The organism is Mesorhizobium neociceri, assembly GCF_013520985.1.
GTDB lineage: Bacteria > Pseudomonadota > Alphaproteobacteria > Rhizobiales > Rhizobiaceae > Mesorhizobium > Mesorhizobium neociceri.
In genome coordinates this window covers 227,940-283,606 of the sequence record NZ_JACDTY010000004.1, presented here as the reverse complement: position 1 = coordinate 283,606, position 55,667 = coordinate 227,940, and the positions used below count along the sequence as shown (strand labels likewise).

At 63.5% G+C, this 55,667-nt stretch carries 61 protein-coding genes (2 of these 61 cut by a window edge); 45 read left to right on the top strand and 16 right to left on the bottom strand.

Going from position 1 to position 55,667, the window contains the following annotated elements; translation table 11 throughout:
• A protein-coding gene (motA, locus tag H0241_RS11565; RefSeq protein ID WP_181057535.1) for a flagellar motor stator protein MotA crosses the window boundary here: on the bottom strand, positions 1-426 show its 5' portion. Its footprint begins 450 nt before the window's first position; the window shows 426 of its 876 coding nt (coding positions 1-426); its start codon is at positions 424-426; the stop codon falls past the left edge of the window.
• A gap of 143 nt (positions 427-569) precedes the next feature.
• On the opposite strand from motA, the gene H0241_RS11560 reads away from it, so the two are divergent.
• From H0241_RS11560 to H0241_RS11405, 32 genes are all read left to right on the top strand, one after another.
• On the top strand, positions 570-2,381 hold the full coding sequence (locus tag H0241_RS11560; protein ID WP_181057534.1) for a DUF1217 domain-containing protein: 1,812 nt from the start codon (positions 570-572) through the stop codon (positions 2,379-2,381).
• Positions 2,382-2,388: 7 nt separating this feature from the next.
• Positions 2,389-3,114: a flagellar basal-body rod protein FlgF gene (gene flgF / locus H0241_RS11555; RefSeq protein WP_181057533.1), complete on the top strand. Its 726-nt coding sequence runs from the start codon at positions 2,389-2,391 to the stop codon at positions 3,112-3,114.
• A gap of 4 nt (positions 3,115-3,118) precedes the next feature.
• On the top strand, positions 3,119-4,540 hold the full coding sequence (gene fliI, locus H0241_RS11550) for a flagellar protein export ATPase FliI (RefSeq protein ID WP_181057532.1): 1,422 nt from the start codon (positions 3,119-3,121) through the stop codon (positions 4,538-4,540).
• A 450-nt stretch (positions 4,541-4,990) separates the two neighbouring features.
• Positions 4,991-5,740 (top strand): hypothetical protein, encoded by a 750-nt coding sequence (locus H0241_RS11545; RefSeq protein ID WP_235984231.1) that lies wholly within the window; start codon positions 4,991-4,993, stop codon positions 5,738-5,740.
• Between the two features lie 86 nt (positions 5,741-5,826).
• Positions 5,827-6,207, top strand: a complete 381-nt coding sequence (gene flgB / locus H0241_RS11540) for a flagellar basal body rod protein FlgB (protein WP_112559338.1) — start codon at positions 5,827-5,829, stop codon at positions 6,205-6,207.
• A 2-nt stretch (positions 6,208-6,209) separates the two neighbouring features.
• A complete protein-coding gene (flgC, locus tag H0241_RS11535; RefSeq protein ID WP_181057531.1) occupies positions 6,210-6,626 on the top strand; it encodes a flagellar basal body rod protein FlgC in 417 nt (138 codons plus the stop codon).
• Positions 6,626-6,961, top strand: coding sequence for a flagellar hook-basal body complex protein FliE (locus H0241_RS11530; RefSeq protein WP_181057530.1), 336 nt, complete (start codon positions 6,626-6,628; stop codon positions 6,959-6,961). The genes flgC and H0241_RS11530 overlap by 1 nt, the downstream gene beginning before the upstream one ends.
• An 11-nt stretch (positions 6,962-6,972) precedes the next feature.
• The gene (gene flgG / locus H0241_RS11525) at positions 6,973-7,761 is read left to right on the top strand and encodes a flagellar basal-body rod protein FlgG (protein ID WP_181057529.1); all 789 of its coding nucleotides are present in this window, start codon (positions 6,973-6,975) and stop codon (positions 7,759-7,761) included.
• Positions 7,762-7,767: 6 nt separating this feature from the next.
• Entirely contained in the window at positions 7,768-8,289 is a 522-nt protein-coding gene (gene flgA / locus H0241_RS11520; RefSeq protein WP_181057528.1) for a flagellar basal body P-ring formation chaperone FlgA, read from the top strand.
• Entirely contained in the window at positions 8,286-9,527 is a 1,242-nt protein-coding gene (locus H0241_RS11515) for a flagellar basal body P-ring protein FlgI (RefSeq protein ID WP_181057527.1), read from the top strand. Before flgA ends, H0241_RS11515 begins: the two co-directional genes overlap by 4 nt.
• A gap of 3 nt (positions 9,528-9,530) precedes the next feature.
• Positions 9,531-10,100 carry a MotE family protein gene (locus tag H0241_RS11510; RefSeq protein WP_181057526.1) on the top strand — a complete coding sequence of 190 codons (570 nt, stop codon included), beginning with the start codon at positions 9,531-9,533 and terminating at the stop codon, positions 10,098-10,100.
• Positions 10,097-10,801 (top strand): flagellar basal body L-ring protein FlgH, encoded by a 705-nt coding sequence (flgH, locus tag H0241_RS11505; RefSeq protein WP_181057525.1) that lies wholly within the window; start codon positions 10,097-10,099, stop codon positions 10,799-10,801. Before H0241_RS11510 ends, flgH begins: the two co-directional genes overlap by 4 nt.
• Positions 10,802-10,819: 18 nt before the next feature.
• The gene (locus H0241_RS11500; RefSeq protein ID WP_181057524.1) at positions 10,820-11,320 is read left to right on the top strand and encodes a flagellar basal body-associated FliL family protein; all 501 of its coding nucleotides are present in this window, start codon (positions 10,820-10,822) and stop codon (positions 11,318-11,320) included.
• A complete protein-coding gene (fliP, locus tag H0241_RS11495; protein ID WP_023828200.1) occupies positions 11,317-12,048 on the top strand; it encodes a flagellar type III secretion system pore protein FliP in 732 nt (243 codons plus the stop codon). The genes H0241_RS11500 and fliP overlap by 4 nt, the downstream gene beginning before the upstream one ends.
• Positions 12,049-12,263: 215 nt before the next feature.
• Entirely contained in the window at positions 12,264-13,148 is an 885-nt protein-coding gene (locus H0241_RS11490; protein WP_181057523.1) for a flagellin N-terminal helical domain-containing protein, read from the top strand.
• A 280-nt stretch (positions 13,149-13,428) separates the two neighbouring features.
• Positions 13,429-14,313: a flagellin N-terminal helical domain-containing protein gene (locus tag H0241_RS11485; protein WP_181057522.1), complete on the top strand. Its 885-nt coding sequence runs from the start codon at positions 13,429-13,431 to the stop codon at positions 14,311-14,313.
• Between the two features lie 194 nt (positions 14,314-14,507).
• Positions 14,508-16,148: a flagellar basal-body MS-ring/collar protein FliF gene (gene fliF, locus H0241_RS11480; protein WP_181057521.1), complete on the top strand. Its 1,641-nt coding sequence runs from the start codon at positions 14,508-14,510 to the stop codon at positions 16,146-16,148.
• Between the two features lie 3 nt (positions 16,149-16,151).
• Complete coding sequence (locus H0241_RS11475; protein ID WP_181057520.1) at positions 16,152-16,778, top strand: hypothetical protein; 627 nt, start codon at positions 16,152-16,154, stop codon at positions 16,776-16,778.
• Entirely contained in the window at positions 16,775-18,136 is a 1,362-nt protein-coding gene (locus H0241_RS11470; RefSeq protein WP_181057519.1) for a MotB family protein, read from the top strand. The genes H0241_RS11475 and H0241_RS11470 overlap by 4 nt, the downstream gene beginning before the upstream one ends.
• Entirely contained in the window at positions 18,133-19,560 is a 1,428-nt protein-coding gene (locus H0241_RS11465; RefSeq protein WP_181057518.1) for a chemotaxis protein MotC, read from the top strand. The genes H0241_RS11470 and H0241_RS11465 overlap by 4 nt, the downstream gene beginning before the upstream one ends.
• Positions 19,557-20,954 (top strand): flagellar hook-length control protein FliK, encoded by a 1,398-nt coding sequence (gene fliK, locus H0241_RS11460; protein ID WP_181057517.1) that lies wholly within the window; start codon positions 19,557-19,559, stop codon positions 20,952-20,954. The genes H0241_RS11465 and fliK overlap by 4 nt, the downstream gene beginning before the upstream one ends.
• Entirely contained in the window at positions 20,887-21,474 is a 588-nt protein-coding gene (locus tag H0241_RS11455) for a transglycosylase SLT domain-containing protein (RefSeq protein WP_210284877.1), read from the top strand. The genes fliK and H0241_RS11455 overlap by 68 nt, the downstream gene beginning before the upstream one ends.
• Positions 21,475-21,696: 222 nt before the next feature.
• Positions 21,697-22,365 (top strand): response regulator transcription factor, encoded by a 669-nt coding sequence (locus H0241_RS11450; protein WP_112559323.1) that lies wholly within the window; start codon positions 21,697-21,699, stop codon positions 22,363-22,365.
• A gap of 79 nt (positions 22,366-22,444) precedes the next feature.
• A complete protein-coding gene (locus H0241_RS11445) occupies positions 22,445-23,698 on the top strand; it encodes a flagellar hook protein FlgE (protein ID WP_181057516.1) in 1,254 nt (417 codons plus the stop codon).
• A 176-nt stretch (positions 23,699-23,874) separates the two neighbouring features.
• Positions 23,875-25,329 carry a flagellar hook-associated protein FlgK gene (gene flgK / locus H0241_RS11440; RefSeq protein WP_181057515.1) on the top strand — a complete coding sequence of 485 codons (1,455 nt, stop codon included), beginning with the start codon at positions 23,875-23,877 and terminating at the stop codon, positions 25,327-25,329.
• 3 nt (positions 25,330-25,332) lie between these two features.
• The gene (locus H0241_RS11435) at positions 25,333-26,376 is read left to right on the top strand and encodes a flagellar hook-associated family protein (RefSeq protein WP_181057514.1); all 1,044 of its coding nucleotides are present in this window, start codon (positions 25,333-25,335) and stop codon (positions 26,374-26,376) included.
• 30 nt (positions 26,377-26,406) lie between these two features.
• Positions 26,407-26,754 carry a flagellar biosynthesis regulator FlaF gene (flaF, locus tag H0241_RS11430; protein WP_181057513.1) on the top strand — a complete coding sequence of 116 codons (348 nt, stop codon included), beginning with the start codon at positions 26,407-26,409 and terminating at the stop codon, positions 26,752-26,754.
• Positions 26,751-27,191, top strand: a complete 441-nt coding sequence (flbT, locus tag H0241_RS11425) for a flagellar biosynthesis repressor FlbT (RefSeq protein WP_181057512.1) — start codon at positions 26,751-26,753, stop codon at positions 27,189-27,191. Before flaF ends, flbT begins: the two co-directional genes overlap by 4 nt.
• A complete protein-coding gene (gene flgD / locus H0241_RS11420) occupies positions 27,191-27,598 on the top strand; it encodes a flagellar hook assembly protein FlgD (RefSeq protein WP_181057511.1) in 408 nt (135 codons plus the stop codon). The genes flbT and flgD overlap by 1 nt, the downstream gene beginning before the upstream one ends.
• A gap of 26 nt (positions 27,599-27,624) precedes the next feature.
• Positions 27,625-27,891, top strand: a complete 267-nt coding sequence (gene fliQ, locus H0241_RS11415) for a flagellar biosynthesis protein FliQ (RefSeq protein ID WP_127853917.1) — start codon at positions 27,625-27,627, stop codon at positions 27,889-27,891.
• Positions 27,892-28,042: 151 nt separating this feature from the next.
• A complete protein-coding gene (gene asnB, locus H0241_RS11410) occupies positions 28,043-29,911 on the top strand; it encodes an asparagine synthase (glutamine-hydrolyzing) (RefSeq protein WP_181057510.1) in 1,869 nt (622 codons plus the stop codon).
• 223 nt (positions 29,912-30,134) lie between these two features.
• The gene (locus H0241_RS11405) at positions 30,135-31,778 is read left to right on the top strand and encodes an MFS transporter (RefSeq protein WP_181057509.1); all 1,644 of its coding nucleotides are present in this window, start codon (positions 30,135-30,137) and stop codon (positions 31,776-31,778) included.
• A 25-nt stretch (positions 31,779-31,803) separates the two neighbouring features.
• On the opposite strand, the gene H0241_RS11400 is transcribed toward H0241_RS11405, so the two are convergent.
• From H0241_RS11400 to H0241_RS11370, 7 genes are all read right to left on the bottom strand, one after another.
• A complete protein-coding gene (locus H0241_RS11400; RefSeq protein WP_181057508.1) occupies positions 31,804-32,160 on the bottom strand; it encodes a cupin domain-containing protein in 357 nt (118 codons plus the stop codon).
• 72 nt (positions 32,161-32,232) lie between these two features.
• Entirely contained in the window at positions 32,233-33,618 is a 1,386-nt protein-coding gene (locus H0241_RS11395) for an NAD(P)/FAD-dependent oxidoreductase (RefSeq protein WP_181057507.1), read from the bottom strand.
• A gap of 21 nt (positions 33,619-33,639) precedes the next feature.
• Positions 33,640-34,755 carry an ABC transporter ATP-binding protein gene (locus tag H0241_RS11390; protein WP_181057506.1) on the bottom strand — a complete coding sequence of 372 codons (1,116 nt, stop codon included), beginning with the start codon at positions 34,753-34,755 and terminating at the stop codon, positions 33,640-33,642.
• Positions 34,752-35,549, bottom strand: coding sequence for an ABC transporter permease (locus H0241_RS11385; RefSeq protein ID WP_181057505.1), 798 nt, complete (start codon positions 35,547-35,549; stop codon positions 34,752-34,754). The genes H0241_RS11390 and H0241_RS11385 overlap by 4 nt, the downstream gene beginning before the upstream one ends.
• Positions 35,549-36,421: an ABC transporter permease gene (locus tag H0241_RS11380; RefSeq protein ID WP_181057504.1), complete on the bottom strand. Its 873-nt coding sequence runs from the start codon at positions 36,419-36,421 to the stop codon at positions 35,549-35,551. The genes H0241_RS11385 and H0241_RS11380 overlap by 1 nt, the downstream gene beginning before the upstream one ends.
• Before the next feature lie 22 nt (positions 36,422-36,443).
• Positions 36,444-37,520, bottom strand: coding sequence for an extracellular solute-binding protein (locus tag H0241_RS11375; protein ID WP_181057503.1), 1,077 nt, complete (start codon positions 37,518-37,520; stop codon positions 36,444-36,446).
• A gap of 40 nt (positions 37,521-37,560) precedes the next feature.
• Positions 37,561-38,214, bottom strand: coding sequence for a helix-turn-helix domain-containing protein (locus H0241_RS11370; protein WP_181057502.1), 654 nt, complete (start codon positions 38,212-38,214; stop codon positions 37,561-37,563).
• 286 nt (positions 38,215-38,500) lie between these two features.
• On the opposite strand from H0241_RS11370, the gene H0241_RS11365 reads away from it, so the two are divergent.
• From H0241_RS11365 to H0241_RS11355, 3 genes are all read left to right on the top strand, one after another.
• Positions 38,501-39,016: a DUF488 domain-containing protein gene (locus H0241_RS11365; RefSeq protein WP_181057501.1), complete on the top strand. Its 516-nt coding sequence runs from the start codon at positions 38,501-38,503 to the stop codon at positions 39,014-39,016.
• Between the two features lie 175 nt (positions 39,017-39,191).
• On the top strand, positions 39,192-39,734 hold the full coding sequence (locus tag H0241_RS11360) for a hypothetical protein (protein ID WP_235984229.1): 543 nt from the start codon (positions 39,192-39,194) through the stop codon (positions 39,732-39,734).
• Positions 39,735-39,786: 52 nt separating this feature from the next.
• Positions 39,787-40,185, top strand: a complete 399-nt coding sequence (locus H0241_RS11355; RefSeq protein ID WP_235984228.1) for a hypothetical protein — start codon at positions 39,787-39,789, stop codon at positions 40,183-40,185.
• A gap of 50 nt (positions 40,186-40,235) precedes the next feature.
• On the opposite strand, the gene H0241_RS11350 is transcribed toward H0241_RS11355, so the two are convergent.
• Positions 40,236-42,011: a chloride channel protein gene (locus tag H0241_RS11350; protein ID WP_210284858.1), complete on the bottom strand. Its 1,776-nt coding sequence runs from the start codon at positions 42,009-42,011 to the stop codon at positions 40,236-40,238.
• Positions 42,012-42,259: 248 nt separating this feature from the next.
• Between H0241_RS11350 and H0241_RS11345 the strand changes: the two genes are divergently transcribed.
• Positions 42,260-42,571 carry a hypothetical protein gene (locus tag H0241_RS11345; protein ID WP_181057499.1) on the top strand — a complete coding sequence of 104 codons (312 nt, stop codon included), beginning with the start codon at positions 42,260-42,262 and terminating at the stop codon, positions 42,569-42,571.
• A gap of 24 nt (positions 42,572-42,595) precedes the next feature.
• On the opposite strand, the gene H0241_RS11340 is transcribed toward H0241_RS11345, so the two are convergent.
• Entirely contained in the window at positions 42,596-42,895 is a 300-nt protein-coding gene (locus H0241_RS11340) for a putative quinol monooxygenase (RefSeq protein WP_181057498.1), read from the bottom strand.
• A 121-nt stretch (positions 42,896-43,016) separates the two neighbouring features.
• Here H0241_RS11340 and flhA point away from each other — a divergent pair, with 121 nt between their 5' ends.
• From flhA to H0241_RS11325, 3 genes are read left to right on the top strand one after another with little or no spacing between them, the layout of a single operon-like run.
• Positions 43,017-45,104, top strand: coding sequence for a flagellar biosynthesis protein FlhA (gene flhA / locus H0241_RS11335; protein ID WP_181057497.1), 2,088 nt, complete (start codon positions 43,017-43,019; stop codon positions 45,102-45,104).
• A complete protein-coding gene (fliR, locus tag H0241_RS11330; protein ID WP_181057496.1) occupies positions 45,101-45,853 on the top strand; it encodes a flagellar biosynthetic protein FliR in 753 nt (250 codons plus the stop codon). Before flhA ends, fliR begins: the two co-directional genes overlap by 4 nt.
• A 1-nt stretch (position 45,854) precedes the next feature.
• Positions 45,855-46,238 carry a hypothetical protein gene (locus H0241_RS11325; RefSeq protein WP_181057495.1) on the top strand — a complete coding sequence of 128 codons (384 nt, stop codon included), beginning with the start codon at positions 45,855-45,857 and terminating at the stop codon, positions 46,236-46,238.
• A gap of 35 nt (positions 46,239-46,273) precedes the next feature.
• Here H0241_RS11325 and H0241_RS11320 read toward each other — a convergent pair whose 3' ends face one another.
• The 5 genes from H0241_RS11320 to H0241_RS11300 are packed head-to-tail and all read right to left on the bottom strand — an operon-like array spanning position 46,274 to position 51,032.
• Entirely contained in the window at positions 46,274-47,395 is a 1,122-nt protein-coding gene (locus H0241_RS11320; protein WP_181057494.1) for an ABC transporter permease, read from the bottom strand.
• Positions 47,396-47,398: 3 nt separating this feature from the next.
• Positions 47,399-48,112 carry an ABC transporter ATP-binding protein gene (locus H0241_RS11315; protein WP_181057678.1) on the bottom strand — a complete coding sequence of 238 codons (714 nt, stop codon included), beginning with the start codon at positions 48,110-48,112 and terminating at the stop codon, positions 47,399-47,401.
• 16 nt (positions 48,113-48,128) lie between these two features.
• Positions 48,129-48,782 carry a Tgt2/MlaC family protein gene (locus tag H0241_RS11310; RefSeq protein ID WP_181057493.1) on the bottom strand — a complete coding sequence of 218 codons (654 nt, stop codon included), beginning with the start codon at positions 48,780-48,782 and terminating at the stop codon, positions 48,129-48,131.
• The gene (locus H0241_RS11305; protein WP_181057492.1) at positions 48,754-49,962 is read right to left on the bottom strand and encodes a sulfotransferase family protein; all 1,209 of its coding nucleotides are present in this window, start codon (positions 49,960-49,962) and stop codon (positions 48,754-48,756) included. The genes H0241_RS11310 and H0241_RS11305 overlap by 29 nt, the downstream gene beginning before the upstream one ends.
• Positions 49,962-51,032 carry a type III polyketide synthase gene (locus H0241_RS11300; RefSeq protein ID WP_181057491.1) on the bottom strand — a complete coding sequence of 357 codons (1,071 nt, stop codon included), beginning with the start codon at positions 51,030-51,032 and terminating at the stop codon, positions 49,962-49,964. Before H0241_RS11300 ends, H0241_RS11305 begins: the two co-directional genes overlap by 1 nt.
• A 290-nt stretch (positions 51,033-51,322) precedes the next feature.
• Here H0241_RS11300 and H0241_RS11295 point away from each other — a divergent pair, with 290 nt between their 5' ends.
• The 6 genes from H0241_RS11295 to H0241_RS11270 all read left to right on the top strand — a co-directional run bounded on the left by H0241_RS11295 (position 51,323) and on the right by H0241_RS11270 (position 55,461).
• Positions 51,323-52,027 (top strand): class I SAM-dependent methyltransferase, encoded by a 705-nt coding sequence (locus tag H0241_RS11295; protein WP_181057490.1) that lies wholly within the window; start codon positions 51,323-51,325, stop codon positions 52,025-52,027.
• A complete protein-coding gene (locus H0241_RS11290) occupies positions 52,024-53,196 on the top strand; it encodes an NAD(P)/FAD-dependent oxidoreductase (RefSeq protein ID WP_181057489.1) in 1,173 nt (390 codons plus the stop codon). The genes H0241_RS11295 and H0241_RS11290 overlap by 4 nt, the downstream gene beginning before the upstream one ends.
• A gap of 199 nt (positions 53,197-53,395) precedes the next feature.
• A complete protein-coding gene (locus H0241_RS11285) occupies positions 53,396-53,968 on the top strand; it encodes a rod-binding protein (RefSeq protein ID WP_407941738.1) in 573 nt (190 codons plus the stop codon).
• Between the two features lie 13 nt (positions 53,969-53,981).
• Entirely contained in the window at positions 53,982-54,398 is a 417-nt protein-coding gene (locus tag H0241_RS11280; RefSeq protein WP_181057488.1) for a hypothetical protein, read from the top strand.
• Positions 54,399-54,426: 28 nt separating this feature from the next.
• Positions 54,427-54,975 carry a hypothetical protein gene (locus H0241_RS11275; RefSeq protein ID WP_181057487.1) on the top strand — a complete coding sequence of 183 codons (549 nt, stop codon included), beginning with the start codon at positions 54,427-54,429 and terminating at the stop codon, positions 54,973-54,975.
• A 201-nt stretch (positions 54,976-55,176) separates the two neighbouring features.
• A complete protein-coding gene (locus tag H0241_RS11270) occupies positions 55,177-55,461 on the top strand; it encodes an SCP2 sterol-binding domain-containing protein (protein ID WP_181057486.1) in 285 nt (94 codons plus the stop codon).
• An 87-nt stretch (positions 55,462-55,548) separates the two neighbouring features.
• Here H0241_RS11270 and H0241_RS11265 read toward each other — a convergent pair whose 3' ends face one another.
• On the bottom strand, positions 55,549-55,667 hold the 3' portion of the coding sequence (locus tag H0241_RS11265) for a GNAT family N-acetyltransferase (protein ID WP_181057674.1). Its footprint extends 445 nt past the window's final position; only the last 119 of its 564 coding nucleotides appear in the window; the start codon falls outside the window, past its right edge; it ends in the stop codon at positions 55,549-55,551.

The following is a 55,667-nucleotide window of genomic DNA, read 5'->3' as shown; positions in this document are numbered from 1 at the left end:
CTCATGCGAGCGGGCATTGCCGATGATGATGATGCGGCAATAGTCGCAGATGAAATGCGTCAGATCGTGATTCTTGAGCACCGTCGGGAACGCCTGGAAGATCGCCGACTCCTCCGGATTGTCGATATGCGCCTCGACCTCGCTGCGAGACTTGGAGCGCAGTTCGCGCATCAGGCTGTGCAGCACGCCCAGCGTCTCCAGATAGTCGCGCTCCTTCGGCACCGCCTGCTTGAACGCCTCCAGAATGCCCTTGCCGGTGTCCTTGACCGTCTTCATCGGGTTGGCGACGAGGAAGGTGCCAAGCGCGGCGCCGCAGATGACCACCGCTTCCCAAGGCTGCATCAGCACATGCAGATGCCCGCCCATGGCCATGAAGCCGCCGAGAACACAGCCGAGCGTCACCACCAGTCCGATCAGAATGCCCACGCCAGATCCTTCCACATCACGTCAGGCCTAACCGATAGCCCCCGTGCCTTGTGTGAGGCTTGAATCGTGCGTGGCGAACCGATTCAGCCTCGCGCAAGCAAACCGGCATACTCTGACTCAGAAGCTGCGACCGGAGGCATGTCGTGTTGAGCACTTTTACCAGCTACCAGCTCATCGCCAGGGATATTCCCAAGGCGATCGACCGCATCGAGGCGGACCCGATCACCAAGCGCGACACCGACTACTATCTGGCCAACATCGGCAGCGTGAAATCGATCGACGATTTCGTCAAGAACACCCGGCTGTTCACCTATGCCATGAAGGCCTATGGCCTTGGCGACATGGCCTACGCCAAGGCCTTCATGGTCAAAGCCCTGAAGGAAGGTGTCTCCGACCCCGATAGCTTCGCCAACAAACTGACCGACAAGCGCTACGCCGAATTCGTCTCGGCCTTCAATTTCGCAGCGTTGGGCGCGGATGCCACCAGCTACAATCCCGCGCAGCAGGGTGTGACCAAGAACTATACGGCCCAGATTGGGCTCGGCGCCTTGCAGAACGGGTTCGACTACTACAAGGGCGAGACCTCCTACTTCGTGAGCAACATCTCCAACGTCAGATCGATCGACGATCTGATGGGCGACGACCGCCTGCTCACCTATGCGATGGCCGCCTTCGGCCTCGATGCCGACGCCGAAGCACCTGCGACCGTCCGGGCGATGCTGGAAGGCGGCGTCACCGACCCGAACAGTCCCGCAAACACGTCAACCAACAAAGGCTATGCAGCTTTTGTCGCCGCCTTCGACTTCGTCCAGTATGGCGACCAGGCGACAGCACGCGACGCCGTCCAGCAGGCGGTTCCCAAAGCCATCATGGCCGGAACCGGGCTGGTGCTCGTCAAGCCGACCGCGCAATACATCAAGGGCGAGGCCGACTACTACGCGGCAAACATCTCCAAGGTGAAGTCGATCGAGGATCTGCTGAAGGACAAGCGCCTGCTGACCTTCGCCATGGCTGCCTATGGGCTGGATGCATCGACCCAGACGGCGAGGCAGATCCGGACGATGGTCAACGGTGGCGTCACCGATCCGTTGAGCCCCGCCAACCTGTTGACCGACAAAAGCTACGCCAACTTCGTCAGCGCCTTCGACTTTGCCCAATATGGCGATCAGACGACCACGCGCGACGCCGTGCTGAAGACCACGCCAAAGCTTTACACGATCGAGTCCAGTCTTGGTCTCATCAAGCCGAATGCGGATGCCATCCAGGCCGAGACCAGCTACTACCTTGCCAATATCACCAAGGTGAAATCGGTCGACGACCTGATGGCCGACAGCCGGCTCTACAATTATGCGCTGTCCGCCAGCGGGCTCGATCCGGCAACCACAAACAAGGATCTCGTCCGCGATGTCCTGGAGGGCGGCGTGCGCGATCCCGCCAGCATCGCCAACAAGCTCTCGAACAAGGCCTATGCCAGGCTCGCCACGTCGCTGAATTTCGAGGCTTACGGCGAAGCGGCGACGACCCGCAACCCGTCGCAGCAGCCGGTCGTCGACAAATACATGCGCCAGACGCTGGAAGAAGACGCCGGCAAGACCAATGAGGGCGTGCGGCTGGCGCTCTATTTCGAGCGCAAGGCGTCGACCATCACCAACTGGTACGACGTGCTGGCCGATACAGCATTGGCCAGCGTGGTACGCACCGCGATCGGATTGCCCGATTCCTTCGCCACCGCCGATATCGACAAGCAGGCGCAGGCCTTCGAGGCAAAGCTCGATCTCACTGACTTCACTGACCCGGCCAAGCTCGACAAATTCCTGACCCGCTTCACCAGCCTGTGGGAAATCAATCATCCTACCTCGACCGCCCAGACCTCGGTTGGTGTGCTGTTTGCCCAACCGACCACCGTCGGCATCTCGACCGATCTGATGATGGCCATGCAGAAACTGAAATTCTGAGAGCACAATGCAGGACAGCCTTTACGTCGCCCTTTCCTCGCAGATCGCGCTTGAGCGCCGTCTCGATACCATCGCCGACAATGTCGCCAACGCCTCGACCATCGGCTTTCGCGCCACCGGCGTGAAGTTCGAGGACGTGGTCTCCGGCAGCGGTCCCAAATCCGTGTCCTTCGCCTCCTCCGGCAAGACCTATTTGTCCGGCGCGCATGGCGCGATGACGCAGACCGGCAACCCGTTCGACTTCGCCGTCCAGGGCGACGCCTGGTTCGGCATCGACACCCCGGCCGGCACCGTGATGACGCGCGACGGACGTTTTTCGATGAACGAGAACGGCGAGCTGATGTCTCTTGAAGGCCATCCCGTGCTCGATGCCGGCGGCGCGCCGATCCAGCTCGACCCACGCGACGGACCGCCCAAGGCAGGGGCCGACGGCTCGCTGCGCCAGGGCGACAAGCTTGTCGGCGCCATCGGCCTGTTCAATTTCGACCCCGGCCCGAACTTCGTCCGCTACGGCAATTCGGGTATCATTCCGGCACGCACGCCGGAGCCGGTCACTGACCGCTCGGATCTTGGCGTCGCGCAAGGCTTTGTCGAGGAATCCAACGTCAATCCGGTGCTGGAGATGACGCGGCTGATCATGGTTCAGCGTGCCTTCGAAAACACCGCTGCGCTGATGCGCCAGACCGACGCCTCGACCGACGACGCCATTAAGACGCTTGGCTCCAAGTCGTAGCCGCATGTCGGGCTCGCAATCATCGATACGCGCGCTTGAACGGCAGCCGGAAGCGGCGCCTGAAAACAGGCTGGCTGCCCTGGAACGGATCTGGCGACGCTTCGACGATACCGAAACGCTGCTGCGGCGCGGCGGCCGCGTCGCCGAGGTTTCGCCGACGCACTACACGGTGCGCGGCCTTTCCGAAATCGCCAGGCTCGGCGACCTTGTCGAGCAGCGCGGCAAAGCCGGCACACGCCGCGGCGAGATCGTCAGGATCGGTCGCGACGAGGTCGTCATCGCGCCATTCGAACGCAGCGCCGATGCCGGCATCGGTGACGCCGTGTTTCGCCGCGGTCCGCTGGTGGTAACGCCGCACGCTTCCTGGCGCGGGCGGGCAATCGACGCGCTGACCCGTGCTATCGACGGCGGCCCGCCGCTGATCAGGAACGGCGAAGCGGCAAGCGGCGACGGCACCACGCCCGGCGCCATGTCGCGGCAGCGCGTCGGCACCGCCTTCACGACCGGGGTCAAGGTCATCGACATCTTCACGCCGCTCTGCTTCGGCCAGCGCCTCGGTGTGTTCGCAGGATCCGGCGTCGGCAAGTCGACGCTGCTTGCCATGCTGGCAGGCGCCGATGCCTTCGACACCGTGGTCGTGGCGCTGATCGGCGAACGCGGCCGTGAGGTGCGCGAATTCCTCGAAGACACGATCGGCGCGCAAAGCTTGGCCAAGACCGTCGCCGTCGTCGCCACCAGCGACGAGAGCGCCATGATGCGGCGGCGCGCGCCCGACACCGCCATGCGCGTCGCCGAACATTTTCGCGACCAGGGCCACCGCGTGCTCCTGGTACTGGATTCGATCACCCGCTTTGCCCACGCGCTGCGCGAAGTGGCGACGGGCACCGGTGAGCCGCCGGTGGCGCGCGGCTATCCCGCTTCTGTCTTCACCGACCTGCCCAAGCTGCTCGAACGCGCCGGACCCGGCGCTGAAGGCCCAGGTGTCAAAGGCCAAGGGTCCATCACCGCCATTATCTCGGTGCTGGTCGACGGCGACGACCACAACGATCCGGTCGCCGATTCGGTGCGCGGCATCCTCGACGGCCATGTCGTGCTCGATCGCGCCATTGCCGAACAGGGCCGCTATCCGCCGGTCAATCCGCTGTCGTCGATTTCGCGCCTCGCCGACAAGGCATGGAGCCCCGAGCAGCGCATGCTGGTGACCAGGCTGAAGTCGATGATCTCGCGCTTCGAGGACACGCGCGACATTCGCCTGCTTGGCGCGTATCAGGGCGGCGCCGATGCCGAGCTCGACATTGCGGTGCGCCAGGTGCCGCTGATCTACGAAGCGCTGACGCAGTCGCCTAGGGATCGCGCCTCGGCCGACGCATTCTCCGACCTCGCCCGTCATCTGAAAGGCAAGCAAAGTGTCGATGCCGGAGACTGAGCGCCAATACACCGAGCGGCTTTTGCGCGAGATGCTCGCCGAGGCCAGCGCCGCCGAGGAAGCCAGGGCCGACGAAGCAAGGGCTGCCAAAGCGAAGGCTGATCGCGCCAAGGCAGCCAAAACCAAGGCCGCATTGGCCAGGGCGGCCAAGCCATCCTTGCCGAGACTGGTCCAGCCTGCGCTGCGCAGCGTGCCCGAACCAGCCTTGCTCGGCTCGCCCGAGGCTGCCTTGCCGAGCGTGACCAGCCTAGCCCTGCCCGGCATGGGTGAGCCATCCACACCCAGCGCGTTCAGGCTTGCCTTGGTCGGTGCGCCCAAGGCTGCCTTGCGCGGTGTGTCCAGGCTTGCATTGGGCAGCGCGAAACTCTATCGAGCAGCGCGTCCAAGGCGGCGTCGCGCAAAGCCGCCAGGTTGGCGGCGCGCAAAGCGGCCAAGTCTGCCTCGCGCAAAATGGCCAAGCCTGCTCCAACCGGCGAGACCAAGCCCGCATCGCTCAGGACAGTCGAACCTGCATTGCGTGATGTCAGCAAGCCTGCCTTCCCCGAGGCCGCCAGACCTGCTCCGCCCGCTTTCGCCAAGCCCACGCTGCCCAAGGCTCCGCATGCCGAACTCAACGAGGCGATCGCGGCTAGCCGTGACTCGCTGCTCGACGGGCTCTTTCCCAATGTCGACTGGCCGCAGCCGCCAAGGGCGCCGTTTCCCAAGGTGAAAAAGAAAGATGACCGGCGCAGTGATATCGTCTTCGCTGCGCTGGGCATCACGCTCGGCCTGATCTGCGCACTGTTCCCCTGGTACATTTTCTTCAACCAGGACCAGTTCGGTGTGCAGGCAATCAAGTTCGGCGGCAGCGGCACCAATGCCGGTCGTGTCAGCGGTGGCTCGCAAATGGAAAATTCCGGCCAGCCGCTGACGGCAAACGATGTTCCCGATGTCGACCTGTTCGCCACCGGCACGCTGCAGGACCCAGAGGACAAGACCCAGCCTCCCGGCGTTGACGAGCAGCCCTTTCCGGCCGATCCCAAATTCCGAATGGTTCATGTCGCCAATGGCCGCGCCATGATCGAGGACGACGCCGGCCTGTGGATCGTTCAGCGCGGCTCGAAGCTGCCTGATACCAGCACCGTCTCGTCGATCGAGCAGCGCGGTGGCAAATGGGTGATGGTCACCAGCACCGACCAGGTGATCGAACTCTCCAGATAGCGGAACACGCTGCTTACCTCCGGGTCCGCGCAAGGTCCGCGCAAGACTGGCGGCCTAGTCTGGTGCGTACCAGCCTGGAGATCCCCATGGAGCCCGTCAACCTTTTCGATCTTGCAGCCAAGCAGTCGCAATGGCTGTCCGTGCGTCAGTCCGCCATTGCCGGCAACATCGCCAACGTCAACACGCCGGGCTACACCGCCGGCGATGTCGAGCCGTTCGAGAAGGTGCTCGACCGCACCGCTGTGTCGCTGACCGCCACCCAGGCCGGGCATCTCGGTACTGCAGCCACCAATGCCGGCTTCACGGTCAAGCCCGAAGAGACGACCGGCGCCATTATGCCGTCGAAGAACACCGTGGTGGTCGAGAACGAGCTGATGAAGGCCGGCGAGGTCCGCCGCTCCTTCGAGCTCAACACGGCGATCGTCAAGGCCTTCCATTCGATGATGATGATGGCGGTTAAGACCTGACCATGGACGCGCTCACCGCAGCCCTCAAGATTGCCGCATCCGGCCTCGGCGCCCAGTCGGACCGTTTGCGCGTGGTTTCGGAAAACCTTGCCAACGCGCAGTCGACTGGCAATACGCCGGGCGCCGACCCCTATCGCCGCAAGACCATCAGCTTCGTCTCCGAGCTCGACCGTCCTTCCGGCGGCACGATGGTGGAGGTCAACTCCGTCGACCGCGATCCCAGCGACTTTCCCGTCGAATTTCAACCCGGCAACGAGGCCGCCGACGACAAGGGCTACGTCAAGATGCCCAACGTCAACGTGCTGGTCGAGATGGCCGACATGAGCGAAGCCAACCGCTCCTATGAAGCCAACCTTCAGGTCATCAAGCAGGCGCGTGATCTGATCTCCATGACCATCGACCTGATGAGGAACCAGTAATGATCAGCGGCATTGGCGGTATCGGATCGCTTCCACTCAAGCCGGAGATCGGCGGCACTGACGCCGCGACCGACCTGTTTCAGGGCACCAAGGCGCCAATGGCCGGCGGCGAGATCGGCGGCACCTTCGCCGAGGCGCTCAGCCAGGCCGCTTCAAAGACCGTCAACACCTTGCAGAATGCCGAACAGGTCTCGATCCAGGCGCTCAAGGGCGACGCCGATACCCGCCAGGTCGTCGACGCCGTCATGAGCGCCCAGCAGGCCCTGCAGACCACGATCGCCATCCGCGACAAGGTCGTCTCCGCCTATCTCGAAATCAGCCGTATGGGCATCTGAGGAGACTTGCCGTGAAAGCACTCGCCATTGCAGCGACCGGCATGAACGCCCAGCAGACAAATCTGGAAGTCATCGCCAACAACATCGCCAACATCAACACCACCGGCTACAAGCGCGCGCGCGCCGAATTCTCCGACCTGCTCTACCAGGTCGACCGCTCGCAAGGCGTGCCCAACCGCTCCAATTCCTCGCTGGTGCCGGAGGGCGTGTCGATCGGTCTCGGCGTCAAGACGACGGCGGTGCGCAACGTCCATACGCAGGGCGAGCTGACCTCGACCGGCAACAGTTTCGACATGGCGCTGACCGGCCGCGGCTGGTTCCAGATCGAGGGTGCCGATGGCGGCACGCTCTACAGCCGCGCCGGCGCCTTCAACACCAACGCCACCGGCCAGCTCGTGACCGTCGACGGCGCCAATGTCATCCCGGCCATTACGGTGCCGACAGATGCCATCGAGGTCATCGTCAACAAGACCGGCCAGGTCTTTGCCCGCATCGACGGCCAGACCGATCTCCAGTTGCTCGGCCAGCTGCAGCTCGCCAACTTCGCCAATGAAGCGGGCCTGGCGCCGCTCGGCGACAATTTGTTCCAGGAAACCCCGGCTTCCGGGCCGGCCAATGTCGGCGTGCCCGGCGATCCCGGCTTCGCGACGGTCCAGCAAGGCTATCTCGAGGCCTCCAACGTCGATCCGGTCAAGGAAATCACCGAGCTGATCTCGGCGCAGCGCGCCTATGAGATGAATTCCAAGGTCATCCAGGCCGCCGACGACATGGCCTCGGTCGTGTCCAAGAACATCAGGTAAGGTTTGATGGTCTCTCCGGCCTCCCGCTCCGCGCTTTGCCGCACCGCGCTGATCCTCGCGCTGGCCGGCGGCGTGCCGGCCTTTGCGCAGGAGAGTGCAGACCAGCAGGGCGCGCAGGTAGCCAGCAACCAGGCGGCCGGCGAAGTCGTTCTCATCCCGAACCGGGTCATCTATCCCGGCGAGCTCATTGATACAGCCGCTTTGAAGCCGGTAACATTGCTCCCCGGCAAGCACAGGCCGGATGCGGTTGCCACGCAGGCTGAGGAGCTCCAGGGCAAGGTCGCCAAGCGCACGCTGCTGCCTGGTCGCTACATTCCGGTCGCCGCCCTCCGCGATGCATGGCTGGTCGAACAGGGTGCCGCCGTGCAGGTCTATTTCATCGCCGGCGACCTTACCATTTCGGCTACGGCGGTGTCGCTGCAGCCGGGCGCCGCCGGCGATCTGATCAAGGTCCGCAACACCGACAGCGGTAAGATCTTTTCCGGCACGGTAATGGCCGACGGCACCATCCGGGTCAGCGCTTCATGAGACGCGGACCTGCCCTTCTGCTCGCAACCATTCTCGGCCTGCAGCCGGCGCTGGCCGACGGTCTTACGCCGAAGCAAAAGCGCGATCTTGCCGGCCAGAATGGCGGCGTCTTTGTCGATCCCGAATATGACCCGGCCACCACCAGCCGCATGTTCAGGGTGTCCAACGGCCCGAGCTCGCTGCCGCCCGGCCAGGTCGCCTCGCGCATCAAGGACATCGCTCAGCTGCAGGCCTCGCGCGATAACCAGCTCGTCGGCTACGGCCTTGTCATCGGCCTCGCCGGATCGGGAGATAGCCTGCGCAACTCGCCCTTCACCGAACAGTCGATCCGCGCGATGCTCGAAAATCTCGGCATCGCCACCGAAGGCGGCAGCGCACGTGCCAAGAACGTCGCAGCCGTCATCGTCACCGCCAACATGCCGCCCTATGTCCAGTCGGGCGCCCGCATCGACATCGACGTCTCCTCGATGGGCGACGCTACATCGCTTGCCGGCGGCACGCTGGTAATGACACCGCTGAAGGCGGCCGACGGCGAAATCTACGCTGTCGGGCAAGGCTCGGTCATCGTTTCCGGCTTCACCGCGCAAGGACAGGCCGAGCAGCTGACGCAAGGCGTGCCGACGGCCGGCCGCGTGCCCAACGGCGCCATTGTCGAGCGCACCGTGCGCGCCGAGTTCGAGGACCAGGCGCTGCTCACCTTGCAGCTGCGCAATCCCGATTTCTCCACCGCCGTTCGCATCGCCGACGCCATCAACGGCTACACCTCGCAACGCTTCGGCATGCGCGTGGCGGCGGAGCGCGACGCGCGCACCGTGCAGATCAGACGGCCGAAGAATGTTTCGGCGGCCCGCTTCTACGCCGAGATCGAGAACCTTGTCGTGGAATCCGACACGCCGGCGCGCGTCGTCATCGACGAGCGCACCGGCACCATCGTCATCGGCAATGAGGTCAAGATTTCGCGGGTGGCGATCAGCCACGGCACGCTCACCGTGCGCATCACCGAACAGCCGAAAATCGTCCAGCCGGAACCCTTCTCCAAGGGCGTGACGGCTGAGGAACCCTTCACCACCATCGAGGCAACCCGGCCCGATGCGCGCGTCGCCGTGCTCGACGGGCCCAACCTCGAAACGCTGGTGTCCGGCCTCAACCGTCTCGGCGTCAAGCCGGACGGCATCATTGCCATCCTGCAAGGCATCAAGTCGGCCGGCGCTTTGCAGGCCGATCTGGTTCTCCAATAGGCCATGCCGATGATCGATTTCCTATCCCGAAGACACCGCCGCAACGCAGCCTTGGCAGCCATCGCTACGCTCGTCTCAGTCATGCCGGTTCGCGCGGAAGAAGCGGTGCGGCAGGTTTTGCCCGGCGCACAGGCGCCGGCTGCACCTCAACAGCTGGTCCGCCAGAAAGCCCCGGACGAAAGCGAAATCCAGCGCTTCTGCTCCAACATCGCCGACGCCGCCCGCGACCGCCGCTACTCGCTGCAGGCTGAAGAGCTGAAGCAGCTGCAGGCCGGCATCGACCAGCGCATGAAGGCGCTGGACGAGAAGCGCGCCGAATACGAACAATGGCTGAAGCGGCGCGAAGTTTTTCTGGCCCGCGCCGAGGACGGCGTCGTCAAGATTTATGCCGGCATGAAACCGGATGCCGCGGCCGAACGCCTAGCCATGGTCACCCCTGATCTCGCCGCCGCCATCCTGATGAAACTCGATTCGCGCAAGGCCGGCGTCATTCTCAATGAGATGGACCAGAAGGCGGCGGCCACGCTCACCGGCATCATGGCCAGCGCGGCCCGAAGGGTAGATCCGTCATGAAGTTGGGGTTGCTCGTCCTGGTCGCCGCCGCCGCACTGTCCGGCTGCGCCGTCGACCCCAGGGAGATCGGCAGGGAGCCGGCGCTGTCGCCGGTCGGCACCGGCATCACAGGCAGCGTCGATGCGCCCTATTCATACCCGGAAGAGCCGCGGGCGCCGGTGAAGAAATTCTCGCTATGGGACGATCGCCAGAGCCGATTGTTCACCGACCCCCGTGCACTGCGCGATGGCGATATCCTGACAGTCAGGATCAAGCTCAACGACAAGGCCAACTTCAAGAACCAGAACGACCGCAGCCGCACCGCCGCGCGCAAGCTCGGTTATGATGTCAAGCTCGGATGGGAAGATGCCAGCACCAGCGGCAAGGGCGACGCCGGACTGAGCTCCAGCACCGAAACCAACGCGGACGGCGAAATCAAGCGCTCGGAAAACCTCGAGCTCAATGTCGCCGCCGTCGTCACCGAGGTGCTGCCTAACGGCAATCTGATGATCCGCGGCTCGCAGGAAGTGCGCGTCAATTACGAGCTCAGGGTGCTGACGATTGCCGGCATGGTGCGTCCCTCCGACATCGGCGCCGAAAACACCATTTCCTACGAACGCATCGCCGAGGCCCGCATCTCCTATGGAGGCCGCGGCCGAATTGCCGAAATCCAGCAACCTGCCTACGGCCAGCAGATTCTCGACCAAGTCCTCCCCTTCTAGGATCAGGAGAACGACGCCGTGGCAAATGTCGAACAGGTCCAGCCCAAGAAGGGTCCGTCGCTTGTCATCCAGCTCGCCATGCTTTTGGCGGTCACGGGCGCTGCCATCGGCATGGGCTGGGTCTCCGGCGGCTATCTGAAGGGCGTCGGCGGACCGGTGCCGGTGCCGGCCGCACCCGAGAACCAGTCCAACGCCGAACAGCCGAGCGCGGCCGCCGAACATGCGCCGGGCACCGGGCCGACGCTGGTGCAGCTGGCGCCGATCACCACCAATCTGGCCGCGCCGGCAGATATCTGGATAAGGCTGGAAGCTTCGGTGGTCTACGATGCGCCGCAACCGCCGGAGCTCACCGAGAGCATTCACCAGGACCTGCTGGCAATGGTCCGCACCCTGAAGATGCATCAGATCGAAGGCGCCAGCGGCTACCAGCATTTGAAAGCCGACCTTGAGGAGCGCGCCGCGATCCGCAGCGGTGGCCATGCCAAACAGGTTCTGATCAGGACATTGCTGCTCGAATGAGAAAACTGCTTCTCGCCGCCGCGATCGTCGTCGCCGCCACTTCTGTCGCCGCTGCCCAGCAGCTGGATCTCGGCGGCATCGGCAAGGCCGACGGCGCCACCGTCGGCTATATCATCCAGATGTTCGGCCTGCTCACCGTGCTGTCGGTGGCGCCGGGCTTGTTGATCATGGTGACGAGCTTCACCCGCTTCGTCATCGCCTTCTCGATCCTGCGCGCCGGCATCGGCCTGCAGTCGACGCCGGCCAATCTCATCTTGATCTCACTATCGCTGTTCATGACCTTCTACGTCATGGCGCCGACCTTCGACCAGGCGTGGAACACCGGCGTCAAGCCGCTGATGGACAATCAGATCAGCCAGACCGAGGCGTTCGAAAAAATTTCGGACCCGTTCCGAACCTTCATGCTGCACAATGTCCGCGACAAGGATTTCGACCTGTTCGCCGACCTCGCCCGCGAACGTGGCCAGGTGGTTGCCAAGGAAACCGTCGACCTGCGTATCCTGGTGCCGGCCTTCATGATCTCCGAAATCCGCCGCGGCTTCGAGATCGGTTTCCTGATCGTGCTGCCGTTCCTCGTCATCGACCTGATCGTCGCCACCATCACCATGGCCATGGGCATGATGATGCTGCCGCCGACCGTCGTTTCGCTGCCCTTCAAGATCCTGTTCTTTGTCCTCATCGACGGCTGGAACCTGCTCGTCGGCAGCCTGGTGCGATCCTTCACCTGATCACCCGCGACCCGCGCGCGGCACCTGGCCAAAATTCTATGCAAAATATTTCCGGTTAACCGTCCCGTTTAGCCCTTTGGTAGGGACTCGCCCGCATATTGCTCGCAGATGGCGGGTGATCGGGTCTCACGATCATTGGCATGATGCCGCTCCGTCATACCGGAAAAGCCGGTATGTCAAAAAACACCCTGTAAAAATCAAGGTAACGAGTAGCCATGTCCAGTATCATGACGAACGCCTCGGCGCTGACCGCGCTGCAGAGCCTGAACAACACCAACAAGCAGCTTGAAACCACCCAGTCGCGCATTTCGACCGGCTACCGCGTCGCCACCGCCAGCGACAACGCTGCCTACTGGTCGATCGCGACCTCGATGAAGTCCGACAACAAGGCCAACTCGGCCGTTCAGGACGCGCTCGGCCTCGGCGCCGGCAAGGTCGACACTGCCTACACCGCCATCAACGACATCAAGGACCAGGTCGACCTGATCAAGTCCAAGCTCGTCACCGCCCGCGGCGCCAGCCAGGAAGACCAGCAGAAGATCGCGACCGAAATCACCGCTATCCAGGCACAGATCAAGTCGTCGGTCACCAACGCCAACTTCGCCGGCTCGAACCTGCTGCAGAACGACGCTGCCGCTACGTCCGACCTGAAGATTGTCGCTTCCTACAACCGCGTCGGCGCGACCGTCACCATCGACACCATCGACGTCAAGGCTGCCGACACGCAGGTCCTCGATGTCGCCGGAACGGGCGGCATCGTCGGCGGTCTGCTGGCTGCGACCTTCTTCGATCCGGCCAGCGCCGCTGTTGCCGACACCGCCATCGACACCGCGCTCGGCACCGTTGAAACCGCGCTGAGCAAGCTGTTCACCGGCGCTGCCTCGCTCGGTGCTGCCAAGTCGCGCATCGACACCCAGAAGAGCTTCCTGTCGAACCTCTCGGACTCGATCGACAAGGGCGTCGGCGCTCTGGTCGACGCCGACATGAACAAGGAATCGACCCGTCTGCAGGCCCTCCAGGTCCAGCAGCAGCTTGGCATCCAGGCGCTGTCGATCGCCAACGGCAACTCGCAGTCGATCCTGTCGCTCTTCCGCGGCTGATCTCTCGACTTTACGACTGACAAGATCCGGTCGGGCCGCGCCAACAGCGCGGCCCGATTTCTTTTGTGGCTGTTGATTTTCTCTTTGAATAGCTTCCGATTTTGCTTTTCGCCGGCACCCGGATTGACCTGTTTTAACAAGCCATTAACCATATCTCGCTAGTCATGGTTAACCATACCATGGCGGGCAGACCAGACGGTCGATGGGCTTATGCCTACCCCCCGATGAAGTTGATCCGGCGTGTGCGGGCCACGCCCGTTTTTGAGAAGGGGTAAATATCTTGGCTAGTATCATGACGAACGCCTCGGCGCTGACCGCGCTGCAGAGCCTGAACAACACCAACAAGCAGCTCGAAACCACCCAGTCGCGCATTTCGACCGGCTATCGCGTTGCCACCGCCAGCGACAACGCCGCCTACTGGTCGATCGCCACCACGATGAAATCCGACAACAAGGCGCTTTCGGCTGTCCAGGACGCGCTCGGCCTCGGCGCCGGCAAGGTCGACACCGCCTACACCGCCATCACCGATATCAAGGACCAGGTCGACCAGATCAAGGCCAAGCTGGTGACCGCCCGCGGTGCGAGCCAGGACAACCAGCAAAAGATCGCGACCGAAATCAAGGCAATTCAGGACCAGATCAAGTCGTCGGTCACCAACGCATCCTATGCCGGGTCGAACCTGCTGCAGAATGACGCTCTCGCCACCTCCGACCTGAAGATCGTTGCCTCCTACAACCGCACTGGCACGACAGTCGCCATCGACACCATCGACGTCAAGGCTGCTGATACCCAAGTGCTGGACATTGCCGGCACGGGCGGCATTGCCGGCGGTTTGCTTGCTACGACCTTCTTCGATCCGAGCGTCACGGCGGTGGCCGACGCCGCCATCGACACCGCATTGGGAGCCGTCGAAACGGCGCTTGCCAAATTGTCCACGGGCGCGGCCTATCTCGGCGCCGCCAAGTCGCGCATCGACACCCAGAAGAGCTTCCTGTCGAACCTGTCGGACTCCATCGACAAGGGCGTCGGCGCTCTGGTCGACGCCGACATGAACAAGGAATCGACGCGGCTGCAGGCCCTTCAGGTCCAGCAGCAGCTCGGCATCCAGTCGCTGTCGATCGCCAACGGCAACTCGCAATCGATCCTGGCGCTGTTCAAGCAATAGGCCGGACCCGGCTTCCTCTTTCCTTGAATTGAAGGGCCGCGCCAACAGCGCGGCCCTTTCGCTTTGTGGCCGTGTTTTAACGCATGTCGTTGGCCCGGAACCGCTGCACACTTACGGGCGACATGCTTATCATCTTCGCACAAGCTTCGCGGTCTAGTGTTCCCACGGAATATCATGCTGGGAGCGCTTGAATCGTGCCGGAACAGATCCAGAGCATCATCTCGAATCTCAGGGCATTTGGCGTCAGGCGCCTTGCCATGCTGGCCGGCATCGCCGCGCTGGTGATGGCCGTCATCGGCGTGGGCTCGGTCTATCTCAACCGCCCCGCCTATGAGACGCTCTATGTCGGGCTCGACCGTTCCGACGTGAACCAGATCGGCCTGGTGCTCGGCGAGGCCGGCATCGGCTTCGACGTCGGCTCCGACGGCACCTCGGTGCTGGTGCCGGCCGGCACCACCGCGCAGGCGCGCATGCTGCTTGCCGAAAAGGGCCTGCCGACCAGCGCCAATGCCGGCTACGAACTGTTCGACAATGTCGGCTCGCTCGGCCTGACCTCCTTCATGCAGCAGATTACCCGCGTGCGCGCGCTGGAAGGCGAGATCGCCCGCACCATCCAGTCGATCGCGGGCATCAAGGCGGCGCGCGTCCACATCGTCATGTCCGAGCGCGCCAATTTCCGCCGTGACGAACAGCAGCCCTCGGCCTCGGTGGTCATCCGTTATTCCGGCATCGACGCCGAAAAGAGCGCCTTGTCGATCCGCCATCTCGTCGCCGCCGCCGTCCCCGGCCTGTCGGCTGACAAGGTGACCGTGCTCGATTCCAATGGCAATCTGCTGGCTGCCGGCGACGACCCCTCCAACACAAGTGCTGCCCGCACGCTCGGCGTCGAGCAGACCGTCGAGGCGCAGATCGGCGACAACATCCGCCGCGCGCTGACGCCTTATCTCGGCCCCGACAATTTCCGCGCCAGCGTCAAGGCTGACGTCAACACCGACACCCGCCAGACCGAAGAGACGATCTTCGATCCGGAGTCGCGCGTCGAGCGTTCGGTGCAGTCGGTGCGCGCCAACGAGAACAGCAACCAGAAGCAGGCCTCGACCCCGGCCAGCGTCGAGCAGAACCTGCCCGAGACCCAGGCGACCAGCACCGACGGCCCGCAGACGACATCGGCGAACGACCGCAAGGAGGAGATCACCAATTACGAGATCAACTCCAAGAAGATCGCCACCGTCTCCAACGGCTATTCCGTCACCAAAATGTCGATCGCCGTCGTCGTCAACCAGCAGCGGCTGATGACCATCCTCGGCAAGGACGCCACGCCCGAGCAGATCGCCAAGCGCGTTGCCGACATCCAGAAGATGGTGGCTTCGGCCACCGGCTTCGACGACAAGCGCGGCGATATCATCGATGTCTCGGCGGTCGAGTTCATCGACGGGCTTGACGGCGAGGCCGTCGAGCAGCCGGGCATAATGGCGTCGATCGGAACTTATGCCGGCACGATGATCAATGCCGGCGCCTTCATCGTCGTGGTGTTCCTGGTTGCCTTCTTCGGCCTGAGGCCGATGGCCGCCGCGCTGACCGCGCGGCCGACGCCCGCACTTGCCGGTCCGAGCTTCGACGATGTCCAGCGTTCGCTGCCGACACCTGAAACCGCCAGTGCCGAACCCGCGCAGGCTGCCTTGCCCGGCAGCCGTCCCGGCCCGACTCCGCTCGACGATCTTCGCCAGAAGATCAGGCCGGCGCCGCAGGAACGGCTTGCCCGTATGGTCGATCTCAATGAGGAGCGCACCGCGCAGATCCTGCGCAAATGGGCCGCCCAGGAAGCCACGGTGTAGACTATGGCCTCAGCAGCACTTTTCGATCTTCTTCCGGACTTTGGCGCACGCACCCAGCGCGCCGGTCAATCGCCGGCTACAGCCAAGGCCGAGCCGCGGCCAGACACACCGGCGCCGCAGGCAGACATCGGCGCGCTGATCGCTGAAGCGGTCATCGATGCCGAAGCGGAGCTCAAGGCGCGCCTTGCTGTTGCCCATCAGGCCGAGCTCGAAGCGGAGCGTCAGGCCAGCGCCGACGAAGCGAGGGTTTTCCTGGAAGGCTTCGGCGGCGACCTTGGCGCCGCCGTCACTGCCCGTATCGACGCCATGGAGGCGAAGGTCAGCGAGCTTGTCGGCGCCACAGTTGCCCGCATCATTGGCGGCATCGTCACCGACGATCTGCAGAAGCGTTCGCTGGAAGCCCTTGCCGGCACGATCCGCGAGGCGATCGGCGACAGCGAGGCGGTGCGCATCGCCGTGCGCGGACCGCTGTCGCTGTTCGAGACGCTGAAGGCTTCGCTCGGTCCACGCGCGGCCAATCTCGATTTCGTCGAGGCGCCCGGCTTCGACCTCACCGTCGCCATTGACGAGGCGGTGTTCGAAACCCGCATCGCCGAATGGTCGTCTGCCTTGTCCGAGGCCCTCTCATGAGCGTTGACGACGCCGCTGAGCCCAGGCACGAAATCATCATCGTGCGGCGCAATCACGACGACCACGACGACGCCCATCACGGCGGCGTCTGGAAGATCGCCTTTGCCGATTTCATGACCGCCATGATGTGCTTCTTCCTCGTCATGTGGCTGATCAATGCCGCCAACGAGCAAACCAAGGCCGCCGTCGCCAGCTATTTCAACCCGGTCAAGCTGGTCGACCGCAACGCCAGCCGCAAGGGCCTCGAAGACCTTGGCGATGGCCCGAGCAAGGTCGGGCTGACGGCCGACGACCCGAAGGACAAGACCAGCAAGGCCGGACAGGACGGCATCGGCGGCGCCGGCACGTCCAACAAGAAGCAGCCGAAGGAATCGGCGCCGAAGACCGATCTTTCCGACGAGCATCTGTTTGCCGATCCCTATGCGGTGCTGTCGGAAATCGCCACCGATACCGGCGTCATGCAGAATGTCAGCGAGAAGGGCGATGGCGGCGCGCAGGCGTCCGGCCCGGCCACCGGCGCATCCGGCGGCCAATCCTACCGCGACCCGTTCGCGCCGGATTTCTGGTCGCAACAGGTAGCGGCACCTGGCGCCGAAGCCACCGCCGAACGCAGCAAGATCGAAGGCGATCCGCTCAAGCCCGGCGACAAGGCGGCACAGACGCAAGCGGCTGAAGTGAAGGCCGTGCCACCGGCGCCGCCCGTGGTGGATGCGCCGCTGGAGCCGTTGGCGAAATCCGCATCCGACAAGCCGCAGACCAAGGCTGAAGCCAAGGCAGAGGCCAAGGCTGAAGCAGCAAAGGCCGAAGTGAAAAAGGCGGAGGAGGCAAAGGCCGAAGCCTCCGAAGCGCAACCCGCACCCAAGCCCGAAGCCGCGGAAAAGGCGCCGAGTGCCGCCGCCGTCAAGGCCGCGGCACAGGTCAAGCAGGAACTCGACGAGGCCTTCAAGCCTGGCGACAAATTGCACGACGGCGTCTCCGTCGAGGCTACCGACAAGGGCGTCGTCATCTCGATCACCGACCAGTTCGACTTCGGCATGTTCGAGATCGGTTCGGCAGTGCCGCGCCGTGAACTGGTGCTGGCGATGGAAAAGATCGGCCGCATCGTCAACGAGCAGAAAGGCACGATCAGCATCAACGGCCACACCGATGCGCGGCCGTTCCGCAGCGACACCTATGACAATTGGCGGCTGTCCACGGCGCGCGCCCATTCCGCCTATTACATGCTGGTGCGCGGCGGCGTCGACGAGCGCCGCATCACCGAGGTCGCCGGTTTCGCCGACCGCGAGCCGAAGGTTGTAGCCGACCCGATGGCAGCCGCCAACCGCCGCATCGAGATCCTGATGGCGACCGACGGATGAGGCGCTCCGCCATCATCGGCCGCGCCATCGGTCTGCTGCTGCTGAGCGCTGTCCATTCGCCGGCAGCCTTTGCCGAGGACGGCTTGCAGCCCTATCAGCTGGTGCGTTCGCTGCAGCTGGTGCAGGACCGCATCGCCGCCGGCGACCATGCCGCGCTGCCGATGCAAGGCAAGCTGCTCGAAATGACCGACACCAGGCTTCGCGCGGCGAACGCACAGGACTTCAGCGACCCGAAGAATTTTCGCGCCTTGCTGGTCTATGGCATGAGCGGCGGCAACCCCGTCACCGTCGAGGTGGCGGTGTCGCGCGCCAAGACCGACCCGCAAAGCCTGGCTATCGCCGAAGGCATTGTCGATTATCTGAACGGCCACCCGGCCGCCGCGATCGAGGCGCTGAAGCCGATCGATCCGATGACCCTGCCCGCCGATCTCGGTGCTTTCCTGGCGCTGGTCAAAGGCTCGCTGCTCGCCACCGAAGAACCGGTCACCGCGTTGGCGCTGCTCGACGATGCCCGCCTGCTCAGCCCCGGCACGCTGGTCGAGGAAGCAGCGCTGCGCCGCTCGGTCGGCATCGCCGCCGCGCAAGGCGATGGCGCGCGCTTCGCGCTTGCCTCGACCCAATATGTCGAGGACTACCTCTACTCGCCCTATGCCAGCCAGTTCGCCGACGCTTTCGTGTCCGGCGTCATCACGTTGCATATGGCGATCAGCCAGGACAAGCTCGCCGACATCACCGCAATGATGGATCCCGAGCGCGAGAAGGTGATCTATCTGCGCATTGCCCGCCGCGCCGCCATCGACGGCCTCGCCGATCTCTCCGCCTTTGCCTCGGCCAGGGCCGAACAGGGCCGCGACGGCATCCACAACCAGGACGACCCGCGCGCGCAACTCTATTCCAGTCTGTCCACGGTGACGTCGGGCACCATCGACGAGGTCCGCGCCAAGCTCGACAAGATCGATCGCAGCCAGCTTTCGCAAAGCGACCGCGACTTGCTCGATGCCGCGCAGGCCGTGGCCGGCGAAGTGATCGCGCCGCCGGCGCCGCTGCCCGTCGACAAGCCCGCGCCGGCGGCGGCCAAACAGGAGCCGGTCAAGACCGCCGCCGCGGCAAACCCCGATGAGCCCGAGCTGCCGCCCGTCGAAGGCGCAATGCCGGAGCAGCCAGCAGCTAGCGCATCAGGCGGACCGGCCGCAACCGATGGGCCGAAGGCGCCAGGCGAGCCGGCCGCGCAGATACTGAGCGCGCCCGAAACAAAGGCGCCGGAAGCGCCTGCGGTCGCCACCGCGGGTGATGCGGCCCCTGTCGTGCCGGCATCGGCACCTGCAGCCGGCGCCGAACCCGCCGATGCCACCGACGCCGCCATGGCCAAGACGCGCCGCCAGCTCGATTTGATCGACCAGATGCTTGGAGCAGCTCCGAAATGACCACCAATGTTGGCCAGGCCCTGCCGGGATTTGCGCCCGTGCACGCCGGATCGAAGCAGTCGGCGCCGAACGCCAAGGGCGACGACAAAAGCTTCGGCGACATGGTGCGCGCCGACGACAATGCGCCGACGCAAAAAGGCCAGGGAGCAATCGAGGCTGCGCCGCACGAGCCACGCTGGGCCCGACGCAGCGCGGCCGCCCCCGTCAAGGGCGAGACTGCACACGCAGAGACGGGCAAGACGGCCTCCAAACCGGTTGTCGGGAAAGCCACAAAAGACCATACCGACGGCGATCCGGACAAAGCGTCCGCCGACGCCGAGGCGGCCGGACAAGGCACAGGCACAGCACCGCTGCAGGACCATTTGCCGCTGCTGTTGGCGCTGCATGACATCAGCCGTTTCTCGGCGGCCAGGACAGGCGGGAACGGCGCCGTCACGAATGAACAGGCTGAAAAGCCGGTGCTCGACGGCGAGACCGTTTCCGCGCAGACGCCGCCAGTGTCGTTGAAGAAATTCCGCGCGCCGTCCAACACCGACAACAGCCTCGACACGAAGCCGCGACCCGAACGGGCCAACTCCGGCGCTGACGTTTCCGCACAGGATCAGGGGCAAAAGCTGGCCGCGATCGAACCTCAGCCCGGCAAGCTGCCTAACCCGGATGGCGCGACGCCAACTCTGCCGACCGACGAGCCGGCAAGCGAGAGTTCCGCGCCCGCCGCAAAGCGGTCGGCTCTGTCGACAAAGGGCGTCGATGGAGCCCAGTCCAATTCGACATCCGCATCCGGAAAACAGGCACCGTCCGCCGGGCGCGTCGACATTGTCGCCGGGCAGAGCTTCCCGGCGCCGGCGCAGAGCCCGATGAACCAGACGACGTCAGCTTTGATCGACGCACTCGCTTCGGACAACGGGCTGCGGCAAGCGGTTTCGACGCCGTCGACCACCGCCCAGACCGCCGGTTCTGTTGCCGTTCCGACACATATATTGAAGATCGAGCTGCACCCGGCCGAACTCGGCATGGTCACTGCCAGCCTCAGGCTCGCCGGAGAGCAACTTTCGATAGAATTGAAGCCCGAAACTCATGAGGCTTATCGCCGCCTCGCCACCGACAGCGACGCCATCGTGAAGTCGTTGCGCGGGCTCGGTTTCGATGTCGACAAGGTCACCATCCTGCAACCCTCGATAGCAGCCAACCCCCCGGTACGCAGCGATGCAAGCAACTCCCAGCCGATGCCGCAAGGCCGCGACCAGTCCGCTTTTCAGCCCGGGAACTCAAGCGGCAACAATGCGGGTTCGGGTGGCCAGCAGTCGGGAAGAAACCGCAATGACGATGCACAGGACTTCGGCCGCCCTGGCGTGCCTGTTCGCGAGCACGCTGGCGACGATATGTTTATCTAGCCTCATCATCGGACCGGCCAACGCCGCCACCAACCCTTGCGAGCCCGAGATCCTGCGCGCCGCCGACCGCTATGGCGTGCCGGCCGGCATCCTCTATGCCGTCGGACTTACCGAGACCGGCAAAAAGGGTAGCCTACAGCCTAATGCCTTGAATATAGAAGGAAAAGCAGTCTTTCCAAAGAGCCGAAGCGACGCTCTGGCTACCTTCGAAGCTGCCCGGCGCGAGGGCAAGACGCTCATCGATCTCGGCTGCATGCAGATCAACCATCACTATCACGCATCGCATTTTCGCAGCGTCGACGACATGCTCGACCCGCGCCAGAATGTCGACTATGCGGCGCGCTTCCTGGCCAGCCTGCATGCTCGTCACGTCAGCTGGTCGATGGCCGTCGCCCGCTACCACGCCGGCCCCGACAACGATCCCGCGCAGAAGTTCTATGTCTGCCGCGTCATCGCCAATATGGTCGCCACCGGCTTCGGCAAATGGACGCCGAACGCTCGCGCCTTCTGCAACCCATAGACGCATTCGCCTTTCGTAAATGTGTGCAAGCCGCGGGCCTGCCGATGCCCCGGCGCGTCATCGGTATTCCCAACCAACGATACAACCTTGTGATTGCCGTTATTTCGAAACCCGAAATAACTCCCAAGAAAATAGCTACAAGAAATGATGGTTGTTCAGGATTCCCGGCACCGGTTACGCCTCTTCCCACGGGGCAGATGATCTGATTCGGAGGCGGGGCCGATGATTGTAATCGTTGACGAGCGTGAGCTCGTAACTGAGGGGTATAACTCACTTTTCGATCGCGAGGGGGTCGCCTGTGCGGGCTTCGCACCTGGCGAATTCGGCGAGTGGGTGACATCGGCCGCCGACACCGATTTGAAGTCGGTCCGCGCCTTCCTCATCGGCGACTGCCGCGAAGGCGCCATTTCCCCACGCCAGATCCGCGACCGCACCGGCGCTCCGGTCATTGCGCTCAGCGAACAGCACTCGCTCGAAAACACGCTGAGGCTGTTCGAGAGCGGCGTCGACGACGTCATCCGCAAGCCGGTCCATATCAGAGAGATCCTGGCCCGCATCACCGCCATTCGCCGCCGCGCCCATGAGGACGTCAGCTACACCGAGATCGGCGCCATGCGCATCTTCATGGATGGCCGCGATCCCGAGATCGATGGCCAGCCGCTGCCACTGCCGCGCCGCGAACGCCGCATCCTCGAATATCTTGCGAGCAACCGCGGACGCCGCGTTACCAAGACCCAGGTCTTCAACGCCATCTACGGCATCTTCGACGAAGAGGTCGAGGAGAACGTGGTCGAGAGCCACATCAGCAAACTGCGCAAGAAATTGCGCGAAAAGCTCGGCCAGGACCCGATCGATTCCAAGCGCTTCCTCGGCTACCGGCTGGTGTTCTGATGGCGGTCTGCGCCAGCCTCGCGCAAGACAGAAATTATACCCTCGCGACCACAGACATGGGCATTGAGGAGACGTTTCGATGAGCCTTTACGGAATGATGCGGACCGGCGTTTCCGGGATGAACGCACAGGCCAACCGCCTGTCCGCCGTGGCCGACAACATCGCCAATTCCGACACCACCGGTTACAAGCGGTCCTCGGCCGAGTTTTCGACGCTGGTCATGCCGCAGGTCGGCGGTGCCTATAATTCCGGCGGCGTCAACACCACGATCCGCTCAGCGGTCAGCGCCCAGGGCGTGCTGCAATACACCACCTCGGTCTCCGACCTCGCGGTCAACGGCAACGGCTTCTTCGTTGTCCAGGACCCCAGCGGAACGCCTTTCCTCACCCGCGCCGGCGCTTTTGTTCCGGATGCCCAGGGCAGGCTGGTCAATGCGGCCGGCTACCAGCTGATGGCCTACAGCTACGCCAACGGCACACCTGCCGCCACCGCCAACGGTTTCGAAGGACTGGTGCCGGTCGAGATCTCCGACCAGGAAATGACGGCAACGCCCAGCACCACGGGCAACTTCAACGCCAATCTGCCGGCCGGCGCCACGCCACCCGCAGGCCCGCTGCCGTCCACCAACAGCCCGACCGCGGAATACACGTCGAAATCCTCGATGGTCACCTACGACAATCTCGGCAACAAGAAGCTGCTCGACGTCTATTTCACCAACACCGGCACCGGCACCTGGTCGGTCTCGGTGTTCGACCAATCCAAGGCCACGCCCGGCACCTCTTTCCCCTATACGGGCGGCGCGCTGGCCACAGCCAACCTGACCTTCGACAACACAACCGGCAAGCTCACCGGCGCGGTCGACTCAATAACGATCCCCGTGCCTGGCGGTGCGTCGCTCGACCTCGATTTGTCCAAGCTGACCCAGCTCGGCACCGGCTTCACCGTCTCCGAGGCGAAGGTCAACGGCAACGCCCCCAGCACGATCGAAAAGATCCAGATCGGCGAAGACGGCGTCATCTACGCCCAGTATCAGGACGGCTCGACCAAGCCGCTCTTCAAAATCCCGCTGGCCGACGTCCAGAGCCCCGACAACCTCACCGCGCTGCCCGGCAATGTCTATGCGCAATCCACCGACTCCGGCACCGTGCGCATCGGTTTCGCCAATGAAGGCAAGCTCGGCGGCATCATCTCCGGCGCGTTGGAAAATTCCAACGTCGATATCGCCGAGGAACTGACCAACATGATCGCGGCGCAGCGCAGCTACACCGCAAACTCGAAAGTATTCCAGACCGGTTCCGACCTCATGGACGTCCTTGTCAACCTGAAGAGATAAACAACGGGCGCTAGTGGGATGAACCCAAACCAGAGCGGCGCGGTGCGCGGAGTTCGAATTCAAGGCCACACCGGCAAACCGGCTGGTGTGGTTTGGAATTGGAGGTTTCCGAACGCTGACACCGCCGACAGGGCAGAAACGTCATCCCCCTCCCACTGGCCTCGTGAAAGACCCGCATGTCGCTGACTTCCGCATTGACCATCGCCCAACAGTCGCTTCAGACCACGTCGAAGCAGACCAGCGTCCTTTCCCGCAATATTGCCGACGCTAGCAACCCCGACTATGCCCGCCGCACGGCGGTCGTCATCAGCGCCGCGCCCGGCGCTCGCTCCGTAGAGATCCAGCGCGCCACCAACGCCCTGTTGTTTCGCCAGAACCTCAGCGCGCAGTCAGCATGGAGCGGCCAGAGCACGCTTTACAGCGGCATTGACCGCCTCGCCGTTGCCGTCAACGGCGTCGACAATGCCTCCTCTGCCTCGACCGCGATCGGCAATCTGCAGAACGCGCTGCAGCTTTACGCCGCCACGCCATCCAACCAGAATCTCGGTTCCAGCGTCATCGACGCGGCCCAGCAGGTGGTGCGCTCGCTGAACGACGGCACCAAGGCGATCCAGGATTTCCGCACTCAGGCCGACGGCGAGATCGCCACCGCGGTCAACGATCTCAACTCGCTGCTCAGCCAGTTCCAGGACGCCAACAAGGCGGTCATCTCCGCAACCCGTCCGGGCACGGACGCGTCCGACGCGCTCGACCAGCGCGACTCCCTGCTGAAGAAGATCGCGGACTATGTGCCGGTGTCGACCTTTACGCGCGGCGACAACGACATGGTCATCACCACCAAGGACGGCACGACGCTGTTCGAGACCATTCCGCGCTCGGTCAGTTTCGCGCCGTCGGCGGGCTACACCGCCGGTACGCCCGGCAACACCATCTATATCGACAATGTGCCGGTCAGCGCCGGCACCGGCGGCAACACCAGCGCCGACGGCAAGCTCGCCGGGCTGATCACCTTGCGTGACGGAGTCGCTGCGACCATGCAGAGCCAGCTCGACGAAGTCGCGCGCGGCCTCATCACCGCCTTTGCCGAGACCGCGCCTTCGCAGCCCGACCGGACCGGCCTGTTCACCTTGTCGGGGGCGCCCGCCATTCCGGCCGCCGGCACGCTGATCGACGGCCTTGCCGGCTCGATCAAGGTCAACGCCGCAATGGATCCGAGCGTCGGCGGCAATCCGGTACTGCTGCGCGACGGCGGCGCCAATGGTGCTGCCTATATCGCCAACACCGCCGGCAACGCCTCCTATTCGCAACTGTTGATCGGCTATGGCGACAAGCTCGACAAGCCGATGCCTTTCGACGCTTCGGCCGGCATCACCGTCACCTCCAGCGTCTCCGACTATGCCGCCAACGCCATTGGCTGGTTCGAAGGCCAGCGCCAGCAAGCCTCGAGCAACGCCGACGCCAAGGAAGCACTGGCCTCGCGCACCGCCGAGGCGCTGTCCAACGACACCGGCGTCAATGTCGACCAGGAGATGTCGTTGCTGCTCGACCTCGAACACACCTATCAAGCTTCGGCGCGCATGATGAAAACCGTCGACGACATGCTGTCGTCCCTGCTCGATGCCGTGGGATAAGCCATGAAAGCCACATCCGTTTCCTCAGCCGCCCTCTCCAACGCCGCGCGCTATCAGCAGATGCGCATGCAGACCGAACTGGTCAAAGCCACCAAGGAATCGACGACCGGCATCGTCGCCGATGTCGGCCTGGCGCTCGGCGCGCGCACCTCGCAGGCGGTCACCTTTTCGCGCGATCTCGACCGGTTGAACGGCATCATCGATTCCAATTCGCTGGTCACCGCGCGACTGTCCTCGACGCAGGCTGCGCTCGGGCAGCTTTCCGACACCGCGCAGAATTTGCTGACCGCGCTGACCGCGGCCGGCAATTCCTCGAGCACCATCACACAGCAAGCCGGCAAGGCCGCCGTGCAGCAGATGACCTCGATCCTCAACGCCAGCGTCGCCGGCGAATATCTGTTTGCCGGCACCAACACCGACGTCAAGCCGATCGACGATTTCACCGCCGCCGGCTCGCCGGCCAAGGCGGCGTTCGACGCTTCCTTCACGTCCTATTTCGGCTTCACCCAGACCGATCCGCTTGCCGCCAACATCACCGCCGCCCAGATGGACGGCTTCATCACGAGCAATGTCGTGCCGCAGTTCATGGGCGCCGGCTGGCAGGCCAACTGGTCGAACGCCACCGACCAGCAGATCGTCAGCCGCATTTCACTGGGCGAAACCACCCAGACCTCGGCCAGCGCCAATGACGACAGCATCCGCAAACTCGCCATGGCTTCCGCTCTGGTCACCGGCCTGCTCTCCAGCAACATCAGCCAGGCGGCAAAGACCGCCATCGTTGGCCGCGCCCAGGCGATGGTCGGCGAGGCCCTGGGCGGGCTCGGCCAGCTGCAGGCCGAGACCGGCCTTGCCGAGAAGCGTGTGTCCGATGCCAGCGACCGCATGAAGACGCAGGTCGACCTTTTCGAACGCCACATCCTCGATCTCGAAGGCGTGGATCCGGCCGAGGCAGCCACCCGCGTCGCGGATCTGACGCAGCATATCGAGACGTCCTTCGCACTGACCGCGCGCCTGCAGCAGATGAGCCTGCTGAACTACCTGACCTGACAATCTCAACCGCAACGGTAGAGCCAAACGATGTACCAATTCTCCTACGCCGACGTCCAGACCGACTCCGTCACCGATGCCAAGGATCGCGAGCGACAGTTGCTGACCCGTTCGATCGAGATGCTGGCGGCGGCCGCCGCCGTCGGTCATACTTCGATGGAAGCGGTCGAGGCGCTGCACTTCACCAACCGGGTCTGGACCACCTTCGTCGATGATCTCGGTTCCAGCGACAATGTCTTGCCCAAGGAACTGCGCGCCAACCTCATCTCAATCGGCCTATGGCTGCTGCGCGAGGCTGAGGACATCCGCCAGGGCCGCACCGACAATTTCGAAGGCCTGATCGAAGTGTCCCAGATCATCCGGGACGGCATCCAATGACCAACACGCTGAAGATATCGCTGAAGCCGAACGAGAAGATCTACATCAACGGCGCCGTCATCCGCGTCGACCGCAAGGTCACCGTCGAGCTGATGAACGACGTGCAGTTTCTGCTCGAGAACCATGTCATCCAGGCCGACGATGCCTCGACGCCACTCAAGCAGCTCTACTTCATCCTGCAGGTCATGCTGATGAACCCGGCCGGCGCCGTCGAGGCGCGCGCCATGTTCCGCCGCTCGCTGCCGTTGCTGCTGGCAAGCTTCGAGGACGAGCAGATCAACGGCGCGCTGAAGCAGATCGACCGCATGGTCGGCGAAGACCATATCTATGAAGCGCTGAAGGCTATCCGCGCGCTTTATCCGCTCGAACGCCGCGCGCTTGGCGGCAATGACGATGTTCAGGGCGCGAAGCGCCCGCTGGCCGTGGGAGCACACTGATGAATGTGGACATGACGATGACAATCCCGACGGGCGCCAACCAGGGCACCCAGCAGACTTCGAAGACAGCGGTCGACTACCAGTCGTTCCTGAAGCTGCTGATCGCCGAGATGAAGAACCAGGATCCGACGAAACCGATGGATTCAACACAGTATGTCGCCCAGCTCGCCACCTTCTCGCAGGTCGAGCAATCGGTGCAGACCAACACCAAGCTCGACCAGATCATGCAGTCCTCGGCGTTGTCGCAGGCGGATGCCCTGATCGGCCGTTCGATCACCTCGGCCGACGGCAAGACGACGGGCGTCGTGGCCTCCGTCAAGCTTGCCAGCAGTGGCCTGATCGCGGTACTGCAGAACGGCACCGAAGTGCCGGTCGGCGCGGGCGTTTCGATAAAGCCGGCCAGCTAGACCCGGTTCCGTAGAGGGGCACTCACATGAACGAGGCCGACGCGCTCGACATCGTCCAGTACGCGGTGTGGACGGTGCTCACCGCGTCCGCGCCGGTGGTGTTGGTCGCCATGGCGGTCGGCATCGGCATCGCGCTGATCCAGGCCCTGACCCAGATCCAGGAAATCACCCTGACCTTCGTGCCCAAGATCGTCGCCATCATGCTGGTCGTGGCGCTGACCGGCCCGTTCATCGGCAGCCAGATCTCGGCCTTCACCAACGTCATCTTCGAGCGCATCGAAAACGGGTTCTAGAAGCAATTCCAGGAAAAGTGTGTCGCGGTTTTCCCGGGAAAAGCGCATAGCGCTTTCCCTGAGGAATTGCGTAGTGAGGGGTCCCGCTTGCAGGCGGCTGTGTTACGGCTAGATTGCGAGTCATGACCCAGGCAGCATCGACCGGCAGGCCATGTGCGGAATAGCCGGCGTCTGGCGTAAACGAAACCCGATCGACGCCAACGACCTGTCGGATGTCATCCGCATGATGCAGGCGCTGGTGCATCGCGGCCCCGACGATCGTGACAGCTGGAGCAACAATCGGCTGGCCCTCGGGCATCGCCGGCTGACCATCATCGACCCCTCGCCCGCCGCCCGCGAACCGATGCTGACCGCATCCGGTCAGGGCGTCCTCGTCTACAATGGCGAGGTCTACAATTACCGGTCGCTGCGCGAGACGCTGCAGGCGCAAGGTGTCGTCTTTCGCACCGTCAGCGATGCCGAAGTGGTTCTCGAAGCCTTGCATCACTGGGGCCCCGAAAAGGCTGTGCCGCTGTTCGACGGCATGTTTTCCTTCGCCTATTTCGACGCCCGCAACAATGCGCTGTGGCTTGCCCGCGATCGCCTCGGCATCAAGCCGATGTCGGTGGCCGACATGCCGGAGCGAATCCTGTTCGCGTCCGAGGACAAGGCGATCCTCGCCTGCAACGGTTTTCCGCGCGACATCGATAGCCGCGAGATGACCTTGCGGCTGGCTTGGCAGAGCCGCGATTCCAGCTACAGCCTGTTCGACCGCATCGAGCGCTTGCCGCCCGCCGGCCTATGGAAGATCACCGATGGCGGCATCGAGAAGCGCCGCTTCTGGCATGTGCTGGACGTGCTGGAGACCGCGCGCATCACCGGCGACGGATCCTCCGATGCAGAACACATGGCGACGCTCGAGGCATTGCTCAAGGACAGTGTCGGACTTCACTGCATCGCCGATACCAACGTCGCCACAGCGTGCAGCAGCGGCGTCGATTCCGGTCTGATCACGGCGCTGGCGAAGCCGTTCAGACCGGAGATCCATGGTTATGTCGTCGACCCGCAGCTCGGCCGCAGCGAGGCCGAAGACGCCGAACGCACCGGCCGCCATGTCGGCGTGCCCTTGCGCCGGGTGCCGGTCGACAGGGACCGGTTTTTCGAACTTTGGCCAAGAGTAATCTGGCATCTGGAAAGCGATGGCTGGCATGCCAGCCATGTCGGGCTGCTGGCGCTTGCCGAACAGTGCCGGGCCGACGGCGTCAAGGTGCTGCTGACCGGTGAAGGCGCTGACGAATTGTTCGGCGGCTACCCCCTGCAGGCCTTGAGCATGAAGAAGTGGCGCTCCTGGTCGTGGCCCCGGCGTCTGTTGCATTCGAAACGCTCGCTCGACCGGAGATTCGAACAACAGCGCCGCGCCCCCTACAAGCTCTCGGTTGGCGGCCACTCACAAATGGAGCGCAGCATGGTCCTGCGTGCTTTGTCGCCGGAGCTGAATTTCCTGCAGACCGAGATATTCGACCGCCTGGAGCCGGTGACGCCGCCCGCCGATCGCGCCTTTCTCGGCAGCTGCCTCTATGACCTCTATTCGCATCTGCAGGACATCCTGCACCGGCACGACCGGCTGAGCATGGCGGCGTCCGTGGAGCTCCGGGTCCCGTTCCTGGAGAACCGCCTGATCGACTTCGCGATCCATTTGCCGAGGTGGCACAAATATCGCGACAAAACAGGAAAATGGCTTTTGCGGAAGGTCGCGCAAAAGCATATTCCGCGCCAGAACGTCCAGGCGCGCAAGATCGGCTTCGAGATGTCGTCCGAATTTTCGGCCGGTACGGAGACTTTGCTGCGCGGCGGCTTCCTGCGTGATGCCATGAAGTGGCCCACAGCCAGCGTGGAGGACTTGATCCAGCTCGCGCGGCGCGAGGAACCGTCCAGGCTGCGGCTCGTCGGCATGGAACTTTTCCTGCGCCTTCACGCCGGCGGCGAGACGACAGGCACGCTGACCGAAGCCCTGCATGCCGCCGCCCGGGACAGAAGCTGACTTTGCCCCCGGCCGATACCCCGGCGCGGTGGACCAACGAGAACATCGCCCTGGGTAGCGAACCCTTGCCGGCTGACGTATTTTCGCCTTGCTATCCTGTTGTTGGACCATGATCTTTTTTGAACAGGCGTTCGCCCTTTTGGACGTCGTGCTCTAATTCAAACAGTTGCCATGATTGTCGTCCGGACGGACGAGACCAGCGCGTGAAGGTGGGACAGGTCTGATGATCGATGACGAGCCGGACAGCGAACGCGTCTCGGCGCTGGCGCCGTTCCGGCACGGCATCTTTCGCGCGGTCTGGTCGGCCAGCCTGGTGTCGAATTTCGGTGGCCTGATCCAGGGCGTCGGCGCCGCCTGGATGATGACCACCATCGCCACCTCGCCCTACCAGGTGGCGCTGGTCCAGGCCTCGACCACTTTGCCGATCATGCTGTTTGCACTTGTAGCCGGCGCCATCGCCGACAGCTTCAACCGGCGCAAGGTGATGCTGATCGCCCAGGTTTTCATGCTGGTCGTCTCTGCACTTCTAACGCTGTTCACCTGGAACGGCTGGATGACGCCGTGGACGCTGCTGGCCTTCACCTTCCTGATCGACAGCGGCACGGCGCTCAACAACCCGTCCTGGCAGGCGTCGGTCGGCGACATGGTGCCGCGCAACAAGCTGCCCGCGGCCGTCGCGCTGAATTCCCTCGGCTTCAACCTGACGCGCAGCGTCGGTCCCGCGATCGGCGGCATCATCGTTGCCGCCGCCGGTGCGGCCGCTGCCTTTGCCGCCAACGCGCTGAGCTATATCGGCCTTATCTTCGTGCTCTTTCGCTGGAAGCCGGAGCTGCCGGTCTCGACCCTGCCGCGCGAAACGCTGGGCGCTGCGATGGGCGCCGGCCTGCGCTATGTCGCCATGTCACCCAATATCGGCAAGGTGCTGGTCAGGGGCTCGGCCTTCGGCTTCAGCGCCGGCGCGGTGCTGGCGCTTTTGCCACTGGTGGCGCGCGACGTCGTCAAGGGCGATGCCCTGACCTACGGCATCATGCTCGGCGCCTTCGGAATCGGCGCCGTCGGCGGCGCGCTGATCAGCGTGCGGTTGCGGCAATTGCTGTCCAGCGAGACGATGGTGCGCATGGCCTTCGCCGGCTTCGCCGTCTGCGCCTTCAACGCCGCAATCAGCCACAATGCCTGGCAGACCGCGGCGGGTCTGCTCATCGGCGGCGCCTGCTGGGTGATCGCGCTGTCGCATTTCAACGTCACCGTGCAGATGTCGACGCCGCGCTGGGTCGTCGGCCGAGTGCTTTCAGTCTACCAGACAGCGACCTTCGGCGGCATTGCGCTGGGCAGTTGGGTGTGGGGCGTCGTTGCCGATGCGCATGGCGCCGAAACCGCGCTGATTGCGGCCGCCATCGCGATGCTTGTCGGCGGCGCCATCGGCCTGCTCCTGCCCTTGCCGCAGCAGGCCGCGCTCAACCTCGATCCGCTCAACCGCTTCAAGGAACCGCATCTCGGCCTCGACCTCAAGCCACGCAGCGGTCCGATCGCGATCATGATCGAGTATGTCATTCGCGACGAGGACGTGCCCGAATTCCTCGCCACCATGGCCGAGCGTGGCCGCATCCGCCGCCGCGACGGTGCCCGCAACTGGACGCTGGCGCGCGACCTCGAAAATCCATCCGTCTGGATCGAGCACTACCACACGCCGACTTGGCTGGAGTACATCCGCCACAACCGGCGCGCCACGCATGCCGACGCCGTCGTCGGCGAGCGGGTGCGGGCGCTGCACAGCGGCGACGAACCGCCGCGCGTGCGCCGCCTGATCGAGCGGCCGACGACCGCCGGCACCGCGCTGGTCTCGCCGAAGGGCCCGATCGACCACTGATTTCGTCTGAGCCGGGCAGCGTCCCTCAGCCGACGCTCTGGATCATGTAGAGCTTGCGCGTGGTCTCGCGTATCCGCCACTCGCCTTTCCAGCCCCGCGGCAGGACCAGCAGATCGCCCGGACCGAGTTCGCGCACCTCACCATCGATGCGGCTCAGTTCCACGCGCCCGGAAATGATGTGGCAGATCTCCGACGAGTCCGAACGATCGGCGGTGAAGCGGCCGGGCGTGCACTCCCAGATGCCGATGTCGACGGTTCCGTCCGGCGACTGGAAGAACGAGCGCACGGCCTCGAGCTGATCCCCTTCTATGCAGGTCGGCTTGGGTGAGAATATGCCGATCTCGGCCTTGGCGAGATCGTGGAAGGTCGAAAGGTCGATCAAGTCGGACTCCGTCAATCAGAGCAATTCCAGGGAGCGGTTTCCCCCTAGGAATTGCGTGAAAACAAAATGGCGTCAGTGGCCTGTGATGCTGTCAGCGATCGCGGCCAGCTTCGATGTGTGCGCAAGGCCTGCAGCCTCACGTCGATCGGCGACGCTGTAGAGCTGGTACATCGAATGCACGCCCAACCAGCGGAAGGGCTCCGGCTCCCACGGCCTGACCTTGCGATTGACCCAGGGCAGCTGCGTCAGTTCGGTGTTTGCGCCGAGAACAAGATCGGCCAGCGTGCGCCCCGAAAGGTTGGAACTCGATACGCCGAGCCCGACATAGCCACCGGCCCAGCCGATGCGGGTCGCGGGATCGAGGCCGACCGTGGTGCACCAGTCGCGCGGCACGCCGAGCACCCCGCACCAGGCGTGGTCGATGCGGCATCCCTTGGTCTGCGGCAGCAGCGTCGTCAGGATCGTGTGCAACTGGTCGATCGTCGCCTGCTGCGTCTGGCCGTTGATGTCAGTGCGCGAGCCGTAGCGGTAAGGCACGCCACGCCCGCCCATGGTGATGCGGCCCTCACGCGTGCGCTGCGCATAGCAATAGGCATGCGCCGCATTGCCAAGCAGTTCGTGCCCTTCCCAGCCAATGTCGCGCCACAGTTCCGGCGACAGCGGCTCGGTCACGATCTGCGCGCTGTTGAGCGCCAGCCAGGTCCGCTCTTCGCCGGGGATGCCGGCGGTAAACCCTTCTGTCGCGCGGATGATCGTCTCGGCCCGGACCTTGCCACGGTCTGTCGTCACGCTGCCCTTGGCGATGCTGGTCACCATCGTCTTCTCGTAGATCGGCACGCCCAGACGCTCGACGGCTTCGGCCAGTCCGCGCACCAGCTTGGCCGGCTGCACCCGCGCCTGGCCGTGCACGACGAAACCACCCATGACATTGCGGATGTTGATGCGCGCACGCGCCTCGGTGGCGTCCAGCATCTCGACGCGGTTCGGATCGAAATCCCACGAGCGGATCGTCTCGCATTCCTCGCGCACGCGCTCCAACTGTGCCGGGTTGGTGGCCACCGTCAGATTGTCGACGCGACGAATGTCGGCGTCGATGCCTTCCTCGCTCGCCACCCGGATCACTTCGTCGACGCAACCTGCCATCGCTGCCTGCATCGCCATCACGCCTTGCCGGCTCGATGTCTTGAGATACTTTTCGCGCGACCAGCTGAAGCCGCCCGACAGCCAGCCGCCATTGCGGCCCGAAGCGCCGAAGCCGGCGAACTCGCGCTCGATGATGACGACGCGCAGCGACGGTTTCGCCTTCTTCAGATAGTAGGCGGTCCACAGGCCGGTATAGCCGGCGCCGACAATGGCGACATCGGCCTCGATGTCGCCGGGCAAGGGCGGCCGCGGCGCCGGAACCGCCCCCAGATCCGCATACCAGAACGATATGTCGCCGTTGCGCTTGGCTTGCATGGAAATGACTTTCAGATCGGATCAGGTAAGGGTGGTGTCGGCCGTGCTGTCGTCGGCCAGCAGCTTGGCATCGGTGCCGTCGAAGCAAAGTTCGACCTTGTCGCCGAGGCCAAAGCTTTCGCCGGTCAGCGCTGAACGCACGATCGCGCCGGAGCCGTCGGCGAGCTTCACCTCGTATTTCGATTCCGAGCCGAGATAGATCGCCTCGGCGATCGTCCCCGACAGCCGGTTGGCGCCATTGGCGGCATTTTGGCCGGGCCGGCATAAGCTGAGCTTTTCGGGGCGCAGCAGCATCACCGGGCTCGCTTCGCCCGCAAGCCGCCGCGGCGCCGTCACCGTCTCGCCGGCGATGCTCAGCGCAGTGCTGTTGCCGTCGCTGCGCGCTTGCCCGCGCAGCACGGTGGAATCGCCGATGAAGCGGCCGACGAACAGCGTTGCCGGCTCGTCATAGAGCTGGCGGCCGGTGCCGACCTGCTCGATGCGCCCGCGGTTGAACACCGCGATGCGGTCCGACAGCACCAGCGCCTCTTCCTGGTCGTGCGTGACATAGACGAAGGTGGTGCCAAGTTCACGGTGGATGCGCTTGATCTCGAGCTGCAGCCATTCGCGCAGCTTCTTGTCGAGCGCGCCGAGCGGCTCGTCCATGAGGAGCAGCGGTGGGTCGAAGACGATGGCGCGGGCCAGCGCCACGCGCTGCTGCTGCCCGCCCGACAATTCGCTGGGATAGCGATGCGCGAAATCGCCCATCTTGACCATGTCGAGCGCTCTTGCCACGCGCGCCTGCCGCGTCGCCTGGTCGATGCCGCGCAGCGTCAGCGGATAGGCGACGTTGCGGCCGACGCTCATATGCGGGAACAGCGCATAGTGCTGGAAGACGACGCCGATGTTGCGCTTGTGCGCCGGCACGCCGACGACGCTTTTTTCCCCGACCAGCAGCTTGCCGCTGGTCACATCGGTGAAGCCGGCAATCACGTTCAGCGTCGTCGTCTTGCCGGAGCCGCTGGGCCCGAGCAGCGTCATGAACTCGCCGGGCTCGATGCGCAGCGACACGCCATCCAGCGCCTTGAAGCCGCCATAGGCCTTGCTGATCGATTCCAGATCGATTGCCGCGCCCTTGCTCGCCTGCACCGGATTCATTGGCGTCCTTTCCGCTCGCGGCCAAGAAGAAGCATGCCGCCGCCGATCAGGATCGTGGTGGCGAACAAAAGGATTGTGCCGACGGCCGCGACCGTCGGGTCGGCGTCGCGCGTGATGGAAGCAAAAATCTGTACCGGCAATGTCTTGAGATAGGGATTGGTGATGAACAGCGACACGACGATCTCGTCGAAGGAGGTGGCGAAGGCGAAGAGCATGCCGGACGCCACGCCGGGCGCAATCAGCGGCAGCGTCACCGTGCGGAACGTGGTGAGCGCGCCGGCGCCGAGGCTCGCGGCGGCCGTCTCCAGCCGCCTGTCGAACACTTCGAGACTGGCCGAGACGGCGATCAGCACGAAGGGCAGCGCAAGGATGGTGTGGGCAAGCACGAAACCGAGCAGCGTGCCGACAAGCTGCGTGTCGAGATAGACGGCGTAGATGCCGATGGCCAGCACCACGCCCGGAACCACCATCGGCGTCAGCATCAGCATGCGCAACAGGTTCGCCGGCCGCGCCTTCATGCGGTCGAGGCCGAAGGCGGCAAGCGTGCCGAGCACCGTTGCCAGCACGGCCACGATCGAGGCGACCTTCAGCGAATTGAGGAAGCTGTTCGACCAATCCGGATTGGTGGCGAAATTCTCGTACCACTGCCAGGAGAAGCCTTGCGGCGGAAACGCCAGCGACTTGTTCTCGTTGAACGACATCGGCACCACGACCAGCGTCGGCGCCACCAGCCATATCGCCACCAGCAGGCAGACGAGGCCGAGAAGAACGCGAGTGAGCGGCTTCATCTCCATCAGCGCCGCCCCGCTTCCCGGTGCCTGGACCGCATAACCGGTGCAGCCAGCGCCAACAACACAAAGGTGGTGACCAGCAGCACCACGCCCATGGCGCCGCCCCTGCCCCATTGCAGCAGGCTCAGCACCTGCGTCTGCACCAGCGTCGACAGCATGGTCGAGCGCGGCCCGCCGAGCAAAGCCGGCGTGATGTAGAAACCGAGCGACAGGATGAAGACGATGATCGCGCCGGCATAGACGCCGGGCAGCGACAACGGCAGATACACGGTGAAGAACGCTCGGGAAGGTCGTGCGCCTAAACTTTGCGCCGCCCGCATCAGCCTGAGGTCGATGCCTTGCATCACCGAATAGAGCGGCAGGATCATGAACGGCAACAGCACCTGCGCCATGCCGATGACCACGCCCGTCTGGGTGCGGATCAGCTTGACGCCGCTGAACCCGGCCGAGCGCAGCAGCGAATTGATGACGCCGGAATCCTGCAGCAGGATGACCCAGGACAGCGTGCGCACCACGCCGCTCACCCAGAACGGGATCAGCACACAAAGCACCAGCACGAGCCGGACGCGCGGCCCGACCGCGGTCATAAGATAGGCATAGGGATAGGCCGCGATGACGCAGACCAGCGTCACCCAGGCCGAGATGGTGAAGGTTCGCTGCAGCACTGTCAGGTTCACCGGCGCGCCGAAGAACCAGGCATAGTTCTGCAGACCCCATTCAGGTTCCGACAGGCTGCGCAGCACGATGGTGAGCAGCGGATATCCGATCACCGCGATGAGCAGGATGATCGCCGGCGCCGTGAGCGCGAACGGCCGCCATGCCCGTCCCGGCCGCGCATCGGCGGCGGGTTGGGCGATGGGGTCGGACGCGCTCACGGTCTGCCTCTCACGCGCTTGTTCAGTTGCCGGCCATCAGCGCCGCCCACTTCTCCTGCGCCACTGCAAAGTTCGGGACCCAGAACTTGAAGTTCTGCTTGTAGCCCTGCTTTTGGCGCTCGGGCGTGTTGGTCAGGAAGGCGGCGACCGACGCATCGACCTTCGGCTGCGCGTCGTTGTTGATCGGTGTATAGGAGGTTTGCTGTGCCAGGATCTCCTGCGCCCCCTTGCCGAGATAGGCATTGAGCAGCGCATAGGATGCGTCCGTATCCTTGACGCCGACCGGGATGGTCATCTGGTCCATCACCACAAGCCAATCCTGCCAGGCCGGCGTATATTTGGCGCCGTTCTTCACCGCCGTCATGGCGCGGCCCGTCCACATCATCAGCATGTCGGCCTCGCCGGACTCGGCAAGCTGCTGCGATTCCGCGCCGGTCTTCCAGAAAATGGTATCGGGGCCGAGTTTGCGGACCACGTCGATGGCCTTGTCGATATCAGCCACCGTCATCGCCTTCGGGTCGCCGCCGGCAACCTTGAACGCCTGTTCGAGCAAGCCGCCGGTCGGGCTGCCGGAGCCGTCGATCCCGCGCACGCCGGGGAATTTCTCCGTGTCGAAGAAGTCGGCCCAACTCTTGGGCGGATTATCCTTGTACTTCTCGGTGTTGTACATCAGCACGACGCCGTAGTTCATCGCCGGCACCGAGCATTCGCCGACCTGGCCTTCCGGGATTTTCGAGACGTCAAGCTTCGTCATATCCAGCTTCTGGAACAGCTTGCCGCAATAGACGTAAGGCGGCAGGTCGTCGGTATCGACGACGTCCCAGGTGACGTTGCCGGATTCGACCTGCGCCTGCAGCTTGGCGATCTCGGTCGGCCCGTCATTGAGCAGCGTGACGCCGGACTTTTCGACGAACTCCTTCAGCGCGGCCGCCTGGCCATCCTGGTAGATGCCGCCATAGGAAACCAGCGTCAGCGTCTTGCCCTTGAGCGAGCCTTCCTTGACCTCGCCCGCCACCGGCTTTTCCTGCGCCATCGCGGCCGTTGCCAGAACGCCAAGCGCCAGCACGGCGCTGAGATACAAAGCTTTTGTTTTCAGCATGATTGTCATTCTCCCATTTGTGGCCCGCATTGGCATGAACCTACCTGGCTGCGAGCGGTTTCCAGGCCGTGTATTGATCGAGTTCGGCGCGCACCGACGTCGGCGGCGCGATGATCCACATCACCTCGGCCCGGCCACTGCCGATGTTTTCGGTGCGATGCGGGGTCGAGGTCGTGTATTCGACGCTGTCGCCCTCTTCGAGCACATGACGCGCCTCGCCGAGCGAGACCTCGACAATGCCGCGCAGCACGACCAGCATCTCGTGCGCGTCGCCATGCGTGTAGAGCGCGGGTCCGGTCGAACCGCCAAGGTCGAACTCGCCGATATAGACTTCCATGTCGCTCAAGGGAGGACGCGAGAGCAGCATCTTGCGGCAGCCGTCGCTGGGCGGCAGGCTCGGCCGCTCGCTGCGCCGCAGCACCCCATGCTGCCCGGCCGCACTGTCCTCGAACAGCATCGCCACGCTCACCCCCAGCGCCGAGGCCATCTGGTTCAGCGAAGCCGTGCTGGCGCCGGTCAGGCCGCGTTCGAGCTGGCTGATGAAGCTGGCGCTGGTTCCGGTCATCTCGGCGAGCTCGCGCAGCGAAAGCCGGCGGCCGAGGCGCAGGCTCTTCAGCCGCTGGCCCAGCATCTGATGGGCATGCGTCACTGTCGAGGCGACGCCGTTCTTGACCGGAGCCTGGTCGCTGCTCATCCCGTCTTTTTCTCCCACTGAACAATTTGTACAGTGACACTGTACAGCTGGCAAGCGCTGAGTGATGGGGAATTTGAGGTGCCGGCAAAGCACTGCGGCGCGCGTCGAACGGCACAGTTCGGGCAGTAACAGGTCGCACCCGCGCTGGTCATGACGAAACGTAAGGGCGACCTGAAACGTTTTCTTCAGGGGCACGTGAAACAATCTGTGACACCATGCGTGATTGCCTCAGATCGACGCGGGCTCCAAATGCAAGTAATCGAGACACCGAGGTTGAGGAATCGCAATGAGCGTCGTCTACACGATTGGATACGAAGGGACGGACATCGAACGCTTTGTCGCGACCTTAAAAGCAGTGGGCATAGAACGTCTCGCAGACGTCCGCGCGGTTGCCCTTTCACGCAAGAAAGGGTTTTCCAAGAAGTCTCTGTCGGCTCGACTAGAAGCAGAAGGCATTGAGTATTTGCATTTCATTACTCTCGGCGATCCAAAGCCGGGAAGAGACGCCGCACGTGCGGGGTTTTTCGACAAGTTCCGTGCTATATACTCAGCACACCTTGATTCTGACGATACTCAATCGTCCCTCAAGGAGCTGGTGGCCGTGGCGGGGGAAAAGCCTACGTGTCTGCTATGCTTCGAACGCGATCCGGTGACCTGTCACAGGTCCATCGTCGCGGAGGCCATGACGGAGTCGGCGGAGTTCGAGGTTTGCAATCTTTACGGAGACAACCCCGAACGCTATGTCCGTAACGCCCCAAGACTGCCGCGTTACCATCCTCGTGAAGGCGCTGCCGCAGCCTAGCAAGCTATATGGTGAAACTGTTTGCTGCGCGGGTATAACGCCCGATGGGAAATGGAAGCGTCTCTACCCTATCCGGTTTCGACACCTCTCCGGTGAAACCAGTTTCAAACGATGGGACCAAATTCGATTTCGTTATTCGACACCTCGCCGAGACAAGCGCGAGGAAAGCTGTCACGTGCATGAGGACAGTATCGAAATTCTTGGCGAGCTTCCACGCAAGGAGCGGTCCCGAGCGTTCGATCCACTGATCCTGCCCTCTGTTGCCGAAGCAGCGCGTCGCGGTCAATCTCTGGCATTGATTCGGCCAATCGAGCCGAAGTTCCAATGGAAACGAAAGTCCGAGGCTGCGATGGCAGAGGAGCGTGAGGCCTACGCCAAGGCCGCACGTCAGGGATCGTTGCTTGACAAGGAATTGGAGGCCTTAGAACCCACCCCGTACGAGTTCAAGTTCAGGTTCCGGGACGAGGAAGCTGAGCACACCTATGTGAACGGTGATTGGGAAGCACATGCCATGTTCTATAACAGTGTCCGTAGCGGTAAATCCGAGGCAGACGTGCTTAGTTGGATGGACCGGACATTCAACGTTGAATACCCATCAAGGGGTATGGCGTTTGCCGTGGGAAACCAGGCGAAGCGCCCGCAAACTTGGCAGCTTCTCGGCGTACTTCGGCTTGACGAGCTTTCGGAGACAGAGAAAGCGCAAGGGAACTTGTTCTGATACTCCCTCCAGTTTTTCGCAAGCGTGCGAATGAAACCTTCAAGGACTCAGAATGACCAAACTTCCGTTGCCACCACTTCGTCGCGTTCCGGAGGCCCTCAAGAAGGAATTGGAGGAATATCGGAAGGCTCACCCGACGCCCATGTCGCCGTGCGTGGATCAGACTGAAGCCGAGATCGAAGCCTACTACCGCACCGTCCTATTGGGCATGAACGCAGTCGTCCGAAATACACAGGGCCACGGTCTCGTTTATCACGTCGCTGAAGTCGACGGGACCAATCCAGCGCGAGGGCGTGTCTACGTGAAAGGTCACGGAGCGTTCTACATGAAGCACGGCAAGAACTGTTTTCACCCTACAGGACAGATCAGCTTGGTAGTGCCAACCGAGGAAGTGCTCCAATGGGCGAAGAAACATCCCAGAGGAGAGATGAGATATACAATCTTCCGGTAACGATCCATGGGAGCGCCATCCATAGTCCATAAGTCTCCTGCCAAGCTGCTTTATTCTTCGCCCGACAGGTCGCGCCGCGCCTTGTCGAGTTCCTCGGCGTAGCGCCGCATCAGATGGCCCTCGGTCAAAAGCCCGACAACGGCCCGGTTGTCGAAATCCTCGACCACGGCCAGTTCCTCGGCGCCGGCGCGCTGGAAGGTTTCGGCGGCGGACTGGACATTCATGGTCGGCACCAGCACAGCGTCCCTGAATTTGGCCAGCGCCAACACCGGCGTCTCGTCGTCGGACGGGTCGCTGTGCAGTTCGGCGACAATCAGCACGCCGACATAATGCTGGTCTTCATCGACGGCGATGACGCGTTGCGCCGAACCCAGCGGCACGTCCTTGCGAAACGCCGCAAGCGTCTTTGCGGCATCGTCGGTGCGGACATCCTGGCGCATCATTTTCCCGACCGTCAGATTGCGCATCCAGCCGACATCATGGGCGCTGCGGATGGTCTCGCCGCGCAAATGGAAGCGCCATGTAGAGAAGGAGTAGCCGAAGGTCTCGCGCACCAGGATCGCCGCCATCAGCGAGGCCGCCAGCACGACGCCGGTCAGCGTCAGGTCGCGGGTCGATTCCAGCGCCAGGAAGGTCATCGTCAGCGGTCCGCCGACGACGCCGACGGCCAGCGACGTCATGCCGACGACGGCAGCGACGGAAGGGTCGATGCCGGTTGCCGGCGAAATGATGGCCATCACGCCCGCGAAGGCCTTGCCGAGCAGCGCGCCGAGGAACAGCGAGGCAAAGAACAGGCCGCCACGAAAGCCGGAGCCGAGCGAGATCGCCGATGCCGCGAGCTTCAGCACGAAAACGCTGGCGACGACGGCGAGCCCATAGTTCATCGCGAACTCGCGATGCAGCGCACCATGACCTGAGGACAGGACCTGCGGCGTGATAAGCCCGAGCATTCCAACCGCCAGGCCACCGATCATCGGGCGAAGCGAACCGTCGACCGCCAGTCGCGCAAAGCCGCGCTCAACCAGGCTGACCAGATGCATGATGGCGATGGAGGCCGCACCGCCCAGCAACCCGAGCAGCAGGAAGGGCAGATACTGGCTGGCGGTCAGCTCCGGCAGGCCGGAGAGTTCCATCGGAAACGGCACCACGCCGAACATCTCGGCGGTCAGCGACGCGCAGATGGCGGCCGTCATCACCGGAGCGACATTGGCAACCGAATAGATGCCGATGATCAGCTCAAAGCCATAGAAGGCGCCGGTCAGCGGCGCGTCGAAGGCAGCGGCGATGGCGCCGGCGGCGCCACAGCCGACCAGGATGCGGACATCGTTGCGGCGCAGCCGCAGCGCACGCGCCAGCCGCGACGCCAGGCCGGAGCCGACTTGGGTATAACCGGCCTCCAGGCCGACCGAAGCGCCGAAGCCGCTGGAGATCATCGTCTGCCCGGCGATGATGAATGTATCGGTGAGCGACATGCGCCCGCCATAGAGCGCATTGGCCTCGATCGGATCGACCGGGGTGCGGAATTTCCGCTTCCGCAGCCAGATCACCGTCAGGCCGAGCAGGATGCCGCCGATCGCTGGCATCAGCGCCTGGAACGGGCTTTGCAGCGAAAACATCCCGGAGAGACGGCCGCCAGGCTGAACCCCGAACAACAGGAAATGCAGGCCTTGCACCGCCTCGCTCATGCCGGTGACCAGCACCGCCGAGATCACGCCGACGACACCGGCCAGCGCAACGATGACGATGCCGCGCGCTTCGAGCAGCGGGATCGATCGGATCAGCACCGCGCGGAGGCGACGGGCATAGACCTGAGGTTCGTTAGGCAACGGCACGGTTCGCTAATGTGCGAGGGATGAAAAGCTGCCGTGCCTGTTACGCCCGGCGGCATTGCGTGGCAATCGCAATGCCGACTGCTTGTGGCACCATTTTGGCGGTGCGGCGAGCCGCGAAAGACGGCAGCTCGCCCTCCGCTTCAATTCCCTTGCGAGCCTGTCGAACTATATGAGAGGTCGCTTACGCAAGCGACGCAACTATGGTATTTTCGCCCGTCTCTATTTCCCTCACGGAGGAGAAGATGAGTGCGCGGGGATTTTTTTCATTAGCTGCTTGCATGATTTTTTTGAGTTCGTCGGCGATGAGCAACTCAAGCGTGGATATGCCGACTAAATTGAGGATTTCGTACCCAGTGTCTCTTTTGCCGGGAGGCAATCCGGAAAACCAAAGCCGGCCGACACAAGAGTTTATTCAAACTGCACAGCAGGACGTTTGCTGTCCTGGCGGCTATCCTTGGTATCGCAATTCGACAAACACCTGCTACGGCAGCTATGAAGATTGCCACGATACCGATGGCGGAGGTTGGTCCTGCAGACAGGTCAACGCCTGCTAGGCCATCCTAGCTGTTGCCTGGTCCTCAGGTCGGCTTGGGCTCGCCGGCCTCGTAGAGCATGAGGTTGCGCGCGCCGATGCCGAGCGCTGCCCAGCTCGCCCGCCAGTCGGCGATGTGCGGCGAGCGGAAATGCGCGTCGAGTGCTGCCCTGTCGCTCCACACCTCCGTGACATGGATGAGCCCGGCGTCGAGCACATCCTGCGCATAGGAATAGTCGATGCAGCCGGGCTCCGCGCGGCTGCCCAAGATCATGCGCTGCATGGCCGGCCTTGCTGCGTCGAGCTGTTCCGCCGGCAGGCGGATGGTGCCGATGATCACCAGCATGATCTCTCTCCTCAAAGCCTGTGTCGCCAGCCCTAGCTGCTCTCCCACCCTCGCGCAAGCTTGGCCGGTTAGGCTCGAAGGGCTGCCCTCAAGTTCGGGCAGTCCATGGCTCGGGGACGATATGGCGATCAGCGAAAGCTTAGCGACGGGAACAGTGGCCAAGAACGGCCGCGATGTCTTCTTCGCCATCGGCATCGTCATCATCCTGGCGGTGCTGTTTCTGCCGATCCCGGCCTTCCTCATCGACATCGGCCTCGCCTTCTCGATCGCACTGTCGGTGCTGATCCTGATGGTGGCGCTGTGGATCCAGCGGCCGCTCGATTTCTCCTCCTTCCCGACCGTGCTGCTCATCGCCACGATGCTGCGGCTATCCCTCAACATCGCCACCACGCGCATGATCCTGTCGCATGGCAATGAGGGCACGCACGCCGCCGGCTATGTCATCGCCGGCTTCTCCAGGCTGGTGATGGCAAGCGATTTCGTCATCGGCCTGATCGTCTTCATGATCCTGATCGTGGTGAACTTCATCGTCATCACCAAGGGCGCCACCCGTATCGCCGAGGTCGGCGCCCGTTTCACTCTCGACGCCATCCCCGGCAAGCAGATGTCGATCGACGCCGACCTGTCCGCCGGCATGATCGACGACAAGACCGCGCAATTGCGCCGCAGGGAGCTGGAGGAAGAATCGTCCTTCTTCGGCTCGATGGACGGCGCCTCGAAATTCGTGCGTGGCGACGCCATCGCCGGCCTCATCATCACCGCCATCAACATCGTCGGCGGCATCGCCATCGGCTATATCAGGCACGGCATGGGCATGGGCGAAGCCGCCGACGTGTTCATCAAGCTGTCGGTTGGCGATGGCCTCGTCACCCAGATCCCGGCGCTGATCGTCTCGCTCGCCGCCGGCCTGCTGGTCTCCAAGGGCGGCACCCGCGGCTCCACCAACCAGGCGGTGTTCGGCCAGCTCGGCGCCCATCCGCGCGCTCTTTATGTGGCGGCTTCGCTGCTCGTGCTGCTCGGCCTGATGCCCGGCCTGCCGTTCTTCCCGTTCTTCACGCTCGCCGCCGGCATGGCCGGCCTCGGCTACGTCATCCCGATGCGGGCCAACCGTGAAGCCGCCGCCGCTGAAGCGATCAAGGACCTGGAGAAGGCCAACAAGGTCGAGGAGGAGAAGAACTCGGTCAAGGCTTCGCTGACCACCGCCGAGATCGAGCTGTTGATCGGCAAGCAGCTGTCGACAAGGCTCTTGGTATCGCATCAGGAGCTGGTCTTCCGCATGGCCAAGATGCGCAAGAAGTTCGCCACGCAATATGGCTTCGTCGTGCCGGAAGTTCGTGTCGCCGACGATTTCGGCATCCCGCCGAAGAGCTACCAGATCAAGGTCCACGGCACCGTTGTCGCCGAATACCAGATGCGCGTCGGCGAGATCATGGTGCTGCTCGGCACCCGCGACCTGCCCGACGTTCCCGGCGAGGAAATCCGCGAACCGGCCTTCGGCATGCGCGCTTTCTCGGTGCTCGAAACCTTCGCCGAGGATCTGAAGCGCGAGAACTACACATTTGCCGACAACATGTCGGTGCTGCTCACCCATCTCTCCGAGGTGATCCGCAACAACCTGCCGCAGCTTCTGTCCTACAAGGACATGAAAGCGCTGCTCGAACGCCAGGATCCGGAATACCGCAAGCTCGCCGACGAGATCTGCACCTCGCACATCTCCTATCCCGGTCTGCAGGCGGTGCTGAAACTGTTGCTCGCCGAGCGCGTCTCGATCCGCAACCTGCACCTGATCATCGAGGCCATCGCCGAGATCGCGCCGCATGTGCGCCGCACCGAGCAGATTGTCGAGCATGTCCGCATCCGCATGGCCCAGCAGATCTGCGGCGATCTTTCCGAAGGCGGCATGCTCAAGGTGCTGCGTCTCGGTAACCGCTGGGACCTCGCTTTCCACCAGAGCCTCAAGCGCGACGCCAAGGGCGAGGTGCGCGAATTCGACATCGACCCGCGCCAGTTGGAAGAATTCGGCCAGGACGCCACCAAGGCGATCCGCAAGCATCTCGAGGCCGGCGAGCGTTTTGTCCTCGTCACGGCGCCCGATGCCCGGCCCTATGTGCGCATGATCATCGAGCGCCTGTTCACGACGCTTCCCGTGCTCTCCCATGTCGAAATCGCCAAGGGTGTTGAGATCAAGGTGCTCGGGACAATCTCGTGAACCTTCTGTCGCAAGGCGTCGTCATCGCCGCCTTCCTCGCCTTCTGCCGCATCGGCGCCTGCTTCATGCTGATGCCGGGCCTGTCCAGCGCCCGCGTGCCGGTCCAGGTCCGGCTGTTCGTGTCGATCGCCGCCACCGGCGGCCTGCTCGCCTTTCTGTGGGACAAGATCTTTCCCTTCGTCGATCCGCGCCCGCAGGTGCTGGCGCCGATGATCATCTCGGAATTACTGGTCGGCGGGCTGATCGGCGCCATGACGAGGCTCTATATGGAGGCGTTGCGCTTCATGGGCTCGGCCATCGCCATGCTGATCGGCTATGGCGGCACTGGCGGGCCGGCCATCGAGGAGCCGGAACCGCAGGCTGCCCTTGCCGCCATCATCTCGTTCTCGGCGCTGTTGCTGCTCTTCGTCTTCGATTTCGACCACGAGATCATCCGCGCGCTGGTCGCCTCCTACACGATCGCGCCGGTCAACGTCTTCTTCAACCCGCAGGCGGCCCTCGTCGATGTCACCGACACAGTGTCGGACGCCTTCTTCCTGGTCCTCCGGCTCGGCAGCCCGTTCGTCGCCTATGCCATTCTGGTCAACCTGACGATCGGCTTCGTCAACAAGCTGACGCCGCAGATTCCGGTCTATTTCATCTCGCTGCCCTTCGTCATCGCCGGCGGCATGATCATCTTCTACTTCGCCATCGGCACCATGTTGTCGCTGTTCGTCGACGGCTTCGTCGACCTGACGCTGGCGAGGTGAGATGAGCACGCGCAAGGAACGGCTGAAGAAACTGGTCAAGGTGCAGGAGCAGCTGAAGGCGCTGCACGAGACCCGCCATGCGACCTTCCTGGCGGCGGCCGCAACCGCTGAGACCGAGGCCAAGGAACTGGTCCAGCATTTCGACGCCGACCAGTCGATGGCGGTGCTCTTCCCTGACCTCTACCATCGCCGCATCGCCAATGCTCTGGTCCGGCAAGAAGCGAGCCTCGAAAGCGCCAGGCAGGAGGTCACGCTCATCGCCACCGCGACGGCGCGCACCAACATGGTCGAGCGCGCCTACAAGGACTTGCGCCGCCAGGACGAGCGTGAACGCTCCGACCGCGACCGGCTGGATCTCATCGCCCAGAAGAGGGGCCGGGAGTAGCAGCAGGAGCGCCTTCCCGGACGAGGCAAGTCGCTTCAGATCCTGCGGAGCGCGTCGGCGGGGAGAAGGCGCGTGGCGCGCCAGGCCGGGTAGAGAGCGCCGAGAGGCCCCGCGATGAAGACGAAGATCAGGGCCTGCACGATCGACCAGCCCGACAGGTAGGGCACGATCAGGCCCGCCGCGAATTTTGTCTTCGCCGCCATTTCCATGGCAAGGGCGCCGAGAATGATCCCTATGACCCCGCCGGCCGCGCTCATGAAGACGCCTTCGATGAGAATGAGCCGAAGAATGCGCCGCGGAGACCAGCCTAGCGCAGCGAGAACTCCAATCTCGAACGTCCGTTCGTTCACGGCCATCAGAAGCGTATTGGCAACGGCCACAGAGGCCATCGCCATGACGGCCAGTGAAATTGTCTGGGCAATCGCCTGAAGCAGATCGAAGATGCGGATGCTGTTGGCAAACTGCTCGGTGTCGCCAACCTCGAATCCCGGCGCGGCTGCCATGAGACGGGTTCGTGCAACGGCGACGTCGTTCTTGTCGAGCGGGCGCTTCAACCTCACCTCGTACAAGGTAAACACGTCCTCGCGCGACAGGAGTTGCTGCAGCCCTTCGAGCGGAACGATCGCGCTGTTCTGGTTCAGCACTGACGAGAACGAAGCGATGCCGACAATCTGGTAGGGCTGGAACTGGAGCTCGACAGTATCACCGACCCGCTTGTCCAATGCGGTGGCGATCGACTCGCCAAGGATCACGGGCCACTGGTCCCCCGGTGCAGGGATTCGTCCCGCCAGAAGGTGCATGTCGTTCCACAGGAAGCTGCCGGCGGGCCAGCCGGCCATGACAATATTTGCGGCGTCGTCAGCGGTGGTGATGTTCAGGAGAACGCCCGACACAGCCTCGACGTCTGGCACCGCGGAAAGCCCGGAGCCAAGCGATCTGGGCACGGTACTGCTCACCAGGTTGAACGCGCCACGCTGGCTTACCACCAGGTCCGCACCGTTCTCATCGATTCCCGATGCGAACGAATGCTGGACGCCGGCGGTCAGGCCGGTAAGCGCCACAAACCCCGCGACCGCCAAAGCGATGCCGAGAATCGTGAGGAGGGTGCGAAGCGGACGCGCAATGAGACCGCGCAAGGGAAGGGTCAGCTCCGTCATGGGTCAACGGGTCCGCGACGCCGGCGTAGGCGTCGATATCGCCGCCACTCGGCTGTCCGAACGGATGCGGCCGTCGGAGATCTCGACCCTGCGACCGCACAGCGCGGCAACCTCCTCGTCATGGGTCACCACGATCACCGCGGTACCGAACTCGCGATGCACGTTACCGATGATGCTCATCACCGATTGGCTCGTCTGCACGTCGAGGCTTCCTGTCGGCTCGTCCGCAACGAGAAGCTTCGGACGGTTTGCAAGCGCCCGCGCAATTGCAAGCCGTTGGCGTTCGCCGCCCGAAAGCTCCGCCGGCCGGAGCGTGGCGCGCTCGGCAAGACCGAAATGTGCCAGAAGTTCGAGCGCGCGAATGCGACGCTGCCGCGCTCCGCCGAGGTTTCCCAGCAATGCCACCTCGATGTTCTCGCCCGCCGACAGGGACTGGAGCAGGAAGAAGTTCTGGAAAACGATGCCGATCCTGCTGGCCCGGACGGCTGCCCATGCAGCCCTTCCGTTGACGGCCCGTCCTTCGAACCGAACTTCGCCGCGCGTCGGCCGGTCGAGCCCACAGACCAGGTTCAGGATCGTGGACTTGCCGCTCCCGCTCCGGCCGACAATGGCGACGGTCTCGTCATCCTCGATCGCAAGCGACACATCGTCAACGGCGACAATGCGGCCGCTGTCAAAGTCACGGCCGACATTGCTCAATTCGACGAGGAGGGACATGAGCACGAACGAGCAGTCATACTCGGCCTTTCCTGAGATCGGCGACAAGTGCTGGGATCGAGCCGCCGTTGCCGGCGAGCAGCTGGGCAACGCGGTCCCGCTGCTGCACGGTCACGGAGCCGCCGTCGACAAAGACATCGCCGATGCAGAGTTGTCCGCGGCAGTGGCGGACACGCCAGTCCACGGACGTTGGGCCGTGGAGCGGCCGGCGGAATTCGCTGTGCACCAGGATGTCGCCGTTGGCCAGAGCCTTCGTCCCGAGCACGGTGAAAGTCTTGTCCTGCGTCCGCTCCAGCCTGTCCGCCAACCTGTGCGCAATGGCATAAAGGAGCGCATCGACCACCGAGGCGCGGTCGTCCGCACTCGCGCGTCGCCAATACGTCCCGAGCACGGCTTGGGCGATTCCCCTACCATCGAACGCCGCTGAGATCGAGCGGAGCTGCCCCTCGGCGGATCCGCCGTGCCCAAGCGCAATCGCCGCCTGGCGCACAGTCTCAACCAACTTGACCGCGTCACTCTGCTCATCAGCCGCTGCCGAAAGCGGTGGGGCGCAGATCGCGAGTAGCACGGAGACGAGCAACAGCCGGGCCAAAGCTGCCCAGCTTGCATGCGACCCTAGGGCTGCTGTCATGATCCTTATGTCATCCAATGCGCTGTTGGCTGTCAACATCGAGCGTCCCAGAAGCCCGCGCCGGCGCATGCCCAAAAGCGGCTGCCAGCGGTGCGAGGCGAGCTACGCGCGCTTTCTGCCTTTCCGTCAGGTCGGGATGGCGGTTGCGCGCCTGTTTGCCGAACGTCGCGGCGACCTGCAACATTCGCTCCTCACAGCCGCGGGAAAATGGCAGGCCGAGTTCGCCGTAGATACGCTTCATCTCGCCCACGGGGTCGGCGGTCAGATCCTGCAGCCGCACTTCCGCGAAGTCGGCGGCCGGAATCTGGGCCCTATCCGCCAGATAGTGCATCTCTGTGGCGAGATATTCGTGAGCGATGATCTCCTCCTGCTCATCCTCGGGCAGTGGCGGCTGCAGGGCGAATGCACGTTGTAGTTCGCGCGCCAGAAGGAGGTTGGACCGGAACACGACTTCCGGCGAACGGGAGATGTGGACAAACTTGGCGCCAGGAAACAATTCCAGGAGGTAGCGGACGCGCGCCGTGTGGCTCGGCGACTTGAGCAGAAGTCGCCGCCGGCCCGTAACGAGAGCAAGCTTCTGGACGAAAGCCAACTGATGTGAGCGCCACCGGCTAAACTCGTCCGCCGAAAGCGCGTCGAGATCGTGAAATCGATTGAAGAAGGCCTGCCGGCGGGGAAGTATCGCGCGTCCTGTGAGGACGGACATCCCACCCATATTGTTCAACGCGAAGTCATCCTCCGCCGGCAGCCTGGCGCCCACGGGCACGACTGCGTCGAGGCGCGTCAACGGCAGCAAGGGGACGAAAAGGTAGCGCAGGAGAGCCCAGCCAAGGACGAATGTCTGAGGCGCCAGGACCTGCGGCCAGCTGGGCGATCTCAGGCTGGGATCGGCTGCCAGCAGGTTCTGCAAAAACGTCGTCCCGGATCGAAAGTAGCCGAGGACGAACACAGGCGCGTTCTCCCGCTCCATCCGGGGAGGTCGCAGCCGCAGCCATACCCCAACGATCACGCGCTCCGGCAGGGAGGCGACCGTGCTGATCCCGGAAAGCAGGAGCAGGAGAACCAGGCGCGGCCAATAGGCGGGAGGGATCTGGCCTTGCGCGCGCCACAGGATCCGCAGCACGGCGTCAAGAGGTGCCACGCACATGAAGTGCGGATACGGCAAATAGAGCGCCAGCCGACGGGCAACGAGCGAGATGTTTTCGTGCAGTGCCTTCATCAGGCAGTCCGGAACATCATGGTTTCGGTGGTCAATCCTGGCCCGAACGCCATGCCGCAGCCGAGCAGGCCTGACGGCTCCTTCAGCATTTCGGCCATCACGAACATCACGGTTGCCGATGACATGTTGCCGTATCGCCGGAGCACTTCGCGCGATACGGCGAGCGCGGTCGGCTCCAGCTTTAGTGCCCGCTCGACCGCGTCGAGTACGGAGCGGCCGCCGGGATGCACCGCCCACAAGTCGATCTCCCTGGCAGGCCTGCCGCCAAGGATGGCCGGATGTTCGTTGCGCAGCGTCTCACGCACCGCGCCGGGAACCTGGCCGGACAGCACCATGTCAAAGCCGTCGTCGCGGATGTGCCAGCTCATCAACTCCTTGCGGTCCACCGCGACAATGGCGTGGAAGCTTTCGAGCAGGATTCCGAGCGGTTCGGCGGTGACCAGCGCGGCCGCGCAACCGTCGCCCCACAGGCAGAACGAGATCAGCTTCTCAAGCTCGGTGGCTTCCCTGAAATGCAGCGTGCACAATTCGATGTTGACGATCAGCACGCGGGCTTTCGGGTCGGAGCGCACGATGTGGCGTGACAGCTTCAGGGCGTTGATGGCGGCATAGCATCCCATGAAGCCGATGATGGTGCGCTCGACCGACGTCGGCAGGCCGCATCGCTGCACCAGCTCGAGGTCGATGCCAGGCGCCGAAAAGCCGGTGCAGCTCGTCACGATCAAATGCGTGATCAGCGAGCGGTCGTCGTCGGCCAGCAGCGTGTCGACGGCCTTTTGCGCCAGCTCCGGCGCGGCGGCCTCGTACATCTCCATACGGATTGCGGTGCTGGCGAACGAGCCCCTGACCGAGGTGCCGTCGCGGTCAATTGCCCCACCGCGCGGATCGTCGGCGGGCGCAAAGCAGGAATAGCGATGTTCGATCCCGGCGAGAGCGACCATTCGTTCGAAGAGCGTAAGGCGCTGGGCATCGTCTTCAAGCAGCAAAGCTCCATAGCGGAGGTAGAACTGATGCACGTCGTGTTCTGGAACTAACGTGGCAATGCGGTTCAGATATGCTTGAGGGGACAAAATTGCTCCGACAATGAGCCCAATCGGGTCTCATAAGAGGTCTAGGAATTGGGGAAGCGTCTCCTGAGGTAAACGTCGGCATAAGGTATTTTATTGCGCGGCGCCGATATTTCTCATTAGCAAACTGTGATACCAGCCTCCAATCTTGTATGAAAGGGACCGACGTTCGGCTTCGTTATCCGGATTGAGTTCACATGCGAGCTCCGCCATGAACAGCGCGCAGCCATAAAGGTAAGACCGAATTCTATTTGCCGGATTGCCGGCTGAAGCCTAGATTTCCGATCCATCGCATGACCGACATAAACATCAGGCATCTGGAGCCAGAGCTCCTCGACGGCCTCCCGGCCGATGATCCTCGCGCGATCGCATCCCGTCGTGATCTCGTTCGCATCAACGCATTGATGTTCCAGGCCAGGATCATGGCGTCGCTCTTTCGGGCGAACATGCAAACGCCGCCGCAGCGCATCCTCGAAATAGGCGCCGGTGACGGAAAGTTCATGCTGACGGTGGCGCGGCTGATGGCGCGGCGTTGGCCTAACGTCGAGATCGTCATGGTCGACAGGATCGACCTGATCGGCAAGGATGTGTGCAACACTTTCGCTGAATTGGGTTGGCGGGCGCAACCCGTAACCGCCGATATATTCGATTGGACAGTGGACAGGCCCTTCGATCTTGTTTGCGCCAACCTGATCCTCCATCACTTCGACGACACGCGCCTCCTGGAGCTGCTTGCCCGGATCATGACGATGGCCCCGGTGCTCGTCGCGACGGAGCCGCTTAGGGCCAAGGTGCCACTTGTCGCGACGCGATTGCTGCCATTGATCGGCGCCTGCGCGGTGACACTGAACGACGCGGCGCAAAGTGTCCGCGCTGGTTTTCGCGGCACGGAACTTTCACAATTGTGGCAACTGTCAGGGGGAACGCCTGTGATTGAGGGTCGCCGGGGCCTGTTCACTCAAGCTTTTGTCGGTGCCAGCATGCCCGGCACCAAATGACGCACGATGCAATTGTGATCGGTGCTGGCCCCGCAGGCAGTTCTACCGCCATTGCGCTGGCCCACCGTGGGTGGTCGGTGGCAATGGTGGAGAAGGTCGTGTTTCCGCGCCGAAAAGTCTGCGGCGAATTCATGTCTGGGACCAGCCTTGCCTTGCTTGACCGGTTGGGCGTCGGCGAGATTTGGCGCGCGGAAGCCGGCCCGGAAATACGTCGCGTCGGGTTCTTTTCGGGCGATGTCTCGGCGCAGGCGCGAATGCCGATCGCCAGGACGGGGCTCGGCCGCGCGCTCGGCCGCGATCGTCTGGACTACATGTTGTTGCAGGCCGCCCAACGTGCTGGTGTCGAAGTTCTCCAGCCTTGCAAGGCTGTCGCAATTCGCCGGCGCGATGATTTGCAATTTGTGACCGTGGAGGAGGGACAGCAGCAAAAGGTTTTGAGCGCACCTGTAGTAATTGCCGCGCATGGATCCTGGGAAACCGGGAAACTCCCAAGCCACATTGAAAGAACAAGCAAACCTTCCGACCTTTTCGGTTTCAAGGCGCATTTTACCGGCGGCGCACTGCCGCCCGACCTGATGCCGTTGCTGGTATTCCCGGGCGGCTATGGGGGAATGGTAACGGCGGACCGCGGCCGGGTTTCGATTTCCTGCTGTATCCGCAGGGATGTTCTATTCGGGCTGCGCGAGCGCTTTGGAAACATTGCGGCCGCCGATGCATTATGGCGCCACGTCCTGGCTTCGTGCCTAGGCGTAGGGACTGTTCTGGCCGGTGCCGAACTGGATGGCCCATGGCTCGCCGCGGGACCGATTCATCCCGGCATTCGAGCTGGCTATGATCAGGGCATCTTCCGCGTCGGCAACATCGCAGGTGAGTCACATCCTGTAATCGCTGAAGGCATTTCGATGGCGCTGCAATCCGGCTGGCTCCTCGCGAGAGAACTGATCGCGTTGGGTAAAGGCCACGAGGGTCACGAGGGGGCCGGACATCGCTACGAAAGGCAATGGCGTCGGCAATTCTCGACTCGGTTGCGTGCCGCAGCCTTGATTGCCCGAATAGCGCTTGCGCCTGGCGGCGCGACGGTTATGCGCGCCGTGATCAAGAATTTTCCGGCGGCTTTGACACTTGGCGCTCGATTGAGTGGAAAGACCCAGCCTGTTCCGGGCTTTTGACGTCAAGTAGCGCTGCTCATTGACCAACCGAATGAGGCGCTGGGGTGACGCAGACGGCGAGCAGATCCGCACGCGCGTCGAGATGCTTCCGCGCAGCAGACGAGCAATCCGCATTCTGCCTCCGCTCCTCCCGCGCAAGCCTGCCACAAGCTTGTTGCGGCATTGTCGCTCAGGAAACCCGGCAAAGAGGCGGACTTTCTTGGCGATTTCTCCACCCAGCGACATCGTTCTCGATGTTGCCCGAGCCGTCGACCCGACGGATATCGAGGCTGCCCGTGCCGCGCTCACCAAGCGGGCCAACGGCGTTGGCGGTGCCTTCTCTGTTGACATGGCGGCTTCGGTCGACGCCGGCTCGATCCTGTCGCAGGCCACGGCCGACAAGGCCGCGGCAGGCGCCGATCCCGCCAGCAAGTTCAAGAAGTTCGAGGCGATGGTCCTGCAAACCTTCATCCAGAACATGCTGCCCAAGGACACCGAGGGTGTCTACGGCAAGGGGCTGGCCGGCGACATGTGGAAATCGCAGCTGGCCGAACGCGTCGCCGACGTCATGGCCGAGCGCGGCGGCATCGGCATCGCCAAATCGCTGCTGGCCGACCACTACAAGGACGGCAAGCGCACCATGCCGATCGGGCCGGTGTCAACCGGGCCGCACAAGACCGAGATCGACAAGCAGACCCGGCTCTCCACCTCACTGGTCGAGGAATTGCAGCGCAAGGCCGCACGGTCGATGACCGGCGACGAGACGACCATCAAAACCGACATCAAGATCTAGACCAGGATTTTCAATGGCCGATTTTTCAAAATTCTCTTCCAACCTGCCGGCGCGCACGTCCGAGGCGCCGATCCCTTTCGCACGGCCGGGCAACCTTGCCGCCATCATCGGCCGCATTGAGGAGGCGGTCGAGGAAGAGACGGCGGGTCTGAAGAACGACACCAGCTATGACCTCAAGGCCTCGAACGCCCGCAAGAGCCGCTACCTTTATGAGCTGACCCGCGCCATGAAGGGCGCCAACGAGGTCGAATTCCTGGAGCAGCACCGCGACGGCCTGGCGCGGCTGCGCCAGAAGCTGGCGAAGAACGAAGCGGCGATCCTCGCGCACCTCAACGCAGTCAACGAGGTCGCGACGCTGTTGAAGAACGCCATCCAGCGCGCCGAAGCAGACGGCACCTATTCGGCCGGCGAATTCGGATGGGCGAGCTGATGATCTCGGCAACAAGCGGGAACAACCGGTGATCAAATTCATCGCCGCCGCGATCTGGATCTGCGCCGCCACGCTCGGCGCCGTGTTCTATTCGTTCCAGGCGGCGGGTGAGCGCGGCGTCGGCGAGACGCCGAAGCCGATGCTGGGCGGTCTCGACTACGTCAAGACCGACATCATCTCGGTGCCGTTGATCCGCAATGCCAAAATCGACGGCTATTTCCTCACCAAGCTCGTCTACACGGTCGAGCCCGCCGAAATAAAGAAGATGTCGATCCCGGCCGAAGCGTTGATGACCGATCAGGTCTATTCCTATCTCTATTCCAATCCGCAGATCGACTTCACCAAGAAGGAAACCATCGATCTCGACGCCTTCCGCAAGGCTATACGCGACACCGTCAACGCCCGCGTCGGCGCCGACCTGGTGCATGAAGTGCTGATCGATCAGGTCAACTTCCTGACCAAGGATGAGATCCGCGACAACGCCATGCGCCGCCGCAAGGACCCGGCCACGCCGACCGAATCCGCCCCTGCGGAATCGGCCCAGGCCGAGCCAGCCAAGGCGGCTGCGGAACACTAGCCTTCGTCGCGGGGCGGATATTTCTCTGCCGCATTCCTTTCGAATGAAACGAGATGACGCATCGCCATTGCGTTGACGTTTACGTCAACTCGAAGCTATATGCGCCAAGCGACCAGGATCGCGGCACGCGCGAGACAGCGACTTTCGGCAGAGGCCGGTCACTGACGCGTGGCAAAACGCAACGAGACGAGGAGAACAGCCATGGGCGTTCAGGAGATTGCCGAGAAGATGAAGTCGCGCGTTGCGAGCGCCGGGTTCGAACATTCGGTGAAGTTCGACACCGGCAGCGACGGCGTCATCGTCATCGACGGCGCAACCGTCTCGAACACCGACGCTCCGACCGACTGCACCGTCAAGCTGTCGCTGGACGATTTGGATTCGCTGATCGCCGGCGATCTCAACCCGACCATGGCGTTCATGTCCGGCAAGATAAAGGTCGAGGGCGACATGACGGTCGCCATGGCGCTCAGCCAGTTGCTCGGCTGATCCCGTCGCAAAAACAAAACGCCGCCCATCAGGCGGCGTTGTGCTTTTGTCGACCCCAGGGTTTCTACATAGACGAAAGCCGGCTCTTTACGCCGCGAAGGTCAGCGGCAGTGCCTTCAGCTTGCGACCCGCCGCCTTCAGCGTGCCATGCGCGCCGTCGAGTGCGCCCTCGACCAGCTCCAGCGCCAGCAGGCGGTGCCGCTCGT

What these genes read in the sequence shown, in the direction of transcription:
- H0241_RS11290 (WP_181057489.1), top strand. Translation starts at nt 52,024, where the DNA reads ATGACGCACGATGCAATTGTGATCGGTGCTGGCCCCGCAGGCAGTTCT.
- flgA (WP_181057528.1), top strand. Translation starts at nt 7,768, where the DNA reads ATGGTCTCTCCGGCCTCCCGCTCCGCGCTTTGCCGCACCGCGCTGATC.
- H0241_RS11465 (WP_181057518.1), top strand. Translation starts at nt 18,133, where the DNA reads ATGAGGCGCTCCGCCATCATCGGCCGCGCCATCGGTCTGCTGCTGCTG.
- H0241_RS11370 (WP_181057502.1), bottom strand. Translation starts at nt 38,214, where the DNA reads ATGAGCAGCGACCAGGCTCCGGTCAAGAACGGCGTCGCCTCGACAGTG.
- H0241_RS11345 (WP_181057499.1), top strand. Translation starts at nt 42,260, where the DNA reads ATGAGTGCGCGGGGATTTTTTTCATTAGCTGCTTGCATGATTTTTTTG.
- H0241_RS11320 (WP_181057494.1), bottom strand. Translation starts at nt 47,395, where the DNA reads ATGACGGAGCTGACCCTTCCCTTGCGCGGTCTCATTGCGCGTCCGCTT.
- H0241_RS11545 (WP_235984231.1), top strand. Translation starts at nt 4,991, where the DNA reads ATGGCCAAGCCTGCTCCAACCGGCGAGACCAAGCCCGCATCGCTCAGG.
- H0241_RS11305 (WP_181057492.1), bottom strand. Translation starts at nt 49,962, where the DNA reads ATGAAGGCACTGCACGAAAACATCTCGCTCGTTGCCCGTCGGCTGGCG.
- H0241_RS11325 (WP_181057495.1), top strand. Translation starts at nt 45,855, where the DNA reads ATGAGCACGCGCAAGGAACGGCTGAAGAAACTGGTCAAGGTGCAGGAG.
- H0241_RS11375 (WP_181057503.1), bottom strand. Translation starts at nt 37,520, where the DNA reads ATGCTGAAAACAAAAGCTTTGTATCTCAGCGCCGTGCTGGCGCTTGGC.
- fliP (WP_023828200.1), top strand. Translation starts at nt 11,317, where the DNA reads ATGAGAAAACTGCTTCTCGCCGCCGCGATCGTCGTCGCCGCCACTTCT.
- H0241_RS11435 (WP_181057514.1), top strand. Translation starts at nt 25,333, where the DNA reads ATGAAAGCCACATCCGTTTCCTCAGCCGCCCTCTCCAACGCCGCGCGC.
- H0241_RS11455 (WP_210284877.1), top strand. Translation starts at nt 20,887, where the DNA reads ATGCACAGGACTTCGGCCGCCCTGGCGTGCCTGTTCGCGAGCACGCTG.
- H0241_RS11385 (WP_181057505.1), bottom strand. Translation starts at nt 35,549, where the DNA reads ATGGAGATGAAGCCGCTCACTCGCGTTCTTCTCGGCCTCGTCTGCCTG.
- flgF (WP_181057533.1), top strand. Translation starts at nt 2,389, where the DNA reads ATGCAGGACAGCCTTTACGTCGCCCTTTCCTCGCAGATCGCGCTTGAG.
- H0241_RS11390 (WP_181057506.1), bottom strand. Translation starts at nt 34,755, where the DNA reads ATGAATCCGGTGCAGGCGAGCAAGGGCGCGGCAATCGATCTGGAATCG.
- H0241_RS11470 (WP_181057519.1), top strand. Translation starts at nt 16,775, where the DNA reads ATGAGCGTTGACGACGCCGCTGAGCCCAGGCACGAAATCATCATCGTG.
- H0241_RS11395 (WP_181057507.1), bottom strand. Translation starts at nt 33,618, where the DNA reads ATGCAAGCCAAGCGCAACGGCGACATATCGTTCTGGTATGCGGATCTG.
- flgC (WP_181057531.1), top strand. Translation starts at nt 6,210, where the DNA reads ATGGACGCGCTCACCGCAGCCCTCAAGATTGCCGCATCCGGCCTCGGC.
- fliQ (WP_127853917.1), top strand. Translation starts at nt 27,625, where the DNA reads ATGAACGAGGCCGACGCGCTCGACATCGTCCAGTACGCGGTGTGGACG.
- fliK (WP_181057517.1), top strand. Translation starts at nt 19,557, where the DNA reads ATGACCACCAATGTTGGCCAGGCCCTGCCGGGATTTGCGCCCGTGCAC.
- flhA (WP_181057497.1), top strand. Translation starts at nt 43,017, where the DNA reads ATGGCGATCAGCGAAAGCTTAGCGACGGGAACAGTGGCCAAGAACGGC.
- H0241_RS11490 (WP_181057523.1), top strand. Translation starts at nt 12,264, where the DNA reads ATGTCCAGTATCATGACGAACGCCTCGGCGCTGACCGCGCTGCAGAGC.
- flgH (WP_181057525.1), top strand. Translation starts at nt 10,097, where the DNA reads ATGAAGTTGGGGTTGCTCGTCCTGGTCGCCGCCGCCGCACTGTCCGGC.
- H0241_RS11315 (WP_181057678.1), bottom strand. Translation starts at nt 48,112, where the DNA reads ATGTCCCTCCTCGTCGAATTGAGCAATGTCGGCCGTGACTTTGACAGC.
- H0241_RS11270 (WP_181057486.1), top strand. Translation starts at nt 55,177, where the DNA reads ATGGGCGTTCAGGAGATTGCCGAGAAGATGAAGTCGCGCGTTGCGAGC.
- flbT (WP_181057512.1), top strand. Translation starts at nt 26,751, where the DNA reads ATGACCAACACGCTGAAGATATCGCTGAAGCCGAACGAGAAGATCTAC.
- H0241_RS11405 (WP_181057509.1), top strand. Translation starts at nt 30,135, where the DNA reads ATGATCGATGACGAGCCGGACAGCGAACGCGTCTCGGCGCTGGCGCCG.
- flaF (WP_181057513.1), top strand. Translation starts at nt 26,407, where the DNA reads ATGTACCAATTCTCCTACGCCGACGTCCAGACCGACTCCGTCACCGAT.
- H0241_RS11475 (WP_181057520.1), top strand. Translation starts at nt 16,152, where the DNA reads ATGGCCTCAGCAGCACTTTTCGATCTTCTTCCGGACTTTGGCGCACGC.
- H0241_RS11515 (WP_181057527.1), top strand. Translation starts at nt 8,286, where the DNA reads ATGAGACGCGGACCTGCCCTTCTGCTCGCAACCATTCTCGGCCTGCAG.
- H0241_RS11510 (WP_181057526.1), top strand. Translation starts at nt 9,531, where the DNA reads ATGCCGATGATCGATTTCCTATCCCGAAGACACCGCCGCAACGCAGCC.
- H0241_RS11310 (WP_181057493.1), bottom strand. Translation starts at nt 48,782, where the DNA reads ATGTTGACAGCCAACAGCGCATTGGATGACATAAGGATCATGACAGCA.
- H0241_RS11530 (WP_181057530.1), top strand. Translation starts at nt 6,626, where the DNA reads ATGATCAGCGGCATTGGCGGTATCGGATCGCTTCCACTCAAGCCGGAG.
- H0241_RS11340 (WP_181057498.1), bottom strand. Translation starts at nt 42,895, where the DNA reads ATGCTGGTGATCATCGGCACCATCCGCCTGCCGGCGGAACAGCTCGAC.
- H0241_RS11280 (WP_181057488.1), top strand. Translation starts at nt 53,982, where the DNA reads ATGGCCGATTTTTCAAAATTCTCTTCCAACCTGCCGGCGCGCACGTCC.
- H0241_RS11450 (WP_112559323.1), top strand. Translation starts at nt 21,697, where the DNA reads ATGATTGTAATCGTTGACGAGCGTGAGCTCGTAACTGAGGGGTATAAC.
- flgB (WP_112559338.1), top strand. Translation starts at nt 5,827, where the DNA reads ATGGAGCCCGTCAACCTTTTCGATCTTGCAGCCAAGCAGTCGCAATGG.
- H0241_RS11445 (WP_181057516.1), top strand. Translation starts at nt 22,445, where the DNA reads ATGAGCCTTTACGGAATGATGCGGACCGGCGTTTCCGGGATGAACGCA.
- H0241_RS11295 (WP_181057490.1), top strand. Translation starts at nt 51,323, where the DNA reads ATGACCGACATAAACATCAGGCATCTGGAGCCAGAGCTCCTCGACGGC.
- H0241_RS11365 (WP_181057501.1), top strand. Translation starts at nt 38,501, where the DNA reads ATGAGCGTCGTCTACACGATTGGATACGAAGGGACGGACATCGAACGC.
- H0241_RS11355 (WP_235984228.1), top strand. Translation starts at nt 39,787, where the DNA reads ATGACCAAACTTCCGTTGCCACCACTTCGTCGCGTTCCGGAGGCCCTC.
- flgD (WP_181057511.1), top strand. Translation starts at nt 27,191, where the DNA reads ATGAATGTGGACATGACGATGACAATCCCGACGGGCGCCAACCAGGGC.
- flgK (WP_181057515.1), top strand. Translation starts at nt 23,875, where the DNA reads ATGTCGCTGACTTCCGCATTGACCATCGCCCAACAGTCGCTTCAGACC.
- asnB (WP_181057510.1), top strand. Translation starts at nt 28,043, where the DNA reads ATGTGCGGAATAGCCGGCGTCTGGCGTAAACGAAACCCGATCGACGCC.
- fliI (WP_181057532.1), top strand. Translation starts at nt 3,119, where the DNA reads ATGTCGGGCTCGCAATCATCGATACGCGCGCTTGAACGGCAGCCGGAA.